The 57,671-nt window shown below is 73.0% G+C and carries 39 protein-coding genes and 40 pseudogenes (2 of these 79 cut by a window edge); 76 read left to right on the plus strand and 3 right to left on the minus strand.

Annotated elements, in window-relative coordinates:
* Positions 1–127 carry the 5' end (the start) of a murein hydrolase activator EnvC gene (locus tag FF86_RS01825; protein WP_044886196.1) on the minus strand. It extends 914 nt beyond the left edge of the window, so the window shows 127 of its 1,041 coding nt (coding positions 1–127); its start codon is at positions 125–127; the stop codon falls past the left edge of the window.
* Between the two features lie 559 nt (positions 128–686).
* On the opposite strand from FF86_RS01825, the gene rpsB reads away from it, so the two are divergent.
* The 24 genes and pseudogenes from rpsB to FF86_RS01895 all read left to right on the plus strand — a co-directional run.
* A partial coding sequence (gene rpsB, locus FF86_RS01830; RefSeq protein WP_242418007.1) for a 30S ribosomal protein S2 occupies positions 687–1,343 on the plus strand: 657 nt, incomplete at its 3' end.
* Between the two features lies 1 nt (position 1,344).
* Positions 1,345–1,574, plus strand: a pseudogene (locus tag FF86_RS38180) (30S ribosomal protein S2); the annotation flags it as partial.
* A 291-nt stretch (positions 1,575–1,865) separates the two neighbouring features.
* A pseudogene (locus tag FF86_RS38185) lies at positions 1,866–2,093 on the plus strand (elongation factor Ts); the annotation flags it as partial.
* A gap of 1 nt (position 2,094) precedes the next feature.
* Positions 2,095–2,315 (plus strand): annotated as a pseudogene (locus FF86_RS38190) (elongation factor Ts); the annotation flags it as partial.
* A gap of 1 nt (position 2,316) precedes the next feature.
* Positions 2,317–2,480, plus strand: a pseudogene (locus tag FF86_RS38195) (elongation factor Ts); the annotation flags it as partial.
* Positions 2,481–2,823: 343 nt separating this feature from the next.
* Positions 2,824–2,998, plus strand: a 175-nt coding sequence (locus FF86_RS38200; RefSeq protein ID WP_242418047.1) for a ribosome recycling factor, incomplete at its 3' end; no start/stop codon positions are given.
* 1 nt (position 2,999) lies between these two features.
* Positions 3,000–3,244, plus strand: a pseudogene (locus FF86_RS38205) (ribosome-recycling factor); the annotation flags it as partial.
* Position 3,245: 1 nt separating this feature from the next.
* A pseudogene (locus FF86_RS38210) lies at positions 3,246–3,361 on the plus strand (ribosome recycling factor); the annotation flags it as partial.
* A 254-nt stretch (positions 3,362–3,615) separates the two neighbouring features.
* On the plus strand, positions 3,616–4,440 hold the full coding sequence (locus FF86_RS01845) for a phosphatidate cytidylyltransferase (RefSeq protein ID WP_370657107.1): 825 nt from the start codon (positions 3,616–3,618) through the stop codon (positions 4,438–4,440).
* Between the two features lie 185 nt (positions 4,441–4,625).
* A pseudogene (locus FF86_RS38215) lies at positions 4,626–5,078 on the plus strand (23S rRNA (adenine(2503)-C(2))-methyltransferase RlmN); the annotation flags it as partial.
* Position 5,079: 1 nt separating this feature from the next.
* Positions 5,080–5,930, plus strand: a pseudogene (gene rlmN / locus FF86_RS01850) (23S rRNA (adenine(2503)-C(2))-methyltransferase RlmN); the annotation flags it as partial.
* A gap of 277 nt (positions 5,931–6,207) precedes the next feature.
* Positions 6,208–7,254, plus strand: a complete 1,047-nt coding sequence (locus tag FF86_RS01855) for a PHB depolymerase family esterase (RefSeq protein WP_242418008.1) — start codon at positions 6,208–6,210, stop codon at positions 7,252–7,254.
* Positions 7,255–7,440: 186 nt separating this feature from the next.
* Positions 7,441–8,049 (plus strand): annotated as a pseudogene (locus FF86_RS38220) (1-deoxy-D-xylulose-5-phosphate reductoisomerase); the annotation flags it as partial.
* 1 nt (position 8,050) lies between these two features.
* A pseudogene (locus FF86_RS38225) lies at positions 8,051–8,664 on the plus strand (1-deoxy-D-xylulose-5-phosphate reductoisomerase); the annotation flags it as partial.
* A 160-nt stretch (positions 8,665–8,824) separates the two neighbouring features.
* Positions 8,825–9,869, plus strand: a 1,045-nt coding sequence (locus FF86_RS01865) for an RIP metalloprotease (protein ID WP_242418009.1), incomplete at its 3' end; no start/stop codon positions are given.
* Between the two features lies 1 nt (position 9,870).
* Positions 9,871–10,009: pseudogene (locus FF86_RS38230) on the plus strand (peptidase M50); the annotation flags it as partial.
* 109 nt (positions 10,010–10,118) lie between these two features.
* On the plus strand, positions 10,119–10,279 hold a 161-nt coding region (locus tag FF86_RS38235; RefSeq protein ID WP_396229738.1), incomplete at its 3' end, for a flavodoxin-dependent (E)-4-hydroxy-3-methylbut-2-enyl-diphosphate synthase.
* 1 nt (position 10,280) lies between these two features.
* A pseudogene (gene ispG, locus FF86_RS01870) lies at positions 10,281–11,058 on the plus strand (flavodoxin-dependent (E)-4-hydroxy-3-methylbut-2-enyl-diphosphate synthase); the annotation flags it as partial.
* 1 nt (position 11,059) lies between these two features.
* Positions 11,060–11,273 (plus strand): annotated as a pseudogene (locus FF86_RS38240) (flavodoxin-dependent (E)-4-hydroxy-3-methylbut-2-enyl-diphosphate synthase); the annotation flags it as partial.
* 13 nt (positions 11,274–11,286) lie between these two features.
* Positions 11,287–12,138 carry a DUF4081 domain-containing GNAT family N-acetyltransferase gene (locus FF86_RS01875; RefSeq protein ID WP_055409132.1) on the plus strand — a complete coding sequence of 284 codons (852 nt, stop codon included), beginning with the start codon at positions 11,287–11,289 and terminating at the stop codon, positions 12,136–12,138.
* A gap of 474 nt (positions 12,139–12,612) precedes the next feature.
* Positions 12,613–13,692 carry an ABC transporter substrate-binding protein gene (locus FF86_RS01880; protein ID WP_044883815.1) on the plus strand — a complete coding sequence of 360 codons (1,080 nt, stop codon included), beginning with the start codon at positions 12,613–12,615 and terminating at the stop codon, positions 13,690–13,692.
* Positions 13,693–13,756: 64 nt separating this feature from the next.
* Positions 13,757–14,511 (plus strand): annotated as a pseudogene (locus FF86_RS01885) (ABC transporter ATP-binding protein); the annotation flags it as partial.
* Entirely contained in the window at positions 14,501–15,571 is a 1,071-nt protein-coding gene (locus tag FF86_RS01890; RefSeq protein ID WP_052680962.1) for an ABC transporter permease, read from the plus strand. The pseudogene FF86_RS01885 and the gene FF86_RS01890, both read left to right, overlap by 11 nt.
* Positions 15,572–15,702: 131 nt before the next feature.
* Positions 15,703–16,158, plus strand: coding sequence for an Rrf2 family transcriptional regulator (locus FF86_RS01895; protein WP_044883813.1), 456 nt, complete (start codon positions 15,703–15,705; stop codon positions 16,156–16,158).
* Positions 16,159–16,173: 15 nt separating this feature from the next.
* Here FF86_RS01895 and FF86_RS01900 read toward each other — a convergent pair whose 3' ends face one another.
* A complete protein-coding gene (locus FF86_RS01900) occupies positions 16,174–16,713 on the minus strand; it encodes a DUF4439 domain-containing protein (RefSeq protein ID WP_082121682.1) in 540 nt (179 codons plus the stop codon).
* Complete coding sequence (locus FF86_RS01905; protein WP_236705927.1) at positions 16,710–17,348, minus strand: hypothetical protein; 639 nt, start codon at positions 17,346–17,348, stop codon at positions 16,710–16,712. The genes FF86_RS01900 and FF86_RS01905 overlap by 4 nt, the downstream gene beginning before the upstream one ends.
* 406 nt (positions 17,349–17,754) lie before the next feature.
* On the opposite strand from FF86_RS01905, the gene rimP reads away from it, so the two are divergent.
* The 52 genes and pseudogenes from rimP to FF86_RS02050 form a co-directional block, all read left to right on the plus strand.
* A complete protein-coding gene (rimP, locus tag FF86_RS01910) occupies positions 17,755–18,540 on the plus strand; it encodes a ribosome maturation factor RimP (protein ID WP_044883811.1) in 786 nt (261 codons plus the stop codon).
* Positions 18,537–19,200, plus strand: a 664-nt coding sequence (locus FF86_RS38245) for a NusA N-terminal domain-containing protein (protein ID WP_304438089.1), incomplete at its 3' end; no start/stop codon positions are given. The genes rimP and FF86_RS38245, both read left to right, overlap by 4 nt.
* A 1-nt stretch (position 19,201) precedes the next feature.
* A pseudogene (locus FF86_RS38250) lies at positions 19,202–19,634 on the plus strand (transcription termination/antitermination protein NusA); the annotation flags it as partial.
* A gap of 7 nt (positions 19,635–19,641) precedes the next feature.
* Positions 19,642–19,974: a YlxR family protein gene (locus FF86_RS31375; RefSeq protein WP_082121692.1), complete on the plus strand. Its 333-nt coding sequence runs from the start codon at positions 19,642–19,644 to the stop codon at positions 19,972–19,974.
* A gap of 221 nt (positions 19,975–20,195) precedes the next feature.
* Positions 20,196–21,837, plus strand: a 1,642-nt coding sequence (locus FF86_RS38255; protein WP_242418010.1) for a translation initiation factor IF-2 N-terminal domain-containing protein, incomplete at its 3' end; no start/stop codon positions are given.
* A 1-nt stretch (position 21,838) separates the two neighbouring features.
* Positions 21,839–22,593: pseudogene (locus tag FF86_RS38260) on the plus strand (translation initiation factor IF-2); the annotation flags it as partial.
* Between the two features lies 1 nt (position 22,594).
* Positions 22,595–23,220: pseudogene (locus FF86_RS38265) on the plus strand (translation initiation factor IF-2); the annotation flags it as partial.
* Positions 23,221–23,326: 106 nt separating this feature from the next.
* The coding region (locus FF86_RS38270; RefSeq protein WP_242418050.1) for a DUF503 family protein at positions 23,327–23,414 on the plus strand (88 nt) is incomplete at its 3' end.
* Between the two features lies 1 nt (position 23,415).
* Positions 23,416–23,659: pseudogene (locus FF86_RS01925) on the plus strand (DUF503 domain-containing protein); the annotation flags it as partial.
* 202 nt (positions 23,660–23,861) lie between these two features.
* Complete coding sequence (gene rbfA, locus FF86_RS01930; protein ID WP_044883807.1) at positions 23,862–24,461, plus strand: 30S ribosome-binding factor RbfA; 600 nt, start codon at positions 23,862–23,864, stop codon at positions 24,459–24,461.
* A 61-nt stretch (positions 24,462–24,522) separates the two neighbouring features.
* Positions 24,523–25,081, plus strand: a 559-nt coding sequence (locus FF86_RS38275) for a bifunctional oligoribonuclease/PAP phosphatase NrnA (protein WP_242418011.1), incomplete at its 3' end; no start/stop codon positions are given.
* Position 25,082: 1 nt separating this feature from the next.
* A pseudogene (locus tag FF86_RS38280) lies at positions 25,083–25,650 on the plus strand (bifunctional oligoribonuclease/PAP phosphatase NrnA); the annotation flags it as partial.
* Positions 25,647–26,570, plus strand: a complete 924-nt coding sequence (gene truB, locus FF86_RS01940) for a tRNA pseudouridine(55) synthase TruB (protein WP_044883805.1) — start codon at positions 25,647–25,649, stop codon at positions 26,568–26,570. The pseudogene FF86_RS38280 and the gene truB, both read left to right, overlap by 4 nt.
* Before the next feature lie 67 nt (positions 26,571–26,637).
* Positions 26,638–27,567, plus strand: coding sequence for a bifunctional riboflavin kinase/FAD synthetase (locus tag FF86_RS01945; RefSeq protein WP_044883804.1), 930 nt, complete (start codon positions 26,638–26,640; stop codon positions 27,565–27,567).
* A gap of 232 nt (positions 27,568–27,799) precedes the next feature.
* Positions 27,800–28,069, plus strand: a complete 270-nt coding sequence (gene rpsO / locus FF86_RS01950; protein ID WP_009742365.1) for a 30S ribosomal protein S15 — start codon at positions 27,800–27,802, stop codon at positions 28,067–28,069.
* 279 nt (positions 28,070–28,348) lie between these two features.
* Positions 28,349–28,667 (plus strand): annotated as a pseudogene (locus FF86_RS38285) (polyribonucleotide nucleotidyltransferase); the annotation flags it as partial.
* A gap of 1 nt (position 28,668) precedes the next feature.
* Positions 28,669–29,360 (plus strand): annotated as a pseudogene (locus tag FF86_RS38290) (polyribonucleotide nucleotidyltransferase); the annotation flags it as partial.
* Position 29,361: 1 nt separating this feature from the next.
* Positions 29,362–30,339: pseudogene (locus FF86_RS38295) on the plus strand (polyribonucleotide nucleotidyltransferase); the annotation flags it as partial.
* A 1-nt stretch (position 30,340) separates the two neighbouring features.
* Positions 30,341–30,535: pseudogene (locus FF86_RS38300) on the plus strand (S1 RNA-binding domain-containing protein); the annotation flags it as partial.
* Between the two features lie 9 nt (positions 30,536–30,544).
* Positions 30,545–31,948: a pitrilysin family protein gene (locus tag FF86_RS01960; protein WP_095211956.1), complete on the plus strand. Its 1,404-nt coding sequence runs from the start codon at positions 30,545–30,547 to the stop codon at positions 31,946–31,948.
* An 88-nt stretch (positions 31,949–32,036) separates the two neighbouring features.
* Entirely contained in the window at positions 32,037–32,789 is a 753-nt protein-coding gene (gene dapB / locus FF86_RS01965) for a 4-hydroxy-tetrahydrodipicolinate reductase (protein ID WP_044883803.1), read from the plus strand.
* 129 nt (positions 32,790–32,918) lie between these two features.
* Positions 32,919–34,772 (plus strand): Hsp70 family protein, encoded by a 1,854-nt coding sequence (locus tag FF86_RS01970; protein WP_052680961.1) that lies wholly within the window; start codon positions 32,919–32,921, stop codon positions 34,770–34,772.
* 13 nt (positions 34,773–34,785) lie between these two features.
* Positions 34,786–37,080 (plus strand): hypothetical protein, encoded by a 2,295-nt coding sequence (locus FF86_RS01975; protein ID WP_044883865.1) that lies wholly within the window; start codon positions 34,786–34,788, stop codon positions 37,078–37,080.
* Entirely contained in the window at positions 37,077–37,556 is a 480-nt protein-coding gene (locus FF86_RS01980; RefSeq protein ID WP_044883802.1) for a hypothetical protein, read from the plus strand. The genes FF86_RS01975 and FF86_RS01980 overlap by 4 nt, the downstream gene beginning before the upstream one ends.
* A gap of 565 nt (positions 37,557–38,121) precedes the next feature.
* A partial coding sequence (locus tag FF86_RS01985) for a UDP-glucuronic acid decarboxylase family protein (RefSeq protein WP_242418012.1) occupies positions 38,122–39,058 on the plus strand: 937 nt, incomplete at its 3' end.
* Positions 39,059–39,568: 510 nt separating this feature from the next.
* Positions 39,569–39,811: SDR family NAD(P)-dependent oxidoreductase (locus tag FF86_RS38305; protein ID WP_242418013.1), on the plus strand; the 243-nt coding region annotated here is incomplete at its 3' end.
* Between the two features lies 1 nt (position 39,812).
* A pseudogene (locus tag FF86_RS38310) lies at positions 39,813–40,057 on the plus strand (GDP-mannose 4,6-dehydratase); the annotation flags it as partial.
* A 1-nt stretch (position 40,058) separates the two neighbouring features.
* A pseudogene (locus FF86_RS38315) lies at positions 40,059–40,302 on the plus strand (NAD-dependent epimerase/dehydratase family protein); the annotation flags it as partial.
* A 1-nt stretch (position 40,303) separates the two neighbouring features.
* Positions 40,304–40,348, plus strand: a pseudogene (locus tag FF86_RS38320) (hypothetical protein); the annotation flags it as partial.
* 1 nt (position 40,349) lies between these two features.
* Positions 40,350–40,636 (plus strand): annotated as a pseudogene (locus FF86_RS38325) (UDP-glucose 4-epimerase GalE); the annotation flags it as partial.
* Positions 40,614–41,231, plus strand: a pseudogene (locus FF86_RS38330) (UDP-glucose 6-dehydrogenase); the annotation flags it as partial. The pseudogenes FF86_RS38325 and FF86_RS38330, both read left to right, overlap by 23 nt.
* A 1-nt stretch (position 41,232) precedes the next feature.
* A pseudogene (locus tag FF86_RS38335) lies at positions 41,233–42,137 on the plus strand (nucleotide sugar dehydrogenase); the annotation flags it as partial.
* Positions 42,138–42,343: 206 nt separating this feature from the next.
* Positions 42,344–42,475, plus strand: a pseudogene (locus FF86_RS38340) (histidine--tRNA ligase); the annotation flags it as partial.
* Position 42,476: 1 nt separating this feature from the next.
* A pseudogene (gene hisS / locus FF86_RS02000) lies at positions 42,477–43,591 on the plus strand (histidine--tRNA ligase); the annotation flags it as partial.
* Position 43,592: 1 nt separating this feature from the next.
* Positions 43,593–43,666, plus strand: a pseudogene (locus tag FF86_RS63575) (hypothetical protein); the annotation flags it as partial.
* A gap of 537 nt (positions 43,667–44,203) precedes the next feature.
* The coding region (thyX, locus tag FF86_RS38345; RefSeq protein WP_242418014.1) for an FAD-dependent thymidylate synthase at positions 44,204–44,722 on the plus strand (519 nt) is incomplete at its 3' end.
* Position 44,723: 1 nt separating this feature from the next.
* Positions 44,724–45,046 (plus strand): annotated as a pseudogene (locus FF86_RS38350) (FAD-dependent thymidylate synthase); the annotation flags it as partial.
* Between the two features lie 37 nt (positions 45,047–45,083).
* Positions 45,084–45,215, plus strand: a complete 132-nt coding sequence (locus tag FF86_RS61720; RefSeq protein ID WP_255354294.1) for a hypothetical protein — start codon at positions 45,084–45,086, stop codon at positions 45,213–45,215.
* A 17-nt stretch (positions 45,216–45,232) separates the two neighbouring features.
* Complete coding sequence (locus tag FF86_RS02010; RefSeq protein WP_055407778.1) at positions 45,233–46,348, plus strand: acetate/propionate family kinase; 1,116 nt, start codon at positions 45,233–45,235, stop codon at positions 46,346–46,348.
* 33 nt (positions 46,349–46,381) lie between these two features.
* On the plus strand, positions 46,382–47,738 hold a 1,357-nt coding region (locus FF86_RS38355), incomplete at its 3' end, for a hypothetical protein (protein WP_242418015.1).
* Position 47,739: 1 nt separating this feature from the next.
* Positions 47,740–48,046, plus strand: a pseudogene (locus tag FF86_RS38360) (hypothetical protein); the annotation flags it as partial.
* A gap of 21 nt (positions 48,047–48,067) precedes the next feature.
* Positions 48,068–48,262 carry a hypothetical protein gene (locus FF86_RS02020; protein ID WP_044883796.1) on the plus strand — a complete coding sequence of 65 codons (195 nt, stop codon included), beginning with the start codon at positions 48,068–48,070 and terminating at the stop codon, positions 48,260–48,262.
* Between the two features lie 624 nt (positions 48,263–48,886).
* Positions 48,887–49,180: dihydrodipicolinate synthase family protein (locus FF86_RS38365; RefSeq protein WP_242418016.1), on the plus strand; the 294-nt coding region annotated here is incomplete at its 3' end.
* Between the two features lies 1 nt (position 49,181).
* Positions 49,182–49,894 (plus strand): annotated as a pseudogene (locus FF86_RS02025) (dihydrodipicolinate synthase family protein); the annotation flags it as partial.
* A partial coding sequence (locus FF86_RS02030; RefSeq protein WP_242418017.1) for a ribonuclease J occupies positions 49,891–51,110 on the plus strand: 1,220 nt, incomplete at its 3' end. The pseudogene FF86_RS02025 and the gene FF86_RS02030, both read left to right, overlap by 4 nt.
* A gap of 1 nt (position 51,111) precedes the next feature.
* Positions 51,112–51,576 (plus strand): annotated as a pseudogene (locus FF86_RS38370) (RNase J family beta-CASP ribonuclease); the annotation flags it as partial.
* Positions 51,577–51,690: 114 nt separating this feature from the next.
* Positions 51,691–53,397 (plus strand): DNA translocase FtsK 4TM domain-containing protein (locus tag FF86_RS38375; protein WP_396229733.1); only part of this gene is annotated, 1,707 nt, incomplete at its 3' end.
* 1 nt (position 53,398) lies between these two features.
* A pseudogene (locus tag FF86_RS38380) lies at positions 53,399–54,490 on the plus strand (DNA translocase FtsK); the annotation flags it as partial.
* 19 nt (positions 54,491–54,509) lie between these two features.
* A pseudogene (locus FF86_RS38390) lies at positions 54,510–54,636 on the plus strand (DNA translocase FtsK); the annotation flags it as partial.
* Between the two features lie 159 nt (positions 54,637–54,795).
* Positions 54,796–55,625, plus strand: a pseudogene (locus FF86_RS02040) (helix-turn-helix domain-containing protein); the annotation flags it as partial.
* Between the two features lie 184 nt (positions 55,626–55,809).
* Positions 55,810–57,480 (plus strand): MiaB/RimO family radical SAM methylthiotransferase, encoded by a 1,671-nt coding sequence (locus FF86_RS02045; protein ID WP_044883792.1) that lies wholly within the window; start codon positions 55,810–55,812, stop codon positions 57,478–57,480.
* Positions 57,481–57,525: 45 nt separating this feature from the next.
* Positions 57,526–57,671: pseudogene (locus tag FF86_RS02050) on the plus strand (CDP-alcohol phosphatidyltransferase family protein) (its annotated part continues 597 nt past the right edge of the window); the annotation flags it as partial.

A 57,671-nucleotide genomic window follows, 5' to 3' on the forward strand; every position in this document is an offset into this window, starting at 1 on the left:
TGATGGTGGCGGGCGGCCCGCTCCCACGCGGGTTGATCGGAACTCTGGTGGGCCAGCCGACGGCGATCAGCAGCGCGATCGCCGGGATGACGAGCCAGAGCGGATCGAAGCGGGGCAGTCTGGGCATGGCGGTCCCAACCTCCGGGGTCGAGGGAGGCGCGGCGGCCGGGTGGCGTCCGGGGCGACGGTCCGGCCGCCGCTTGGCCGGTCCGCGAGAGCGGCGGATCGGCCGGTTCCACGGTGCGGTGTTTTGCTCTNGTTGGGTAGTCCAAAGTTTCCGACTGTGGATAACTTGCTTCGGCGTTGATCTCGGGTGAGTTGTCGACCTGCGGATCGGCCTGCTGCGCGGTCGTCGCGGTCCGTCCGCCTGCCGCGGCGGAGATCGGCGAAGGATGATCCCGCCGGCGGGCATGCTGCAGTAGCACACGATCTTGATGGGGCGGGGTGGGCGGGNTTTCCGCTGGGCCGCAGCGTGGGTCCGGGTATCATCGTCCGCAGGGCCCGCATCGCGGGCTCAGTTCGCACGCCCGCTTCCGAGGGTCTCCACGAGGCCGTCGGAAGGGTCTCCTCGGTCCGCCGCATCGCGACGGCCACGACCACTCCGGGCGTCAGGGGCAGCCGTCGTCAGACGGCGCCGTCACAACCGAGGCGTCCGGCCGCGGCCGGACGGAGAGGAGCGACGCGCCATGGCCGTCGTCACCATGAAGCAGCTGCTCGAGAGCGGCGTGCATTTCGGGCACCAGACCAAGCGCTGGAACCCGAAGATGAAGCGGTACATCTTCACTGAGCGTAACGGCATCTACATCATCGACCTGCAGCAGACTCTTTCGTACATCGACCGCGCCTACGACTTCGTCAAGGAGACGGTGGCGCACGGTGGCACGGTGCTGTTCATCGGGACGAAGAAGCAGGCCCAGGAGGCCATCGAAGAGCAGGCCGCCCGGGTGGGCATGCCCTACGTCAAGGAGCGCTGGCTCGGCGGCATGCTGACCAACTTCTCGACCGTCTACAAGCGTCTCCAGCGGCTCAAGGAGCTCGAGGAGATCGAGGTGACCGGCGGTACCGAGGTCCGCACGAAGAAGGAGCAGCTCGTGCTGACCCGGGAGAAGGCGAAGCTGGAGCGCACCCTCGGCGGCATCCGGGACATGAGCCGGGTGCCGAGCGCGGTGTGGGTGGTGGATACGAAGAAGGAGCACATCGCGGTCGGCGAGGCGCGCAAGCTGGGCATCCCGGTCGTGGCGATCCTCGACACGAACTGCGACCCCGACGAGGTCGACTACCCGATTCCCGGCAACGACGATGCGATCCGCAGCGCGGCGCTGCTGACCCGCGTGGTCGCCGACNCCGTCGCGGATGGCCTCATGGCCCGGGCCGGTGCCTCGAAGGCCGCCGACGCCAAGCCCGAGCAGTCCGCCGGTGAAGAGCCGCTGGCCGAGTGGGAGCAGGCGCTGCTGCGCGGCGAGGGCACCGCGCCCGCGCCCGCGGCGAGCGAGGAGCAGCCCGCCGAGGAGCCGGCACCGGCCGCCGCCGCCGCCGAGACCCAGCCCGACGCAGCGGTCGGCACGGCGGTCTGACGACCTCGCGTCGCCCCGCGCACCGGGCCTCCGTGGCGCCCGGTGCGCGCCGCCCGGCGGCCGGCATCGGTTGCGGCCACCCCGCAGCGGGCGCTCGTGGCGGTCAGGGCAGGCGGCGCAGGACCGCTGACGCGGGGAGCCTGCCGACCTGAGGGCCCGTGGTGCCCCGGTCGGCGGGTCCGAGGGCGGCGGGGTACCGACGGCGACGCCCGGCTCGCCGGTAGCCCTCGTGCCGCGCCACGCCTCTAGGACAACGACAGCATTCCGACGGACACCGACGAGAAGAGCACCATGGCAGACATCACAGCCGCCGACATTCGCAAGCTTCGGGAGCTCACCGGAGCTGGGATGAGCGACGTCAAGAAGGCGCTGGTCGACAACGACGGCGACGTCGAGAAGGCGAAGTCCTGGCTGCGGGAGAAGGGCAAGGCACAGGTCGCCAAGCGCGCGACGCGCAGCGCCGCCAACGGCCTGGTCGAGTCCTACCTGCACCGGACGGACCCGCAGTTGCCCCCGACCNTCGGGGTGCTCGTCGAGCTGCGCTGCGAGACGGACTTCGTGGCGAAGACCGACGATTTCAAGCAGCTCGCCCGTGACCTCGCCCAGCACATCGCGGCCGCGGACCCGCTGTACGTCACCGCGGACCAGATCCCCAACGAGGTGCTCGAGGCCGAGCGCAAGATCTACGAGGCTGCCGCCCGCGAGGAGGGCAAGCCCGAGCAGGCGATTGCGAAGATCGTCNACGGTCGGGTCAACGGCTACGTCAAGAGCAGCGTGCTGCTGGACCAGCCGTGGGTGAAGGATGGCAAGGTGACCATTCGAGCCCTGCTCGACCAGGCGGGCGCCTCGCTTGGCGAGAAGATCGAGGTCGGCCGGTTCTCCCGGTTCAACATCCGGCAGGCCTGAGCGCAGGTTCACGGGACGGCGGGCGGACAGTGGCCGCCCGCCTGTTTCGTGTTCGCCGGGGGTCGCCGCGACGATGCCCCGGTGTCACGTATCGGGGCGGCACCACGACGGTTCGACATGTTCGGCGTGGCGCGTCCCCCCGGGCTCCGTGGGGGCGACTTCGTGCGGGACACTGCTTGCCACGGCTGTGCGATCATCGACGGGGCCGGGGCCCTGGCGCCCACGGGCAGCACGTGTCATTCCGCGGGTCGGAAGGCGGCCGTGTCCGGAGAGCGGCCGGCAGGGAGGCTNCTGTTGGAGCCGGACGGATGNCGGCGAGTCAGAGTGGACGGAAGGAAACGCGGTGATCGACGACACACTTCTCGATGCCGAGGAGAAGATGGAGAAGGCCGTCTCGGTCGCCAAGGAGGACTTCGCGAACATCCGCACCGGCCGCATCACGCCCGCGGTCTTCTCCAAGATCCTCGTGGACTACTACGGCGCGCCGACGCCGGTGCAGCAGCTCGCGTCCTTTCACANCCCCGAGCCGCGCATGGTGATCATCACCCCGTACGACAAGTCGTCGCTGCCCTCGATCGAGAAGGCGGTGCGCGACTCCGACCTCGGGGTCAACCCGAGCAACGACGGCACGATCATCCGCATCGTCTTCCCGGAGCTGTCCGAGCAGCGGCGGCGTGACTTGGTCAAGGTCGCCCGCTCCAAGGCGGAGGAGGCCCGGGTCAGCATCCGCAACGTCCGGCGTCACGCCAAGGACGGGATCGACCNCATCGTCCGGGACGGAGACGCCGGCGAGGACGAGGGCCGGCGCGCCGAAAAGGACCTCGACGAGGCGACCCACCGTTACGTCGGGCAGGTGGACGAGCTCCTCCGCCTCAAAGAAGNGGACCTGCTGTCGGTCTGATCATCGTCGCCCCCGGAGCCGATGCGGCCCGCCCACCCTGCAATGCGAGCCAGATGATCGCGGTGGCGTGGGAAGGGCGACGGCGGGGCATGCGTGCCGCTCCTGTCCGCCTCTGTCGAGATAGTCGAGATACAGGCATCCATGACGGCAGTCGACGGCCGCGCCGTGGTTGACGGCGGGCCATCCGGAAGCGCCGAAGCGACCGGGGCCGCTGCCGGCGGTCCCGGGCCCGCTGTGGCCCCACCGCGCCGTTCCCGCGCCGGCCGCAACCTGCCGGCCGCGATCGCGGTCGGCGTCCTGCTCGGCGCGATCATTCTCATCCCGCTGTTCACCGTGCGGGCGGCGTTCGTCGGCGTCATCAGCGTTGCCGTCGCCCTGGGCACCTGGGAGGTGATCCGAGCGGTCTGGCTCACCGGAGTGCGGGTGCCACCCGTGCCGCTGGTCGCCGGGGCGCTCGCGATGCCGGCGGTGGCCTATGTCGAGGGGACGACCGGCCTGCTGTTGACGCTCGCCGCCACCGTCGGCGCCGGCGTTGCGGTGCGAGCCGCCGGGCCAGCCGAGGGGCTGGTCCGGGATGTGGGCGGCATCGCCTTCGTCGCCGGATACGTCGGTTTCCCGGCGGGGTTCGCGGCGTTGCTGACCGAACCATCCGACGGTAGCTGGCGGGTCCTCGCCTTCCTGGCCACAGTCGTGGCCAGCGACGTCGGCGGCTACACCGCGGGGGTCCTCTCCGGGGGGCGCCACAAGATGGCCCCGAGCGTGTCCCCTGGTAAGTCGTGGGAGGGGTTCGCGGGCTCCGCGGTGGGCTGCGTGCTGGTGGCGGGGATCCTGCTGGCCTGGCCGCTGGGAGCACATGCGTGGCAGGGGATCCTGATCGGCCTCGCGACCGCCTGCACGGCGACGATCGGAGACCTGGGCGAGTCGCTGCTCAAGCGGGACATCGGCATCAAGGACATGAGTAATCTGCTGCCTGGTCACGGCGGCGTGATGGACCGCCTGGACTCGTTGCTGTGCACCGCCCCCGTCGCCTGGCTGCTGCTCACCGCCTTCCTCGACTGAGCGGCCGCCGGCACGAGTGAGCCGCTGCCGCGAGACCTGAGCCCCCTTTCTCGACCGGGCCGGTGGCACCGGCCCGTACCGGCGGTGGTACCGGCCCGGTCGGGGGCGCCGGGCGGTGCGCGCCGCCCGCGCGGGCGATCGCCGCATTCGTCTAGGCGGCGGCCTCCTGGCACACTGGAGCCGCGATGACTCCCATGACCGCCGAATCCGAATCCCCGGACGGCCCGGTGTCCGCCGGGACCGGCCGGCCGGTCCGCCTGTCCCTGACCCGGCGTGCCGCGCGGCCTGCGCGGCACCTGGCAGATCTTTCCCGGGACGAACGCCGCCAGGTCGCGGTCTCGTTGGGCCAGCCCGCCTTCCGCGCCGATCAGGTGTCGCGCCACTACTTCGCCCGGCTGGTCGATGCCGACGAGACCGACGCGATGACCGACCTGCCCGAGGACGCCCGCGGACCGCTCCTCGAGGCGCTGCTCCCGCGGTTGCTCGTGCCTGCCCGAACGCTGAGCTGCGACGACGGCCTGACCCGCAAGACGGCATGGCGGACCGCGGACGGCGCGCTGCTCGAATCTGTGATCATGAGGTATCCGGATCGGGCGACGGTCTGCGTGTCCAGCCAGGCGGGCTGCGGCATGGGCTGCNCGTTCTGTGCTACCGGTCAGGGGGGCCTGACCCGTAATCTGTCGACGGCGGAGATCGTCGAACAGGTCGTGCACGCCGCTCGCGTGCTGCGCCGCCGGGAGTTGGCCGGCGGCGAGGGCCGCCTGTCCAATGTGGTCTTCATGGGCATGGGCGAGCCGCTGGCCAACTACACCGCGGTGACCGCTGCGCTGCGCCGCCTGATCGCGCCGCCGCCGGAGGGGCTGGGGCTGTCCGCGCGTGGGCTGACGGTCAGCACCGTCGGACTCGTGCCGGCGATGCGTCGGCTGGCCGGCGAGGGCCTGCCGGTGACCCTGGCGGTGTCGCTGCATGCCCCGGACGACGAGCTGCGCGACGAGCTGGTGCCGATCAACACGCGGTGGCCGGTGGCCGAGGTGCTCGCCGCCGCCTGGGAATATGCCGAGGTCACCGGCCGGCGGGTGAGCATCGAGTACGCGCTGATCGACGGGGTCAACGACGACGTGGCCCGCGCCGACGCGCTCGCGACCCTGCTCTCCGGTCGCCTGGCGCATGTCAATCTCATTCCGTTGAACCCGACGGAGGGCTCGTCCTGGCAGGCCAGTGCACCCGCCGGCCAGCGCGCGTTCGTCCGCCGGCTGCGGGAGCGGGGGATCGCCACCACCGTGCGCGACACCCGCGGTCGGGAGATAGCGGCGGCCTGCGGTCAGCTCGCCGCCGAGCCCGCCGGACGTGCCAGGCGCCTCGAGGCCGCGAAGCCTGTCGAGGCCGCGAAGCCTGTCGAGGCCGCGAAGCCTGTCGAGTCTGCGAAGCCCGTCGAGGCCGCCGGCGCGGCGAGCGGCTCGTCTGCGCACGGCAGCCGTGTCCTTCGGTAGTCCGGCGAGCCGACGGCGCGGTTCTCTTCGGCATCGCGCGCGGACGACGAACACGGTCTGGTTGCCGATCACGGCCGCAGTCGGCGTGCTTCTGCTTCTGTTGTGGTACGCCATCTCGCGGGATCCCGGCTCGGAGCACGCCTCGGGGCCATCCTCTGCGATAGGTCCCGCCGGCGGGCGCGAGCCGCGCGCGGCGGCCGTGTCGGCGTCGCCGACGCCCACCGTCCCCGCCCCGCCACCCAGCGGGTGCGTCACCGGGAAGACCCTGCCGTCCGGGGTGAGTACCCGCACCTTGCGGGTCGGCGGCATCGACCGCACGTACGTCCTGGCCGTTCCCACCGCGGGATCGCAGGCCCGGGCGCTCCCGCTGATCCTCAACTTCCACGATCTCGGGCAGAGCACCGACGATCTGGAGGCCTACACCCGGCTCGCCGACCAGGGCACCAAGGCCGGTTTCGCGGTCGCGGCGCCGATCGGGGCACAGGATCGGTGGAACTTTCCGCGTTCCGCCGCCATCGGCCCCGACGACGTGCTGTTCGCGGGAACGCTGCTCAACGAGCTCACGGGCCGGATGTGCCTCGACGCGAAGCGCATCTTCGCCGTAGGTTACGCGGACGGCGCGAACATGGTGTTCACCGTGGCCTGCGCGTTGCCGGGCAGGATCGCGGCGGCGGTCACGGTCGGCTCGAGCGTGCTGCCCACCTCCTGCGCGGCGCCTACCACGAACGTGCTCGAGATCCACGGGACGGCCGACCAGATCGCGCCGCTCGACGGCGGGGGCGCTCCCCGTCCGGCGCCGTTCGCCGGCGTGGTCGCGCAGTCGACGCCCGACCGGCTCGCCCGCTATGCCTCCGCACTCCGGTGCAGCGGCGCCAGCCAGGCCTCCCGGGACACCGCGGCCTGGCAGCGCACCGTGTGGACGGGCTGCCCGAACGGGCGCGACGTCGGGTTGCTGGCCATGCAGGGCGCCGGACACACCTGGCCCGGCGCGCAGGCCCGTCCGGCGCTCGGGCCGACCTCGGACGCCTTCAGCGCCACCGTCGTGGCGCTGACCTATTTTGGTTACACCCCCACCTCCGGGGACGTCGCCGGCGGCGGCGCGGGGACGCCGGGTTCGGGCGGGGCGCTCCCGCTGCCGGGCCCGCTCGCTCCGAGCGGATCGCCCGCCGCCTCGGCCACGCCGGCCGCACCGTCGTCGGCGGCGAACGCATCGCCTTCGGCGGGTGCAAGCCCGGGCGCCGGCACGGGCGGGTCGGGGACTCCCGTGCCGTCGACATCACCCTCGGCGACCGGGACCCCCTCGTCGGCGGCTGCGGACGGATGAGCTCCCCCGGTTGGGTGCGAGACCGGCGACCCCGCCGGGTTGGGGTCGACGTCGCTTCGACGGGGAGAGGATGAGGTCACAAAAGGTAGTGGCCGTCAGACCCATTGCACATCTACGGGTGGCACCTGTCATGAACCGAACAGGGCGGCGCCGAGGCGTCGACGGGCCTGAGAGAATGGAGGTGTGGTGGAGGCTTCGAACCTGCGTGAAGTTGTTCTGCTCGGGTCCACGGGCTCGATCGGAACCCAGGCCATAGACGTCGTACGCCGCAATCCGCAGCGCTTCCGGGTGGTTGCGCTGATGGGCGGCGGGTCCCGGGTGGACCTGCTCGCAGCCCAGGCACTCGATCTCGGTGTCCAGGCGGTCGGCGTGGCGGCGGCATCGGCGGCCCAGGACCTGCAGCTCGCCTTCTTTGCGGAGGCGACGCGGCGGGGCTACCGCCGGGGCGAGTTCGCCGTGCCGAAGATCCTGGCCGGGCCCGATGCGGCGAGCGAGATCGCTGAGTGGCCCTGTGACATTGTTCTCAACGGCATCACCGGATCGGTCGGTCTCGCGCCGACGCTCGCCGCGCTGGCCGCCGGCCGGACGGTGGCGCTGGCGAACAAGGAGTCGCTGGTCGCCGGGGGACCCCTGGTCCTGGACGCGCTCGGCGGCGACCCGGACCGGCTCGTCCCGGTGGACTCCGAACACTCCGCGTTGGCGCAGTGCCTGCGCGGCGGCCGCCGGGACGAGGTACGCAAACTGGTCCTCACGGCCAGCGGCGGCCCGTTCCGTGGGCGTCGCCGCGACGAACTCNCCGCCGTCACCCCGCAGCAGGCGCTGGCTCATCCCACCTGGGACATGGGCCCGTTTGTCACGATCAACTCCGCCACCCTGATGAACAAGGGTCTGGAGCTGATCGAGGCGCACCTGTTCTTCGGGGTGCCCTACGACGACATCGACGTCGTCGTGCACCCCCAGTCGCTGGTGCACTCGATGGTCGAGTTCACCGACGGGTCCACCCTGGCCCAGGTCTCGCCGCCCGACATGCGCCTGCCCATCGCGCTGGCCCTGGGCTGGCCGGAGCGGGTGGCCGAGGCGCAGCCGCCGATGGACTGGACCCGCGCCCAGGCGCTCACCTTCGAGCCGCTCGACGAGGTGGCCTTCCCGGCCGTGGAGCTCGCGCGCACGGCCGGTCGCCGGGGTGGCACCGCTCCGGCGGTGTTCAATGCGGCCAACGAGGAGGCGGTGGCCGCCTTCCTGGCCGGACGCCTGCCCTTCGTCCGTATCGTCGATCTGGTGGCCGAGGTCATCGCCGAACACGAGGTCGTCGATCACCCTTCGCTCGACGAGGTGTTCGCCACCGAGCGGGCCGCGCGCGACGCGGCGCAGCGGTTGATCCGGCGCGAGAGCGAACGGGAATCGGTGTGAACCACGCGCTGCCCGGGGTGGGCGGTGGATCCCACCCGGCCGGCTTCCGTTCCGGGGTCGGTGTGATCCGCCTGGGCCGGGCCGGGCGCGGCGGTTCGTGGGGTGCCTGGGTCCATCCGGGCGCCCCCGGCCGGTGTCCCGTCGGGCGGAGGCCGGCCTGATGGCGATTCTCGGCATCGTGGCGTTCGCCGCGGCGCTGCTCGTGTCCGTGGTGCTGCACGAGGGCGGTCACTTCGTGACCGCCCGGCACTACGGCATGAAGGCCTCGAAGTTCTTCGTGGGCTTCGGCCCGACGATCTGGTCCCGCCAACGCGGCGAGACCGAGTACGGCATCAAGGCCATCCCCGCCGGCGGCTTCGTCAAGATCGAGGGGATGACGCCGCTGGAGGAGATCGATCCGGCCGACGAGCCTCGGGCGTTCTACAACGCCCGGGCCCGGGCCCGGCTGGTGGTCATGTCCGCCGGTTCCTTCGTGCATTTCGTCATCGCCATTGTGTTGATCTATGGGGTGCTGGTCGCGCTCGGCACCACGCAGGTCAGCGAGTCGAAGATCGGTTCGACGAGCTGCGTGGCGACAACCGCGAGCTGCTCTGGGCCCGGCCCCGCCGCCGCGGCGGGGCTGCGACCCGGCGACCGGGTCGTCAGCTTCGACGGGGTCGCGGTGCACACCTGGAAGGACTTCACCCGCCGGGTGCGCGAGCACGGCGCCGGCCCCGCCTCGCTCGTGGTGGAGCGGGACGGACGCTCGCTGACCCTCAGCCCGGACCTCGTCGAGGTCCGCCGCAACCGCTCCACCGGCGAGGCGGGCAACGACCGGGTCGGCGCGCTGGGCGTCCGGCCGGGGCTCGAGACGGTGCACTACAACCCGATCGAGGCCGTTCCGCACACCTTCGTGGTGATCGGCTCCGGCTTCACCGGCATGTACGACACGTTGACCCATCGGATCGGCGACGTCGGTAAGATCTTCAGTAACGATCGCGATCCCGAGGGCTTCATCAGCGTCGTGGGTGCGGCGCGCATCGGTGGTGACGTCGTCTCGGCCCCGGACAGCTCGGTGCTCGACCGGGTCGGCCAGTTCCTCATCCTGGTGGCCGCGATCAATCTCGCGGTCGGCATCTTCAACCTGTTGCCCCTGCTCCCGTTGGATGGCGGCCACATCGCCGTGCTGGGCTTTGAACAGGCCAGACACGGTCTGCGCAGGCTTCNGGGCTACCGTGGTCCGGTACAGAAGGTGGATTTCGCCAAGCTCTTACCGGCCACGTACGCCACGGTTGTCGTCCTGCTCGGGTTCAGCCTGCTCCTCCTGTCCGCCGACATCTTCAATCCGATCCGCCTGAACCAGTGATTCCGCACGGTTGCGCGAGACCGTGCGCCCTACTGCCCTGCGTCCCGCAGCCGACAGGCCGAATCAGTCGCACATCGATCAATTTTTCCGATTCGCCAGTGAGGACAACGTGACCGTTACTCTGGGCATGCCAGCCGCTCCGGCCCGACCGCTCGGCACTCGGCGGCACAGCCGGCAGATCAACGTGGGCAACGTCCCGGTCGGGGGTGACGCTCCGGTCTCCGTGCAGTCGATGTGCACCACGTTGACCTCGGACGTCAACGCGACACTNCAGCAGATCGCCCAGCTCACCGCGTCTGGATGCCAGATCGTCCGGGTGGCCGTCCCCAGCCAGGACGACGCCGACGCGCTTGCGGCCATCGCCCGCAAGTCGCCGATTCCGGTGATCGCGGACATCCACTTCCAGCCCAAGTACGTCTTCGCCGCGATCGACGCCGGCTGCGCGGCGGTCCGCGTCAACCCCGGCAACATCAAGGCGTTCGACGACAAGGTCGGCGAGATCGCCCGCGCGGCGAAGGGCGCCGGTATCCCGATCCGGATCGGGGTGAACGCCGGCTCCCTCGACAAGCGGCTGCTCGCCAAGTACGGCAAGGCCACGCCGGAGGCGCTCACCGAGTCGGCGCTGTGGGAGTGCTCGCTGTTCGAGGAGCACGACTTCCGCGACATCAAGATCTCGGTCAAGCACCACGACCCGGTCGTCATGATCCAGGCCTACCGATTGCTCGCCCAGTCCTGCGACTACCCCCTGCACCTCGGCGTGACCGAGGCGGGCCCCGCCTTCCAGGGCACCGTGAAGTCCTCGGTCGCCTTCGGCGCGCTGCTCGCCGAGGGCATCGGCGACACCATCCGGGTCTCGCTGTCCGCGCCGCCGGTCGAGGAGGTCAAGGTCGGCACCGCGATCCTGGAGTCCCTGGGACTCCGGCAGCGTAAGCTCGAGATCGTGTCCTGCCCTTCCTGTGGTCGGGCCCAGGTCGATGTCTACACCCTCGCCAACCAGGTCAGCGCCGGTCTCGAAGGCATGGAGGTCCCGTTGCGCGTCGCCGTGATGGNCTGCGTGGTCAACGGGCCGGGTGAGGCGCGGGAGGCCGACCTCGGCGTCGCGTCCGGTAACGGCAAGGGCCAGATCTTCGTCAAGGGCGAGGTCGTGAAGACCGTGCCCGAGGCGCAGATCGTGGAGACCCTCATCGAGGAAGCCATGCGGCTGGCCGAGGAGATGACGGCGGGCGGTACCCCGTCCGGCGAGCCTTCGGTCACCGTCAGCTAGGCGGCGCGACCGGATGGGCCTGCCGCTGCGCTCCGCGCCGACGCGACTGCTCGACGATCGGGATCTCCCCGCCGTGCGCGAGCTGCTGGCCCGTAATCCGGTCGCCGACGTGTTCGTCGCGTCCCGCGTCGAGGCCGCCGGGCTTGATCCGTGGCGGCTCGGCGCGGAGATGTGGGGTCACACGGTCGACGGCCGCCTGGCCGCGGTGTGTTACTCCGGCGCCAATCTCTGGCCCGTGGCGGCGGGTCCCGCCTCGGCGAAGCTGTTCGCCGAGCGGGCCCGCCGGCAGGGCCGCCGCTGCTCCTCCGTCGTCGGTGTCTCCTCGTCGGTCATGGCGATGTGGCGGCACCTCGAGCCGACCTGGGGACGGGCCCGCGAGGTCCGGTCCGACCAGCCGTTGCTCGTGATCGACCGGCCGCCACTCATCGCGCCCGACCCGGCCGTCCGTCCCGTCCGGCCCGATGAACTCGACGTCCTGCTGCCGGCCTGCATCGCCATGTTCACCGAGGAGATCGGGGTGTCCCCGGTCCTCGCTGACGGCGGGGCCCTTTACCGGGCCCGCGTCGCGGAGTTCATCGGGCAGCGGCGCTCGTTCGCGCACATCGTCGACGGCCGCGTGCTGTTCAAGGCCGAGATCGGCGCGGTGGCCGGGGACGTCTGCCAGATCCAGGGCGTCTGGGTGGACCCGGCGCTGCGTGGGCGCGGGCTGGGTGCGGCCGGCACTGCCAGCGTCGTCGCGCTGGCGCGGGCGGCGTTCGCCCCGCGGGTGAGCCTGTACGTCAACGACTTCAACCACGCCGCCCGCCGAGCCTACGAGCGGGTCGGATTCCAGCGCGTGGACACCTTCGCTTCGATCCTCTTCTAGCTCGCTTCCTCTCCGCCGCAGGCCAGGTGTGGTCGCCGCAGGCCAGGCGCGGTCGCCTCGGGCCAGGCGCGGCGCGGAGGGCCGGGCTGGCCGGGGGTCCGGTCGGTTGGCGTTTGTTCGTCCTTGGTGGCGCGTGGGGGCGCCGCGCCGCCGCGCGCTGAGCTTGGACGCTGAGCCCGCCGCGCCGTCCGCGCCGCCGCGCCGTCCGCGCCGCGCCGTCCGCGCCGCGCCTGCCGAACAGGCCTGTGACCTGGTCCGCAGCCTGTTCCTGGATGGTCCGCGGGGATCAGTCCTTCATGATCGGATCCTGTCCGTCTTGCCGAATTGCTCCCAAATCGACCGTATTTGTTACCGAACGATGTCCGGACGATGAAGGCACATGGCCAGGATGCGGGGCATCTGGCATGCTTACCATCCCGATGACGTCGATTGACTTGCATGGCGCGGGCGTCAGCCTGCGCGAAGGGGGTTTTCATGAGGCCGAGCAGACTGTGGCGGGCCATGACGCCACTGATCACCGCTGGGGCGCTGGCGCTGGCGGTGGTGGGCTGCTCGAGCTCGGGCGATGACGCCAAGGCCTCGGCGAGCGCGACGCCCGGCCAGGTGAGCGGGACGCTCCGCCTCGGGTACTTCCCGAACCTCACCCACGCGCCCGCGCTCTACGGCGTCGAGAAGGGGATCTTCGCCAAGGAGCTCGGCACCGGCGTCACGCTGAAGACCTCGACGTTCAACTCCGGGGTGCAGGAAGCCGAGGCCGTGCTGTCCGGGGCGCTCGACGCCGGGTACATCGGGCCGAACCCCGCGGTGAACAGCTTCATCAAGTCGAACGGCGAGGCGGTACGGATCGTCTCCGGCGCGACGTCGGGTGGCGCGGCGCTCGTGGTCCGGCCGGACATCACCTCGGTGGCGCAGCTCAAGGGCACCACGCTCGCGACGCCGAGCCTCGGCAACACCCAGGACGTGGCGCTGCGCTACTACCTGAAGAAGAACGGCCTGAAGACGGACACCCAGGGCGGCGGCGACGTCTCGATCAAGCCGCAGGACAACTCCGTCACGGTCGACGCCTTCACCAACAAGGCGATCGACGGCGCGTGGGTGCCCGAGCCGACGGCGTCCCGGCTGGTCGCCGCGGGCGGCAAGGTGCTCGTGAACGAGGCCGACGAGTGGCCCGAGACCAAGGGCCAGTTCGTCACGACGGTGCTGCTGGTGCGTACCGCCTACCTGAAGAAGAACCCGGAGATCGTCCGCCGGCTCGTCAGCGCCAACGTGGCGTCGATCAACGGTCTCAACGCCGACCGGGACGCCGGCGCGACGGTCACCAACACGGCCCTGGGCAAGCTTGCCGGCAAGCCGCTGTCGGACAAGGTCCTGACCTCGGCGTGGAAGTCGCTGACGTTCACGCCCGACCCGATCGCCGCCTCCCTGCTCACCTCGGCCAAGCATCAGGAGGAGCTCGGGTTGATCAAGAATCCGAAGCTCGACGGCATCTTCGACCTGACGATCCTCAACGACATCCTGGCGAAGCAGGGTAAGCCGACCGTCTCCGACTCCTGATCCACCCGCAGGTCGCCTGGCCGGGCGTGCGTCTCCACCGCAACGGGGGAATGATCCGTGACCNCTGTCCGCTCCGACACCGCTGTGCGCATCGACGGCGTCAGCCGCTTCTTCGGCTCCGGCGCCGCACGTGTGCAGGCGTTGGACAACGTCTCCCTGGACGTCCGGTCCGGCGAGTTCCTCTGTCTGCTCGGGGCGTCGGGCTGCGGTAAATCGACCCTGCTCGGGTTGATCACCGGGCTCGACGCGCCGACCACCGGCACCGTGGACACGACCAATCGCCGCGCCGGGATGATGTTCCAGGACTCGGCGTTGCTGCCGTGGCTCACCGCGGGCGGCAACATCGAGGTGCCGCTGCGGCTGCGGGGTATCCGCCGCGGCGAGCGACGGGAGCGGGTGGAGCGCCTGCTCGCGATGGTTCGCCTCGCCGGGCTGGCCGACAAGCGTCCCCACGAGCTGTCCGGAGGCATGCGCCAGCGGGTGAGTCTCGCCCGGGCGTTCGCGCAGGAGGCCGACATCCTCTGCATGGACGAGCCCTTCGGTGCCCTCGACGCGATGACCAGAGACCTGCTCCACGACGAGCTGGAGCGGATCTGGCGGGAGACCGGCGTCACGGTCATCTTCGTCACGCATGACGTCCGCGAGGCCGTGCGGCTCGGCGACCGCATCGTGCTGCTGTCCTCGCGGCCCGGCCGGGTCGCGGAGGTCTTCGACGTCGACATCGAGCGGCCGCGGCGGATCGACTCCGCCCGGGTCGCGGAACTGGCCACCGTCGTGACCACGCGACTACGCGAGGAGGTCGGCCGGCATGGCCACTGAAAGCGGCACCTCGACCCGGTTCCGTAGCCAGACGGCGGACTTCGACGCCGAGACCGGGCTCGCGGTGGACGCCGCGCTCGCCGGCCTGGATGCGCTCGACATCCCGACCACGCAGCGGCGGCCGCTCGCATCCCGGGCGTGGGCCGCTACCTGGCCGAAGATCGGCGCTCTCGCCCTGTTCCTGCTGCTGTGGCAGCTCGTCGTCTGGAGTGGCTGGAAGCCCTCCTATGTGCTGCCCGGACCGGGTAAGGCCCTGTCCGAGTTCGGCAGCCGCCTCGGCACCAGTCACTTCTGGGACGCCTTGGCACGCACCCTGGTCCGGGCGGTGGAGGGTTACGCCCTCGCGGTCGTGATCGGGGTCGTGGTGGGGGTCGCGGTCTCCCGCTCCACGATCCTGCGTACCGCGGTGGGCTCCTTCATCACCGCGCTGCAGACGATGCCGTCCATCGTCTGGTTCCCCCTGGCGATCCTGCTGTTCAAGCTCAGCGAGTCGGCGATCATGTTTGTCGTGGTGCTCGGGGCCGCGCCCTCGGTCGCCAACGGGGTGATCTACGGCGTCGACTACGTGCCGCCGCTACTCGTGCGCGTGGGTCGCAGTATGGGTGCGAGCGGCTTCTCCCTGTACCGGTACGTCGTCGCGCCCGCGGCCCTGCCCTCGGTACTCGCTGGGCTCAAGCAGGGCTGGGCGTTCGCCTGGCGCAGCCTGATGGCCGGTGAGCTGCTGGTCATCGTTCCCGGCCATCCCTCGGTCGGGGCCGACCTACAGAACTCCCGGGAACTGCTCGACACGGTCGGGGTGATGGCGTCGATGATCACAATCTTCGTCGTCGGAGTCGTTGTCGACGCTGCGTTCAACACCGCCGACCAGCGGATGCGCGTCCGCCGCGGTCTCGTCGCCGAGGGGACGTCCGCGGTGCGGGCGGCCCGCGGTAGCCGGGGACTCGGCGTGGCCGGCGGCGCGGTCGACCCGGTGGGAAGCTCCGGGGACGGCACGATGCCGCCGCCGGCGGACCCGGGCGCCGGCGGCGGGGACGGTGGGCATTCCGGCGGTGCGGGGTGAGCGAGCGGCGGCCCGTTTTCCTTGGGTGGGCGGGGCGCCAGCGCGGACGGTGAGTGCCGGCACGTGCACCCGCGGCACGCCAGGCCAACCCGTCGGGCGCGCTCGGCGCTGCCGGGCGGCAATATGGGTGCATGCAGATCTCCGCTCGCGCCGACTATGCGCTGCGCGCACTCCTGACGTTGGCGGCGAGTGACGGTCAGCTCGTCAAGGGCGAGTCGCTGGCTCTGGCGCAGGATCTGCCGCTGCGCTTCCTCGAGAACATCCTGACCGATCTGCGCCGGGCCGGACTGGTCCAGAGCCGCCGGGGTGCCGACGGGGGTTACCAGTTGGGCCGCCCCGCCGACCAGATCACGGTCGCCACGGTGATCCGGGTGACCGACGGCCCGCTCGCGAGCGTGCGCGGGCGCCGCCCCGAGGACGCCTGCTACGAGGGTGCGGCCAAGAATCTGCAGGACGTCTGGATCGCCGTGCGGGTCAACCTGCGCCGTGTCCTGGAGAACGTGACCCTTGCCGACGTCGCCGGCGGCCGCCTTCCGGAGATCGTCACCACTCTTGGCAATGATCCCGACGCCTGGACCACTCGCTAGCGGATCGCCGCGCGCTCACGACGCGCCCGGCAGCGCGCGGGTGGCCGTGGCGGGCGGCAGGCCTGCCGCGAGGCGCGCCCGCTGGGCCCGTACGGCCGCCCCGCCCAGAGCGTCGACGGCCAGCGCCCGGGCGTCGGCGACGAGGACGGCTGTGGCGTCGTGGGCCGCCGCGGCGCAGGCGTCCTCGATCTGGGCCAGCAGGGTCAGCGAGGCGGTGACGCTGACCGGCGTCGTGGGGATCCGGTAGGCCGGCAGGGCCGGGGAGGGCTGACCGCCGCGGGCGCCGATCGCGGCGATGAGGTCGTCGCGAAGCGCCTGATGGGCGACCCAGCTCAGCCGGGCCAGCTCCCGGGCGCCGGCGGCCGTGGGGCCCAGCGGCGCGAGCGCACCGCCCGCCGTCGCGGCGGCGTAGATCGCGGCGTGGGTGGCGGTGAGCATCGTGTTCAGGGCGGCCACGGCGGTCGCCGGCCCGGCAGCCGCAGGGCTCTCCCGGGCCGTCCCCGTCGCGGCGGGGACGGCCGCGACGACCCGCCCGTCCCGCCCACCAGGGGTCACCCGACACTCCCGACACCGCCGACACTGCCGGCGGTCGCGGCCGGCTGGCCTGCGCCGACCTGCGCGCTGTAGAGGTCGAGCAGCTCCACCTGCGCGACCCCGGCCGCGTGCAGGCTGGCCAGCAACGGCGCGAGCACGCCGCTCACGCGCAGGCTGTCGGTGCGCGCCGCGGCCGTCGCGCCGCTCTCGGAGGCGCGCAGCGAGGCCAGCGTCGCCGCGCGGGCCGGGGGCGAGTCGTCGACGACGGGGGTGGCCGCCGCCCCGGCCGGCGTGGGCCCGGCGGGTGCGGACGCCGCCGGGGTCGAGCCGGTCACTCCGGCCGCCGGGATCGTCGCGACCGCGGCGGGGACCTGCGCGCCCAGCGTCGACACGGCGACCTCGTGATGGGCGCGCAGCGGGTCGAACAGGGGACGCAGGGACGGATGGCGTTCGGCCGCGGTCCGGTAGGCCGCCGCCAACGTCATGGCGCGGTCGATCGCGCCCCGCGCCGCGGCCGTGTCCGGCGCGCTGAGCCCGCCGTTCGACGCGGTCGAGGGCGAGACCGTGGTCGTGCAGCCGGCCACCCCGACGGCGTCGGCGAGGACGAGCCCGCCGAGTCCCAGCAGGATCCGCCGCCGCGAGACGGGAATGCGCAACGCCGGGTCCACGGTTCCGAGCTTCGCACATTCCGCCGGCCGGGCTGACCGCCGTGCGACCCGCCCGGGCGATCCGTCCGCCTGCCGGCGGTACCGCGGCGCGCGGGCCGCGGCCGGCCGGCGCGGCGGCGGACGTAGGCTATGGATCTCATCCTGTTCGCCGTCGCCGTGGCCCGGTGGGTTCGTGGGCAGAGGTCCCCCGTCGGCGGGGACCTCTGTGCGTCGTCGCCGGGCAACCCGGCGGTGCATCCGTGGTGTCCGGCCGAACCTGGGTATCGCCCCTGGTGGCCGGTCGCCGGTGGCCGGCGGCGTGGCCGCCCGGGGCCCGGACGGTCGGGGGGTGGCCGGCCGGCAGGGGGCGGCGAGACGATCAGGGCAGGCGTGAACACGAGAAGGGACGGACCAGGTGTCAGGGGCGGGGGAGTCCGGTCACGGACGGGGCCGAGGCTCATCCGGAGCGGCTCGGCGGGCGGGGACCGTCCGGCCGGCGTTGCGCGACCGGTTGACGTCCGGCCTGGCCGGGGCGGGTTTCGATCTTGAGGATGTGACGGTGAGCCGGGCCGGTTCGCGCAGCCTGGTCAGGGTGGCGGTGGACCGCGACGGCGGCATCGACCTGGACGCGGTGGCCGAGGCCAGCCGGGTGGTCTCGGACCTGCTCGACGCGGCGGAGGCGGCGGGCGAGGGCCTCAGCGCCGGGCCCTACGTCCTGGAGGTCACCTCCCCGGGGGTCGACCGGCCGCTGACCGCGCCCCGGCACTGGCGCCGCGCCGTCGGGCGGCTTGTGACCGTGCGGGACAGCGCCGGGGACGTCCTGTCCGGTCGGGTGCTGTCCGCCGACGAGGCCGGGGCGGATCTGGCCGTTGCCACCGGCCCGGCCCGGCGCGGGCGACCGCAGCGGCGTCGTGTCGCGCGGGTGACCTATGCGCAGGTCGAGCGGGCGACGGTGGAGATCGAGTTCGCGGCCGAGGGGTATGATGATCTTTCCGGTGAGTCGCCGGCACAACCGTCGGGGGACACGCCGGACGCGCCGGACTCCGGCGTGAGCGCCGAGGCGCCGCAGGCGCACGCCGCCCGTGATGGTGCGACGCGGGACGATCAGGACGATCACCCGGCGTCGCCGGGGCCGGTATCCAACGACGAGGGCCGCCAGGCCGACGCCCAGGGCGCGGCCGGTGAGGAGATGACCCGGTGAAGCTCGACGTGGCCGCGTTGCGCGGTATCGAGCGGGAGAAGGACATCGCCTTCGACACCTTGGTGCAGGCGATGGAGACGGCCCTGCTGACGGCGTATCACCACACGGCCGGGTCGGCTCCCGACGCCCGGGTGGTCATCGACCGGACGACGGGGGAGGTGTCCGTTCTCGCCCGCGAGCAGGGTCCCGACGGGACCAGTCGCGAGTACGACGACACGCCGGCCGACTTCGGCCGGATCGCGACCATGACGGCGAAGCAGGTGATCATGCAGCGCCTCCGGGAGGCGCAGCAGGAGGTCACCTACGGGCAGTACGCCGACCGTGAGCACGAGGTCGTCTCCGGCGTGGTGCAACATCACGAGCAGCGTGCCGGCTCCAAGGTGGTGCTGGTCGATCTCGGCACGATCGAGGGTGTTCTGCCGCCGGCCGAGCAGGTCCCCGGCGAGCGGCTCGAGCACGGCGACCGGATCAAGTGCTACGTGGTGCACGTCGCCCGCGGGCCGCACGGTCCCACCGTGACCCTCTCGCGAACCCACCCTGAGCTGGTCAAGGGCCTGTTCCGACTGGAGGTCCCCGAGGTCGCCGATGGCACGGTCGAGCTCGCCGCGATCGCCCGTGAGGCCGGTCACCGCAGCAAGATCGCCGTCCGCTCCAAGGTGGNCGGGGTCAATCCCAAGGGCGCCTGCATCGGGCCGATGGGTAGCCGGGTGCGTGCCGTCATGGCCGAGCTGCACGGGGAGAAGATCGACATTGTCGACTGGTCGGCCGACCCGGCAACCTTCGTCGGCAGCGCCCTGTCGCCGGCTCGGGTGGCCCGGGTCGAGGTGACGGATCTGGCGAGTCGGTCGGCGCGGGTCGTCGTCCCCGACTACCAGCTGTCGCTGGCGATCGGTCGGGAGGGACAGAACGCGCGGTTGGCGGCGCGGCTGACCGGATGGCGCATCGACATCCACTCCGACACCGAGGACCGGGCCGGCGGGCCGCCGGCCGCCGCCGAGCCGCCGCCGGCGGGTGCGCCGCGGAGGTCCGGGCCACCCGGGGTTCCGCGCCGCTCTCCCACCGCGGGTGGCCACTCCCGGGGTCGGACGGGATAGACTTATGATGGCGTGTCGTGCGGAGCCCGTCCGTACCTGTATCGGATGTCGAAGCCGTGCGCCGAGTTCCGACCTCTTGCGTATCGTCGTGGACAGCGGCGAGCTCCTGCCGGATGCTCGTCGCCGTATGCATGGTCGGGGTGCGCACGTGCATCCGGATCTGGCCTGTCTCGATCTCGCGGAGCGTCGTAAGGCGTTTCCGCGAGCGCTGCGGGTGTCAGGCCCGCTCGGGTCGGTGCAGGTCAGGCTGTACCTGGAGCGGTTCCGCCCCGCGGCAGCCGGATCCCGTCCGCGGGATCCGGTCGCCGTAAGGGCTCCGGACGGGACGAAAGTCGGGTAAAGGTAGGTGGTACGGGGGTGGTCCGCGGCAGCGGAGCGCCCGGATCAGACGGGACGGACGCCGCCAGCGACGGCGCCCGGTCCGGGAGGCGGCGCCAGATGACGTCGACAGGGAAGCAGGTCGAGACAGTGATGATCGCTCAATGAGCACCCAGCCATGATCACGACCGGCAGGTAACGAGGTCACGCGGGCACGGACCGCGGGCCGAACGAAGGAGCACCGTGGCAGGAAAGGCCCGCGTACACGAGCTCGCCAAGGAGCTTGGTGTCGACAGCAAGACCGTGCTCGCCAAGCTCAAGGATCTGGGCGAGTTCGTGAAGTCCGCTTCGTCTACCGTCGAAGCCCCCGTCGTCCGCAAGCTGAAGGAAGCCTTCCCCACCGAGGGCGGGCCCGCCTCGGGCGGGCGTCCTGGCGGTCGGCCGGCGCCCGGTAACGGCGCCCGCCCAGCGCCGCCGCGCCCGGGCCTCGCGCCTCGTCCCGGCCCTCGTCCCGTCCCCGGTCGTCCCGGCCCGGCCGGTCGTCCCGGCCCGGCCGCACCGCCGGCACCGAGTGCGCCGGCACCTGGCGCTCCGGCGCCGAGCGTGCAGGCATCCCCGCCGCGGCCCGCCGCGGCGAGCGCGGCCGCGCCGCCGCCCGCCGCGGCGTCGGCTCCTCCGGTGTCCTCCCCGGCCGCTCCGTCGGGCCCCCGGCCCGGCCCGCGTCCCGCCGGCCCCGCGGCCCCCGGCCGCGGGCGTCCCGGCGCCCCGGTTCCGCCGCCCGGCGGCAGCGCTCCCAGCGGTCCGTCCGCCGGTGGCCCTCGTCCCGGTCCGCGCCCCGGCCCCCGGCCGTCCGCGCCCGGCAACAACCCGTACACGACGCCGTCCACCGGGCCCCGCCAGTCGGCCGGTCAGTCCGGCTCCGGCCCGGCCTCTCCGCCGCGCCCGGGTGCGCCGCGCCCGGGTCCTCGCCCGGGTGGCCCTCGCCCCGGTGCTCCCGGCGCCGGTGGTCCTCGCCCCTCGCCCGGCTCGATGCCGCCGCGTCCCGGCTCACGCCCTGGTGGTGCCGGCGGGATGCCGCCGCGGCCGGGTGGTAGCGGCGGTCCGCGGCCCAACGCGAACATGTTCCAGCCCCGTCCCGCGGGCGGCGCTCCCGGTCGTCCCGGTGGCGGCGCACCGGGTCGTCCCGGTGGTGGCGGCGGCAGTGGCGGCCCGCGTCCCGGCGGTTTCGCCGGTCGCGGCGGCGCTCCCGGTCGTCCCGGTGGTGGCGGTGGCGGCGGCGGTGCCGGTGCCCCCGGTCGTCCCGGTGGCGGCGGTGGCGGTCGTCCCGCGGCGGGTGGCCGCGGGCGTGGCGGTACCACGGCGGGCGCGTTCGGCCCCGGTGGCCGCGGCCGTCCGGGCCGTCAGCGCAAGTCCAAGCGCGCGAAGCGGCAGGAGTGGGAGAGCGGCCTGGAGGCGCCGCGGATGGGCGCGATGGTCCCCCGTGGCAACGGGCAGGCCATCCGACTTCCGCGTGGCGCCTCGCTGGCCGACTTCGCGGACAAGATCGACGCGAATCCCGGTGCGCTGGTCCAGGTCGTCTTCACCCAGCTCGGTGAGATGGTGACCGCGACGCAGTCCTGCACCGACGAGACGCTGCAACTGCTTGGCGTGACCCTCGGGTACGAAGTGCAGATCGTCAGCCCGGAGGACGAGGACAAGGAGCTGCTGGAGAGCTTCGACCTGTCCTTCGGCGGCGAGTACGGCGACGACGTCGAGCTCAGCATCCGGCCGCCGGTCGTGACCGTCATGGGTCACGTCGACCACGGCAAGACGAAACTGCTCGACGCCATCCGCTTCACCGACGTGGTCGCGGGCGAGGCCGGCGGCATCACCCAGCACATCGGCGNCTACCAGGTGCGGGCCACGGTCGACGGCGACGAGCGGCCGATCACCTTCATCGACACCCCGGGTCACGAGACGTTCACCGCCATGCGTGCCCGAGGTGCCCAGGTCACCGACATCGTGGTCCTCGTGGTCGCGGCCGACGACGGGGTGAAGCCGCAGACCATCGAGGCGCTCAACCACGCCCAGGCGGCCGGGGTGCCGGTCGTCGTGGCCGTCAACAAGGTCGACAAGGAGGGCGCCGACCCGGCGAAGGTGCGCGGTCAGCTCACCGAGTACGGCCTGGTCGCCGAGGAGTACGGCGGCGACACGATGTTCGTCGACGTCTCCGCCCGCAACAAGACGAACATCGACGGGCTGCTCGAGGCGATCATCCTGACGGCCGACGCCTCGCTGGACCTGCGGGCCCCGACGGGTACGGAGGCGCAGGGCGTCGCGATCGAAGGCCGGCTCGACCGCGGCCGTGGCCCGGTGGCGACCGTGCTGGTCCAGCGCGGCACGCTGCGGGTCGGCGACTCGGTGGTCGCCGGTGAGGCGTTCGGCCGGGTTCGGGCGATGCTCGACGAGCACGGCGGTCAGGTGACCGAGGCGGGTCCGGCCCGCCCGGTGCAGGTGCTCGGCTTCACCAGCGTTCCCGACGCGGGTGACAACTTCCTGGTGGTGCCCGAGGACCGGGTCGCCCGCCAGATCGCCGAGCGCCGGCAGGCGCGGGAGCGCAATGCCGAGCTCGCCCTCAGCCGTGGCCGCCCGACGCTGGAGANGATCCTCGAGCGGATGAAGGAGGGCGAGAAGACCCAGCTCAACCTCATCCTCAAGGGCGACGTCTCCGGTTCGGTCGAGGCTCTCGAGGACGCCCTGCTCAAGATCGATGTCGGCGACGAGGTCGGCCTGCGGATCATCGACCGGGGCGTCGGTGCGATCACCGAGACCAACGTCATGCTGGCGTCGGCGTCGGACGCGGTCATCATCGGCTTCAACGTCCGCCCGCAGGGCAAGGCGACGGAGCTGGCCGATCGCGAGGGTGTCGAGGTCCGGTACTACTCGGTGATCTACCAGGCCATCGAGGACATCGAGAACGCCCTCAAGGGCATGCTCAAGCCGGTCTACGAGGAGGCGCAGCTCGGTACCGCCGAGGTGCGCGAGGTCTTCCGGGTGCCGCGGATCGGCAATGTCGCGGGTTCGCTCGTCCGCTCCGGCATCATCCGCCGCAACACCAAGGCCCGTCTCATCCGCGACGGCGTGGTCGTGGCGGACAACCTCACGGTCGAGTCGCTCAAGCGGTTCAAGGACGACGCGACCGAGGTCCGTGAGGGCTACGAGTGCGGTATCGGTCTCGGGTCGTTCAACGACATCAAGGTCGACGACGTCATCGAGACCTTCGAGCAGCNGGAGGTTCCCCGCGTCTGAGGCACGTTGCCGGTCGGTGCCGGCCGGTCGGGCGCCTGCGCGTCCGGCCGGCACCGGCGGTCCGTGTCGCACCGCGGGAGGCGATCATGTGGATCGGGACTCTCAGCCTTGACCTGCTGCTCGGCGATGTGCACTCGCTGAAGGAGAAGCGCTCGGTGGTCCGGCCGATCGTGGNCGAACTGCGCCGTCGGTTCGCCCTCAGCGTCGCCGAGACGGGGCATCTCGACCTGCACCGGCGGGCCGAGATCGGGATGGCGGTCGTCGCCGCCGACCGTGCGCACTGCATCGAGGTCCTGCACGCCTGTGAACAGTTGGTGGCAGGGCGCCCCGAGGTCGAGATCCTCGCCGCGCGCGAGCGCTGCCTGGCCGAGGACGACGCTGACGGGCAGTCCCACCTGTCGGCGGGCACCCTCGACTGAGCCGCTCGCCGGAGGGCGCCAGGCGCCTGCCCCGGGCGTCGCCCAGGCGATCGGGCATCCGGCGGGCGGCGGGAACTCCCGCGCGGTAGCTGTCTCCCGTGCGGAAGCGATCCCCGCGCGGTATCGGTCACGGTGGCGTCTCCGAGTGGGCGGGATCGCGGCGGGAACGACGCCGAGGTAACACGGAGCGAGGAGGTCTACGGTGGCTGATCCGGCCCGGGCACGGAAGCTGGCCGTGCGAATTCGTGAGGTGGTCGCGTCCGCGCTGGAACGAGGCGTGAAGGATCCCCGCCTCGGCATGGTGACGGTCACGGAAGTGCGGGTCACACCCGACCTGGTCGACGCGACCGTGTTCTACACCGTGTACGGCGATGAGGCCGCACGCCGTGCGTCGGCGGAGGCCCTCGAGTCCGCTCGCGGGCTGCTGCGCAGCCAGGTCGGCCGCGCCACCGGCGTGAAGGTCACCCCGACCCTCACCTTCGTGCACGACCGGCTGCCCGACGACGCCAAGCACCTGGAGGAGCTGATCAGCGTCGCCCGGGAGCGGGATGCCCGGCTCGCCGAGGTGCGCCGCGACGCCCGGCCGGCGGGCGACGACGATCCCTACCGCCGTCCGCGGACCGCCGACGACGACGTCGAGGACGACGTGGACACCGACATCGTCGACGAGTTCGACGATGTCGAGGAGTTCGACGCGGACGATGCCCTGGGCGGAGATGCCAGGGCTCGGGAGGCCGGCGCGGTCGGCGGTCACCAGGTGTATCCGGCATCACCCGGCGGCGAGCCGACCGTCGGGCGCTGAGAGTGATAAGCCGCTCCAAGGGGACGAACCGCCGGCGCGCCGGTGGGCCACGGACACGGCGATGGGACGGGCGATGAGCGACGCGAGCGATCTCGTGGCGGCCGACCGGGCGGCCGTGGTGGCCGCGCTGGCGGCGGCCGCCGACGCCGGTGGCGACATCCTGCTCGTCGCGCACGTCAATCCCGACGGTGACAGCCTCGGTTCGGCGCTGGCCCTCGCGTTGGCGCTGCGGACGCTCGGGGCGCGGCCGAGGGTGTCCTTCGACGCCGAGCCCTTCGCCGTTCCCCGGACCCTGCGCTTCCTTGCCGGCCAGGAGCTGCTCGTCGATCCGGTGGCGATCACCGCCCGGCCGGGTCTCGTGGTCTGCCTGGACGCGGCCAGCCGGTCCCGGCTCGGCCGACTCGCCCAGATCACCGCCGGCAGCCGGATGGTCGTCGTCGATCATCACGCCTCCAACACCCGTTTCGGCGACCTCAACCTCGTCGACAGCGAGGCCGCGTCGACCAGCGCGATGGTCGTCGGCCTGATCGACGCCCTCGGGGTGGCGCTGGACGCGGACCTGGCCGCGGCGATCTACACCGGCCTGGTCACGGACACCGGCTCCTTCCGGTTCGCGGCGANGACGCCCGCGGTGCACCGCCTGGCCGCGCGCCTGCTGGCCACCGGCATCCGGCACGATCTGATCAGTCGGGCGTTGTGGGACACCCACCCGTTCGGCTACCTCAAGCTCCTCGGCGAGGTGCTGGGCCGGGCCCGGCTGGAACCCGAGCACGACCTGACCTGGACCTGGTGCGCCCAGGCCGACCTGCGGGCCTCGGGGCTGGACTACGACGAGATCGAGGGCTTCATCGACACGTTGCGTACGGCGTCCGAGGCCGAGGTCGCCGTGATCTGCAAGCAGGACGACGGCGTCTGGAAGGTCTCCGTACGGTCCAAGGGGAGCGTTGACGTCGGCGCGCTGTGTGCCGGTCTTGGGGGCGGCGGCCACCGGCTGGCCGCAGGCTTCGTGACGAGCGCGGAGCTGCCGGAGCTCATGGACACGGTGCGGGCGGCGCTGGCTCTGGCGCCGCGGCTGGCCGACCCCGCGGGCGGGGCCCTGACCGGCCCCGACGCTGCCGCTGGGCGCACCTCCGCAGTCGCCCCCGCCCAGGGTCGGGCCGGGCGGGGGCCGGCCGTGAGCGTCCGGTGAGCCCGCGGGGATCCCGCCCGGCGGGGGGGCCGCAGGTCGACGGGCTGGTCGTCGTCGACAAGCCGCCCGGGCTCACCTCGCACGACGTGGTCGCCCGTGCCCGGCGCATCCTGGGTCAACGCCGCGTCGGTCATGCCGGCACCCTCGACCCGATGGCGACCGGCGTGCTCCTGCTTGGCGCCGGCCGGGCCACGAGGCTGCTGGGTCACCTCGCGCTCACGGACAAGGTGTATGACGCGACGATCCGACTCGGTCGCACCACGACGACCGACGACGCCGAGGGCGAGCCACTCGAGGACCGGCCCGTCGACGTCGACCCCGCGCGGCTCGCGCGGGCGATGGCGGCCCTGACCGGGTCGATCGACCAGGTGCCATCGAGCGTCAGCGCGGTCAAGGTCGGCGGGGTACGCGCCTACGCCCGGGTGCGGGCCGGTGAGCAGGTCGAGCTCGCCGCCCGCCGGGTCACGGTGCACCGCTTCGACCTGCTCGCCCGCCGCGCCGCCGACGGCGCGGCGGACCAGGGGGGCTGCGATCTCGACGTGACGGTCGGCTGCTCCAGCGGGACCTACATCCGGGCGCTCGCGCGTGACCTCGGGGCGGCGTTGGGCTGTGGAGGGCACCTGACGGCGCTGCGGCGCACCGTCGTGGGGCCGTTCGGGCTGGGCCGGGCGGTGAGCCTCGACACGTTCGCCGAGCTGGGCGCGGGGGCGGTCATCGGCTTGTCGGAGGCCGTCTCGGCCGGTTTCGCGCGCCGGGACGTGGCCGGGGACGCGGCGGTCGACGTGCGCCACGGCCGCCGGTTGGCGCCGGTAGGGCGGCCGGGCACCTACGGCGTGTTCGGCCCGGACGGGTCCGTGCTGGCACTGGTCGAGGAAAGCGCCGAGGCGGTCCGCTCGCTGGTCGTGTTCGCCCCGGCCTGACCCCCGTGCGCGGCAGGGGGCGGGCGGCGCTCGACCGTACCGCGCGAGAATGTCCTAGGCTTCCCACGTGCAAACGTGGCGAGGGGCGGAGAACACGCCGGCCGAGTGGCGCGGCGGGGTCGTCACGATCGGTTTCTTCGACGGGGTGCACCTCGGGCATCGGCAGATCATCGGGCAGGCGGTGCGTCGCGCCCGGGACCGCGGCGAGCGGGCCGTCGTCCTCACCTTCGATCCGCATCCGGGGGAGGTACTGCGCCCCGGCAGCCATCCGGCCCTGCTGACGACGTTGCGCCACAAGGCCGAGCTGCTTGCGGCGATCGGCGTCGACGCGCTGTGCGTGCAGCCGTTCACGCTGGACTTCAGCCAGCTCCCCCCGGCCGAGTTCGTGCACGGAATGCTGGTCGAGCGGCTCGGCGCGAGCGTGGTCGTGGTGGGGGAGAACTTCACCTACGGCCACCGGGCCGCCGGCACGCTGGCCACGCTGGCGGCGGACGGGGCTCGGGAGGGGTTCGAGGTCGACGGGGTCCGCCTGGTCCGCTCGGGGGACCGGGTGCTGTCCTCGACCGAGATCCGCCGCCGCGTCGCCGAGGGCGACGTGGAGTCGGCCGCGGTGGCCCTGGCCCGACCACACCGGGTCGAGGGCGTGGTGGTGCACGGTGACGCCCGCGGCCGGACGATCGGCTACCCGACGGCAAACGTCGAGGTGACGCCGTGGGCGGCGGTGCCGGCCGACGGGGTGTACGCCGGGTTCGCCTGCTGGGACGGCCGCCGCCAGCCCGCCGCGATCTCGATCGGCACGAACCCGACGTTCGCCGGCCGGGAGCGGCGGGTGGAGGCCTTTCTGCTGGACTTCGACGGGGATCTCTACGGCGAGTACATGGCCTACGAGTTCACCAGCCGCCTGCGTCCGACGCTGCGTTTCGAGTCGGTGGATGAGCTCGTCACGCAGATGGCTGTCGACGTCGAGGCGACCAGAACGGTCACGCTGCCCGTCTGAGCGTGGGCCCCGGCTGAGCGTCGGCCCGGTCGGGGAGCCCGGCCGCGGGTGGAGGTCCGCGGGTACGGGGGTCACCGGTGCCCGAGCGGTTCCCCTCGGGTTGATAGGCTTCGGGTCCAGGCGGGTGCGGCGTGTCCGGACCACACGGCGATGAGGCCGTGGTCCGGCGGTCGGTTCGGGTGAGGAAGACCCCGGGCGCGCGCCGTCCCGAAGCAGAAGGAGAGGGTGGAGCGTGCCGCTCGCGAGCGACGTCAAACAGAAGATCATGTCCGATTACGCCACCGTTGAGCGGGACACCGGCTCGCCCGAGGTGCAGGTCGCGATGCTGACCCGTCGGATCAGCGACCTGACCGAGCACCTCAAGGTGCACAAGCACGATCATCACAGCCGCCGGGGTCTGCTCCTGCTCGTCGGGCGCCGCCGCCGGCTGCTGAACTACCTGTCGAAGACGGATATCAACCGATACCGGGCCCTGATCGAGCGACTCGGGCTACGGCGGTAGCGCGAAGAGGGAGCGGCCCTTCGGGGACGCTCCCTCTGACGCATCGGGGGTAGATACCAGATGCGTCGCCCGCCGGCGGAGGTCTCCGCCGGCGGATCGGAGGAGCTGGCCGGGATCCGTGGTGGCGAGAGCCGCCGGTCCTCGGTCGTGGTCGCCGGGAGCGGGCAATGCCCTCCCCGGGGGCTTCGACTGAGCACCGGCATCCTCGAGACGCGGACACGGCCGGAGAACAAGATCGGCTGCGTGGACCCGGCCGACGAAGAGGATGGAGTGGTTCGAGTGGACGACTCGACACATGCGGCCGAGGCGGTCATTGCGACCCCGGCCGGAAACCGTACGGTGCGGTTCGAGACCGGTCGGCTGGCCAGGCAGGCCGCCGGTTCCGCCGTCGCCTACCTGGGCGACACGATGGTGCTCTCGGCGACGACGGTCAGCAAGCAGCCCAAGGAACAGCTCGACTTCTTCCCGCTGACGGTGGACGTCGAGGAGCGGATGTACGCCGCCGGGCGGATCCCCGGCTCGTTCTTCCGTCGCGAGGGCCGGCCGAGTGAGGACGCGATCCTCACCTGCCGCCTCATCGACCGGCCGCTGCGCCCCTNGTTCGCCAAGGGGCTGCGCAACGAGATCCAGGTCGTGGCCACGGTGCTGGCCCTCGACCCGGACACGCTCTACGACGTGGTCGCGATCAACGCGGCCAGCGCGTCGACGACCCTGTCCGGACTGCCCTTCACCGGCCCGATCGGCGCGACCCGGGTCGGGTACGTCGACGGCGAGTGGATCGCCTTCCCGACGCATTCGGAGCTGGCCCGGGCCACCTTCGACATGGTCGTGGCCGGTCGCGTCGTCGAGGACGGCTCGGATGTGGCGATCATGATGGTCGAGGCCGAGGCCACTCCGGGCACGGTGGAGCTGATCGCCGGCGGCGCGCCCGCGCCGACCGAGGAGGTCGTCGCCGCGGGTCTGGAGGCCGCCAAGCCCGCCATCCGCGAGCTGTGTCGGGCCCAGAGCGAGCTGGCCTCGCTGGCCGGCAAGGCGACGCGGGAGTTCCCGGTCTTCATCGACCATCACGACGACGTGCTCGAGGCCCTGTCCGCCGCCGTGGGCGACGAGCTGTCCGCCGCGCTGCGCATCGCCGGCAAGGCCGAGCGGGAGAACGAGCTCGACCGGGTCCGCCAGTTGGCCGCGGAGAAGGTCGCCGCCCAGTTCGAGGGGCGGGAGAAGGAGATCGGCGCCGCCTACCGGGCGCTGACCAAGAAGCTCGTCCGCTCCCGCATCGTCACCGAGGGCGTGCNGATCGACGGCCGGTCGACGACGGAGATCCGGGAGCTGTCGGCCGAGGTCGACTACATCCCGCGCGTGCACGGCTCGGCGCTGTTCGAGCGGGGTGAGACGCAGATCCTCGGCGTCACCACGCTGGCGATGCTGCGCATGGAGCAGACGGTCGACACGCTCAACCCCGACCGGACCAAGCGCTACATGCACAACTACAACTTCCCGCCGTACTCCACCGGCGAGACCGGCCGGGTCGGGTCGCCGAAGCGGCGCGAGATCGGCCACGGCGCGCTCGCCGAGCGGGCGCTGCTGCCGGTGCTGCCCAGCCGCGAGGAGTTCCCCTACGCGATCCGGCAGGTCTCCGAGGCGCTGGGCTCCAACGGTTCGACGTCGATGGGGTCGGTCTGCGCGAGCACGCTGTCCCTGCTCAACGCCGGTGTGCCGCTCAAGGCGCCGGTCGCCGGCATCGCGATGGGACTCGTGCACGCCGACGACGCCTACGTCACGCTGACCGACATCCTCGGCGCCGAGGACGCGTACGGCGACATGGACTTCAAGGTCGCCGGCACCCGCGACTTCGTCACCGCCCTGCAGCTCGACACCAAGCTCGACGGCATCCCCGCCTCGGTGCTGGCCTCGGCTCTGCAGCAGGCTCGCGGCGCGCGGCTGGCGATCCTCGACGTCATGGCGGAGGCGATCGGCAGCCCGGACGAGATGTCCGCGCACGCCCCGCGGGTCATCTCGGTGAAGATCCCGGTCGACAAGATCGGCGAGGTCATCGGGCCCAAGGGCAAGATGATCAACCAGATCCAGGCGGACAGCGGTGCCGAGATCACCGTCGAGGACGACGGCACGATCTACATCGGTGCGGTGGACGGCCCCTCGGCGGAGTCCGCCCGCTCGGCCATCAACGCGATCGCCAACCCGCAGATGCCCGAGGTCGGCGAGCGGTACCTCGGTACCATCGTCAAGATCACCAACTTCGGGGCGTTCGTCTCNCTCACCCCGGGTCGGGACGGCCTGCTGCACGTGTCCAAGCTCAAGACGCTCTCGGGCGGCAAGCGGGTGGAGAAGGTCGAGGACGTGCTGACCGTGGGACAGAAGCTCCAGGTGGAGATCACCGAGATCGACGCCCGCGGCAAGATCAGCCTTTCTCCGAGCGCCGAGGCCGCGGACGCGGCGGCGGCTTCCTGACGGCCCGCCGTGTCCGACACCCCCACCCCTGACCTGACCCGCTCCACCGACGGCACCGGCACCTCGGTCCGAGGCGCCGCGGACGCCGGTGAGCGGGTGGCCCGCCTGCTCGCCGGGGGCTCCAGTAGCGAGACGTTGCTGGGCGGCGCGGTGCGGCGCACCGTGCTGCCCGGCGGGTTGCGGGTGATCACCGAGCGCGTCCCCGGGGTCCGCTCGGCCGCGATCGGCGTCTGGGTGGGCGTCGGCTCGCGGGACGAGACCCCGGTGACCGCCGGCTGTTCCCACTATCTCGAGCACCTGCTGTTCAAGGGCACCCCGACCCGGGACGCCCTGACGATCAGCGCGTCGGTCGAGGCGGTCGGCGGTGACCTCAACGCGTTCACGAGCAAGGAGTACACCTGCTACTACGCGCGGGTGCTGGACTCCGACCTCGCGATGGCCGTCGGCGTCGTCGCCGACATGGTCACCAACTCGCTGGTGACCGCCGACGACGTCGAGGCCGAGCGTGGCGTGATCCTCGAGGAGATCGCCATGCACGAGGACGACCCTGGCGACGTCGTCCATGACGTCTTCGCCGAGGCGATGCTCGGCGCGTCGGCGCTCGGCCGGCCGGTGCTCGGCACGATCGAGTCGATCGAGGGGCTCGGCCGCGAGACGATCGCCGACTACTACCGTTCCCGGTACGTCCCACCGGCGATGGTCGTCTCGGTCGCCGGGAACCTGGAGCACGATCGTGTGCTCGCGCTCGTCGCGGACGCCTTCGGCGACCATCTGACGTCGGCCGGGGATCCGTCGGCGGTGCGCGCCGGCCGCTACGACTACCCGCCGGCGCCCGGCATCGTCGTGTCGGAGCGGCCCACCGAGCAGGCGAACCTCGTGCTGGGCACGGTCGGTCTGTCCCGGCACGACCCGCGCCGCTTCGCGCTCGGGGTGCTCTCGACGGCGTTGGGCGGTGGGATGAGTTCCCGGCTGTTCCAGGAGGTCCGCGAGAAGCGGGGCCTGGCGTACTCGGTGTACTCGTTCGCGTCGCACTTCGCCGACGCCGGCCTGTTCGGCGTCTACGCCGGCTGCGCCCCCAAGCGTGCCGACGAGGTCCTGGCGATCGCCCGGGACCAGGTGCGGTCCATCGCCGAGCACGGGATCAGCGCCGAGGAGCTCGACCGCGCCCGCGGACAGAGCCACGGCTCTCTCGTCCTCGGCCTGGAGGACACCGGCTCGCGGATGAGCCGTCTCGGCAAGAGTGAGCTCGTCCACGGCGAGCTGCTGTCCGTCGACGAGATCATCGCCCGGGTGGACGCGGTCACCCTGGACGACGTCACGCAGGTGGCGGCGACGCTCGTCGAGCAGCCCTGGGCGCTCGGCGTCATCGGGCCGTTCGACGACCACGACTTCGGCGCGGCCGTCGCCCGTTGAGTCGTGGGCCCGGCCCGGGCCCACGGACGGCCGGTTCGGCCGCGGCGGCGGAGGGCGGCGATCGGCGTCCGCCACGGAGGGGAGAGGCATGAGCGAGCAGCTCACGGTGGGGGTTCTCGGTGCACGTGGCCGCATGGGGTCGACGGTGTGTGCCGCCGTCGAGGCCGCCCCGGACCTCGCGCTCGTCGCCGCGCTCGATGTCGGCGACGACCGGGACGCGCTCGCGGCGGCCGACGTGGTCGTGGACTTCACCACGCCGGACGCGGTGCTCGACAACGTCCGCTGGTGCGTCGAGGCGGGCCGGCACGTCGTCGTCGGCACCACCGGCTTCGACGACCAGCGGCTGGCCACGGTGCGCGGCTGGCTCGGCGACGCGCCGAAGGTCGGAGTGCTGGTCGCCCCGAACTTCGGGGTGGCTGCCGTGCTCATGATGATGTTCGCCGCCCGCGCCGCCCGCTTCTTCGACTCCGTCGAGATCGTCGAGCTGCACCATCCCAACAAGGTCGACGCGCCGAGCGGCACCGCCCGGCGCACGGCCGAGCTCGTGGCGCAGGCGCGCACGGCCGCCGGACTCGCGCCGGGCGGGCCGGACGCGACGGCCACGGCGCTCGACGGCGCCCGCGGCGCCCGGGTCGCGGGCGTGCCCGTGCACGCCGTGCGCCTCGCGGGCCTCGTCGCCCACCAGGAGGTGCTGCTCGGTGGCGCGGGGGAGACCCTGACCCTGCGGCACGACTCCTACGACCGCACCTCCTTCATGCCGGGCGTGCTGCTCGCCGTGCGACGCATCGCCGACCGTCCCGGCCTGACCGTCGGCCTGGAGCACCTGCTCGACCTGGACTGACCGGCTCGAGCTGGACTGACCGGCTCGAGCTGGACTGACCGGCTCGAGCTGGACTGACCGGCTCGAGCTGGATCAGTCGCCGGGTGTCCTGCGCGGGGCGGCTCCACCGCGAAAGATAGGTTTCCGGGTGTGGTCGGACATGTCGACCGCCGGCCGCCGGCGGGTACCCGCAGCGTCTTCGGAATCGATCTGGGCACGACGTTCAGTTGCCTGGCCCGCGTGTCGGGCGCCGGGGAGCCGCAGATCGTGCCGCTGTCCGACGGCGCGTTGACGCTGCCGAGCGTCGTGCTGTTCGTGGGCACGGACGACTACCTCACCGGGCAGACCGCCCGCGAGCTTGCCCGGGCCCGACCCGACGACGTCTGTTCGCTGGTCAAGAGGCGGATGGGCGATGGCGACTGGCGCTTCATCACCCAGGGTGCGGCCTGGTCCGCGCCGGCCGTCAGCGGCCTGATCCTCAAGGCGCTGGTCGCCGACACGGCGCTTGCCACCGGCGAGCGGGTGGAGGACGTCGTGATCACCGTTCCGGCGTACTTCGGCGACGAGGAGCGCCGGGCGACGGTGCTGGCCGGCGAGTACGCGGGGCTCAACGTCGTCGATGTCATCAACGAGCCGACCGCGGCGGCCCTGTCCTACGGGTTCGCCCGCTTCGAGATCGGCAGCCGGCGTAGCCTCGGTGGACCCGGCACCGCGGCAGAGGAGGTCGCCCTCGTCTACGACCTGGGCGGCGGCACGTTCGACGTCACCGTCGTCGAGCTCGCGGACCGGCGGGTCGCCGTCGTCGCCATCGACGGCGACCATCAGCTCGGCGGCGCCGACTGGGACGAGAAGATCGTGCTGCACCTGTGCGACCGGTTCCTCACCGAACATCCGGGCGCCCCGGACCCTCTCGACGAGGGAGCGGGCTCCCAGGCGCTGCTGCTCGCCGCCGAGCGGGCCCGCCGGGACCTCACCGACGTCGCCACCACCACCGTCGTCGTCGAGCACGCCGGCCGCCGCACCGGGGTGGTGCTGACCCGCGACGAGCTGGAACGGCTCACCGCCGGGCTGCTCGACCGGACCGTCGCCCTGACCCGGGCCGCCCGCGACGCGGCGCTCGCCCGCGGGGTCCGCGGCATCGACCGGATCCTGCTCGTCGGCGGTGCCTCCCGGATGCCCGCCGTGGCCCGCCGGCTCGCCGCCGAGTTCGGGGTGCCCGTCGAACTGTCCGACCCGGATCTCGCGGTCGCCCGCGGCGCCGCCGTCTACGGCGAGAAGAAGGCCCTGGAACGGCTGGTGCTCGCCGATCTGGTCACCCGCGGCCAGCTCGTCGACGGCGCCGGGGTGGACGCCGCCGCCCCGGCCGATCTGGACGCGGCCTGCCGGCGGCTCGCCGACGCGCTCGGCCTGCCCGCCCAGCGGGTGCGTCGGACCGTCGAGGTACAGGTTGTCAATGTCGTCTCCCGCGGCTTCGGCGTGCTGGCACTCAGCCGCCTCGGCGAGCAGGGCGCGGTGTTCCTGGTGCACCGCAACGACCGGCTGCCGATCGCGGTCCGGCGGTCCTTCGGGACCGTGCGCGACGACCAGGACGCCGTCACCGTCTACGTGGTCGAACAGGCCGGCGGCCTGGAGTCGACCCGGGTCGAGGACAACAAGGTGATAGCCGAAGCCGAGATCACCGGCATCCCGCCCGGCTTCCCGGCCGGGTCGCAGATCCAGATCGTCTTTCGGATGGGCTTCGACGGCATCCTCGAGGTCACGGCCACCCACGAGGGTCTCGCCGACCGACCGCTGACGGTGCGGGTCGAGACGTCGGCGGCGCTGAGCCAGGCCGACGTGGCCCGAGAGCGGGAGCAGGTCGCCCGGGCCCGCCGGGAACGCGGTGGCCTCCCGGGCGTCGACGGCCGGCCGGGTCTCGGCGGCCCCCCCGGGGGACCTGGCGGATCTTCCGGGCCGGGCGGGCCGAAGGGCGGCCTGGGCGGTATGCCGGACGGCTGGGTCTGACGGGGGGACGACGATGCGGGTTTTCGAATCCGACGACTACCGTCGCCGGGTGCTCGCCGTGGTGCACCGCCGCGGCGGCGCCGAACACAGCGACCCGTTCGAGATCTACGACATCCCGTTGGCGGAGGTGGACACGCTCGACGACGCGGCGATCCGTGCCCGCATCGCCGAGGTCTGGGCCTTCTGGCAGCGCAGCCGGGACCATCCCCGCTACCGTGGTGTGATCATCGGTCTGCTCGACCTGCACACCGAGCTGTCCGCGGCGCTCGCCGACCGAACCTCGCGCCTAGCCCTGCGCGATCGGGTCGCCGCCGCCCGCGCCGCCCGGGACGACGAGCGGTTCGCCGCCCTCGATGCCGCCGTCGCCCGCCTCGTCGCCCGGTTCGGGGGCATCCCGGCCGACCGGGTCGCCGGCCTGCGGGCATGGGCGGCGACCCAGGGCATCGACGAGTCCGCGTTCGCGCTGCGGACCCGCCGCCATCGGATCGTCACCGCGGGCCCGGCCACCGGGCCGACCGACCAGCCGCGGCCCGAGCCGATTCCCGCCGAGGTGCTCCGCCAGATTCGCGCGGATCTCGACGAGCTGGGCCGGATCACCGCGTCCGGCCCGCCGCGCAGCCTGTTCGACCTGCTCGGCGTGCCGCCCGGCACCTCGCGCGAGCAGATCCGGGACCTGCGTGACGAGGCGCTGGTCCGCAATCGCGCTCGTCGGCCGGACCGCCGCCGCGCGCTTCTCGACGACCTGTTGGCCGCCGTCGGCGCGCTGCTGGTCGAGGGGGACGCGGACGCCTATCTCGATGCACTCGCCGCCGCGACGAGCGAGCGGCTGCGGCCGCGGGTGGCGGCGGCGGTCCTCGTCGAGGACGCGCTGCTCCCGGCGGAGGCGGCCGAACTCGTCGCCGAGGCGCAGGCGGACGGCCTCGACCCGCACCGCGCGCGTGCCGTGGTCCGCTCCCTCGCTCGGGAGCAGGGGGTCACCGTGCCGCCGCTGCCGCCCCCGGCCGCGCCACTGCCCCCGGCCGCGCCGCCGGGCTCCTCCCGACCTCCGGGTCCGGGCTCCTCCCGGTCGGGTCCAGACGCGTTCCCCGATCCGACGGCCGCAGCGGGACGGGGACCGCGCGGGGGTGCCCCGCCCGCCGGAGGGCCGGCGCCTGCCCGTGCGGACGCCTGGCGCGCGGCGGTCTCCCGCGCCCGTGCGGCGCTGCGGGCCGGCCGTCCGGTGGAGGCCGGCGAGCACGTGGCGGCCGCCCGCGAGCTCGCGGGCGAGACCCTGCCGCCCATCCGGGCGATGGACGACGAGGTGGAGACCGCGATCCGGGCAGCGGCCGACCGCTGGGCGCAGCTCGCCCCGCTGATCGCGGCCGGCCGGTACCGGGCGGTGCTTCCCACGGCCCGGCGGCTCGCCGAGACCGGCGCTGACGTACCCGGCCCGGGTAACCAGCTCGCCGGGGAGCTGCTGTCCCTGGCCGAGGCTCGTTGCAGCGGCGCCGACGCGCTCGTCGCCCGCGCCCAAACGGCCGGTGCGCACGACCGCGACCGCCTGCTCGGCGAGGCCCTCGCCCTGGTCACCGACCATGCTGAGGCTTCGGCGCTGCTCGCGCGAAGCCGGCCCGGCCCCGCCCCGCCGGGGGCGGTACAGGCTCAGCGGGACGGCCGTTCGGTCCTGGTGAGCTGGCAACCGTCGACGACCGCCGGCGAGGTGCGATACCGGGTCACCCGGTTCACCGCCGACGGCGTCGGCCGGGCGGTCGGCGTGACCGCGGGCAGCAGCCTCGAGGACGGCGGCGCACCGCCCGACGGTGCCATTCCGCGTTACGAGGTTGCCGCGGGCGTGGGCGGGGCCTGGTCCGCACCGGTCGGGACGGCCGAGCCCGGCCCACCACCCGCAGACCTGGTGCCGTCCGCAGACCCGGTGCCACCCGCAGACCCGGTGCCGCCGACCGGTGTGCCGTCGCCGGAGGCAGGCTCCGCCGCGCCTGCCGTCAACGCCGCCGACACCCTGCCCCCGCCCGTCGGGCTACGGTGGGTCGATGAACGGCTGCGATGGACCTGGCCGGCCGGCTGCACGGAGATGATGGTGGTCTGCCGGCCGGACGAGCCGCCGACGGCCGCCGACGATCCCCGCGCGCAGGCCCGTAAGGTGACCAACACCCGCTACGAGATCGACGGCGGAGTCCCCCTCCCGCCGGGCCGCCCCCTGCACGTCGCGTTGTTCTGCTGCACGCGCCAGGCGGGGCGACTGGCCGTGGCGGCCTTGGCCGGGGCCCGGCTCCGGCTTGCGCCGGTGGGCGACGGAGCTGGCCGGTGAGGGCCCGGGCGACGGTCGCCGTTCTGGTCGCTGCCTGCCTGTTCTATCTCGGCCTGATCGGCTGGCGCGGTGTCGTCCTGCTCGGCGACGATCGCTGGGCCGCCCGCGGGCTCGGCGCCGGGGTGCTGCTGCTGCCCGTGGTCGGGGTCGTCGTCATCGCGCGCGAGCTGCAATTCGGCCGCGAAAGCGGCCGGCTCACCCGCCTGCTGGCGGTCGGCACCGAAGTCGGCCCCGGGATCGCCGGCGAGATCGGTACCGAGGCCGGCGAGCCAGTCCTGGTTCGCCGGCCTTCGGGGCGCATCGATCGGGCCTCCGCCGACGCCGTGTTCGCGCGACGGCGGGCCGAGGTGGAGGCGGACCCGGGCGACTGGCGGCGCTGGTACCGGCTCGCGGTCTCCTACGGCGACGCCGGCGACACCCGCCGGGGACGCGCGGCGATGCGGCACGCGATCGCCCTCGAGCGCGACCCCCGCTGATCGGACGGGCCGGCCCAGGCCCGGGAATCGGCCGGGAAGTGGATGTGCGATTGCCAGCCGACTCGGCCTGCGACGCTCCGCAGCGTCCACCGGTCGGACGGCGGCGGTTTGCTCACCGAATGCGAACGGTTCAGCCGGAGCATTGACCATCCACGCGACGTGATCAGGTACAGTGCCCGGCCGCGGATTTCCTGGTATCAGGCTGACGTTGGGGGAGGGGCGGTGGACTAACCGGCCGACGCCCTGTGTACCATGCCCCAGAGGTCGGTGTAGCCGGTCGTCTGGACTACTGGGGGGTAGTGNTGTGGTGGTGTCGCACGGCCTTTCCTGGCCGATCCGGCAGTGGCTGTGCTGACCACTCGGGCGGACCGGCGGCTACGGTGATCCTTCGATTCCGGGTGATCTGAGGTCCGGTCTCACCTGCTCAGGCGGCGCCGTCCGACCCGCTGCGCCGCACTCCTGCCTGGCTCTCGGGATGCGGTCCATCCGCGCCGCCGCCCGTCCCACCGGCGGTCGGTGGCCACTTTCCAAGGTCCTCGATGTTTCAGATCCGGGAGCACTCGACGTGCGTGCGATAGTGACCGGCGGCGCCGGTTTCCTCGGCAGTCACCTCTGTGAGCGTCTACTCGGCGACGGCTACGAGGTCATCTGCTTCGACAACTTCCTCACCGGCCGGCCGGACAACGTCGAGCACCTGCTCGTCGATCCCCGTTTCCGTCTGGTCAACCGGGACGTGAATGATTTCATCTATGTTTCCGGCCCGGTGGACGTCGTGCTGCACTTCGCCTCTCCGGCATCGCCACTCGATTACTATGAGCTGCCGATCGAGACGCTCAAGGTCGGGTCGCTCGGCACATTCCACGCCCTGGGCCTCGCCCGGGAGAAGCGCGCCCGATTCCTGCTCGCATCCACCTCGGAGTCCTATGGGGACCCCCAGGTCAATCCGCAGCCGGAGACCTACTGGGGCAACGTGAACCCGGTCGGCCCGCGCAGCGTCTACGACGAGGCGAAGCGTTTCGCCGAGGCCGTGACGATGGCCTACCACCGCAAGCATGGCGTCGACACGGCGATCGTGCGGATCTTCAACACCTACGGTCCCCGGATGCGCGTGGATGACGGGCGGGCCATCCCCGCCTTCGTCTCCCAGGCGCTGCGCGGGGAGCCCATCACCGTCGCTGGCGACGGCTCCCAGACCCGGTCCATCTGCTACGTCGACGACCTGATCGACGGGATCGTCCGGCTGCTGCACTCGGACCTGCCCGGCCCGGTCAACATCGGTAACCCGCACGAGATGTCGATCCTCGACACGGCAAAGCTGGTGCGCGACCTGTGCGGGTCGACGGCGCCGATCACCTTCGTCCCCCGACCCGAGGACGATCCCTCCGTCCGGCAGCCGGACATCACCATCGCCCGCACCCGGCTCGGCTGGGAGCCGAAGACGAGCCTGCACGACGGCCTGACCCGCACGATCTCCTGGTTTGCCGGCCAGCTCACCGAGAGCTNCCAGGTCGCCTGAGCACACGGCGCGCTCCCTCGGCGCCACCGGCCGCCTCGCGACCGGATCGGGTGCGGGGCCGCTTTCCGGCCCCGCATTCACCGGTGTTGTTCGGTCGCGGAGTGCGTACATGAAGTTACCGGGGATTCAGGATCGCGGCGTTTCCGGGTGTGACACTCCCAAAACCACGCGTTCACTGTGCCGCCGCGGTGGCGGCGGGCTGGCCCCGTTGCGCTGGCACACCTGGAGAACCGGCCGGCCCGGGAGCCCGTGTGTCGGCGCGGCCAGCGGCGGCCGGTCGACCGGGAAAAGCGGGGGCNGTGACCGTTCGACCTGGGGGTTATGTTCTCCTGTGCCTGTTGTCCGAGCCGCCTGCGTGGTGGTGCCCCTCGAGCCGTCCGCCGGGAACCCGGGTCGTCCGGGGTGACGAACAGCCGGGTTGCCTGAACAGCCGGGTTCGTTGCGGAGCCGAGTTGACGGTGAGCGAGTTGACGAAGAGGAACTGGATGGTCGAGGTATGACGTCGACGGACCGGACCGGGACCGTCCTGGTGACCGGCGCCGCGGGATTCATCGGCTCGCACACCTGTGTCGACCTCCTCGCGGCGGGGCACCGAGTCATCGGTGTGGACAACTTCGTCAACAGCTCGCCGCGGGTTCTGGACCGGCTGCGCAAGGTCGCCGACCGGGACCTCGAGTTCGTCCGGCTCGACGTGCGCGACCGGGCGGCTCTCGGCGAGGTGTTCCGCCGCCGGCCGATCNATGCCGTGATCCACTTTGCTGCCCGCAAGGCGGTGGGCGAGTCGGTCGAGATCCCGCTGGAGTACTACGACACCAATGTCAACGCCACGCTTGGCCTGGTCAGCGTCATGGCCGAGCACGGCGTGCACCGACTGGTCTTCTCCTCGTCCTGCTCCATCTACGGCACGGTCGACACGGTGCCGATCACCGAGGACACACCGGCCCGGCCGACCAACCCCTACTCGCGCACCAAGTGGATGTGCGAGNAGATCCTCGCCGACGTCTGCGCCCGCGATCCGGCCTGGCAGGTCATCTCCCTGCGGTACTTCAACCCCACCGGCGCGCACGAGTCGGGCCTGCTCGGCGAGGATCCCCGTGGGGTGCCGAACAACGTCATGCCCTACCTCGCCCAGGTGGCGGTGGGCCGCCGCGCCGAGCTGTCCATCTTCGGCGACGACTACCCCACCCCCGACGGCACCGGGGTGCGCGACTACATCCACGTGGTCGACCTNGCCGAGGGCCATCGCCTGGCCCTCGACCACCTCGCCGACCAGCCGNGGCACCGGGTCATCAACCTGGGGACCGGCGCCGGGACGTCCGTACGGGAGCTGCACGCGGCATTCTCCGCCGCCTGCGGCCGAGATCTTCCCTGCCGCGTGGTGGCCAGACGGCCCGGGGACGTCGCCGCGCTCGTCGCCGACGCCACGCTCGCCCGCGAGGCACTCGGCTGGACCGCTCGCCGCAGCGTCGCGGACATGTGCCGGGACGCCTGGCAGTTCCAGCGCCTCAATCCAGGGGGGTACGACGATGAAGAGGAGCCTGATGAGCACGTCGGACAGTCATGAGGACGCGGCGGCGCCGGGTAGCGGGCCCCGACCGCGGCTGACGGTCATCGGAACCGGCTACCTCGGCGCCACGCACGCGGTCTGCATGGCCGAACTGGGCTTCGAGGTGCTTGCCGTCGACGTCGACCACTCGAAGATCGAGCGGCTCTCCGCGGGCGAGATCCCGTTCTTCGAGCCCGATCTCGCCGACCTGCTGCGGGCAAACCTCGCGACCGGCCGGCTTCGCTTCACGACCTCCTTCGAGGAGATCGCCGAATTTGGCGACGTGCACTTCGTGTGCGTCGGCACGCCGCAGCGCCCCGACGGCTACGGGGCGGATCTGAGCCATCTCAACGCGGCCATCGAGCGGTTGGCGCCCCTGCTGACCAGGCCGTGTCTGGTGGTCGGCAAGTCCACCGTCCCGGCCGGCACGGCCGCCGGGATCGCCCGGACCCTCGCCCGGCTCGCCCCGGCGAACGCCGGGGCCGATGCCGACATCGTCTCCGACCTTGCCGGCGTGCAGCTCGCCTGGAACCCGGAGTTCCTGCGCGAGGGCTTCGCCGTCGCCGACACCCTGCATCCCGACCGGCTCGTGTTCGGGGTCGCCTCGCCCGCCNCCGAGGGGGCGCTGCGGGCGGCCTTCGCCCCGGTGATCGCCCAGGGCGTGCCGGTGATCGTGACCGACTACGCGACCGCCGAGCTCGTCAAGACCGCGGCGAACTCCTTCCTCGCTACGAAGATCTCCTTCATCAACGCGATGGCCGAGGTGTGCGAGGCCGTCGATGCCGACGTGCTCACCCTGGCCGAGGCGCTGTCCCACGACGTCCGCATCGGTGGCAACTTCCTGCGCCCCGGCGTCGGGTTCGGCGGCGGCTGCCTGCCCAAGGACATCCGCGCCTTCCAGGCGCGTGCCGATGAGCTTGGCGTCGGCGTCGCGCTGCGGTTCCTGCGCGAGATCGACGAGATCAACAACCGGCGCCGGGATCGGGTCGTCGACCTGGTCGCCGCGGCGCTCGACGGCACGCTGGCGCGTCGGCGGCTGCTCGTGCTCGGCGCCGCCTTCAAGCCCAACTCGGACGACGTGCGCGACTCGCCGGCGCTCGCGGTCGCGGACCTGCTGGCCCGCACCGGCGCCGACGTGACGGTCGTCGACCCGGTGGCGACCCCCAACGCGCGGCGCGCCCTGCCCGGCGTCACCTACAGCGAGACCGTCGAGGACGTGGCCGCGGACGCCGACGCCGTCGTGCTGCTCACCGAGTGGCGCCAGTTCGCCGAGCTCGACCCGGCCCGGTTGGGCCAGCTCGTCCGTCGTAAGCTGATCATCGATGCCCGGCACGCCCTCGACGGCGACCGCTGGCGCCAGGCCGGCTGGGTCTACCTGGCCCCCGGCCGGCCCACGGGCGTCATTCCCAGCCCCGTGCCGGAGCAGCGGCCGCGATTCGGACTGCCCGCCGCGACCGGCCCGGACGGCGCGGCCGCGCGCGACGCGGAGATCGACGCCCCCGTGGGACGCCGGTCCTGACCGCTGCGGGTGTGCCGCCCGCCGGCACGGGGCTCGATGGAGAAGGGGCCCCGTCCCGGCGGGACGGTCCGGGTGATCCGCGAGGTAGGGTGCAACGCATGCGTCGTCTCGTTCGACATCGGTGAGCCCCGCCCGGCGTCGCGGTCGGCCGCGCCCGGGACGGCAGGTACCCGTCCGTTCGAGATCGATGAGGAGACCTCCCGGCGATGAGTGACGCGCCGATCGTCCGCCCCCTGCCCGTCAGCGGTTTCCCGGAATGGCTGCCCGAGGTCCGGATCGTCGAGCAGCGCTGGCTCGACACGATCCGGGCGGCCTTCGAGCGTTACGGTTTCTGCTCGNTGGAGACCCCGTCGGTCGAGGCGCTGGACGTGCTCACCGCGAAGGGGGAGACCTCCCAGGAGGTCTACACGCTGCGCCGCCTGCAGGCCGACGCGGACGACGACAGCGCCCGGCTCGGCCTGCACTTCGACCTGACCGTGCCGTTCGCCCGGTACGTGGCCGCGCACTTCAACGAGCTCGTCTTCCCGTTCAAGCGTTACCAGATGCAGCGGGTGTGGCGCGGTGAGCGGCCCCAGGAGGGCCGCTTCCGCGAGTTCACCCAGTGCGACATCGACGTCATCAACGTCGACCGGGTGCCCCTGCACTTCGACGCCGAGCTGCCCCGGATCGTCCACGAGGTGCTCGGCACCCTGGGTGTCCCGCCCTGGACCATCAACATCAACAACCGCAAGGTGCTGCAGGGGTTCTACGAGGGGCTGGGGATCGGCGATCCGCTCGCGGTCATCCGGATCGCGGACAAGATGGACAAGGTCGGCCCCGACGGCGTCGCGAACCTGCTCGGCGCCCAGGCCGGGCTCGACGCGGACCAGGTTCGGGCCTGTCTCGATCTCGCCGCGATCCGGGCGACGGGCCCCGGGGTCGTCGACGAGGTGCGCCGCCTCGGCGTGAAGTCGGATCTGCTCACCGAGGGCCTCGACGAGCTCGCCCAGGTCCTCGAGGACCTGGGCGACCTGCCCCCGGGCAGCGTGGTCGCGGACCTGTCGATCGCCCGCGGCCTCGACTACTACACCGGCACGGTCTACGAGGCGAAGTTCGTCGACTGGCCCGACTTCGGCAGCATCTGCTCCGGCGGCCGGTACGAGAACCTCGCCGGCTCGTTCATCCGCCGCAACCTGCCCGGGGTCGGCATCTCCATCGGCCTGACCCGCATCTTCGCCAAGCTCCTCGCCGAGGGTCTGCTGCCGAGCGGCCCGGCGAGCCCCGCCGACGTGCTCGTGGTGATCCCCGCCGCGCAGCGCCGGGCGGCGGCGCTGGCCACCGCGACCGCGCTGCGCGCCCGCGGGCTGAAGGTCGAGACCTACCACCAGCCGGACAAGCTGGCCAAGCAGGTCCGCTACGCCGCCCGCAAGGGCATCGGCTTCGTCTGGTTCCCGCCCTTCGACGAGGGACGGGAGNACGAGGTGAAGAACATGGCGACCGGTGACCAGGCCGCCGCCGACCCCGCCGCCTGGACCCCCACCTCGACCTGACCCCGACCTGACCCCGCCCTGACCTCGACACGGCGGGTTCCGGGATGCGCGCGGCGGTTGGGCCGCCGCGCCATCGCGGGGGAGGGCTGCCCGCCGCGACGTGGCTGGGCGGCCGGGGATTGACGGGGGCGGAGACCCCCGACCGCGCCAGACCACGTCGCGCGAGCGGGTACTGCGACTCCTCGTCGTTGGGGACTGACGAGGCGTCCACAACCGGTGTACCACGCCCGCGCCGACCCCCAATCCCTGCGCTCCGGTCGCGTGACCGGACGGGTAAGTGGGTGCCGACACCGGCCGCGTTGGGCGATTGCTGGCCCGCTCNACTGATTGCTGACCGGCTCGACTGATTGCGCATCGGCCGACCGGCCCGCCGCGGCCGACTGCGACGGCCCTGTCCGCGGACCGCACCGGTCCTGGTGGCCGGAGGTGGGTTCGCGAGGTCCGGCGTACGCCGGGGGCCCCGAGGCGTCTACCGTGGTCGCAGTCCGCGCCGGGGCAAGGGTCGCCCCGGGTGCCGCGGTGGCGATGGAGGTGGCAGTGTCTGAGCCGGCGTCCGAACCGACTTCCGGGACGGCGTCCCAGGCGGCACCCGGCGCGGCGACGCCGGTGTCCGCGGTGGCGCCCGCTGGTCCGGCGACCGCCCGGCTACGGGTCCAGGTGATCGCGAAGACCGAGTTCCTCCCGCCGGCGGACGTGCCGTGGAGCACCGACGCGGACGGCGGCCAGGCGCTGGCGGAGTTCGCCGGCCGGGCCTGTTACCAGAGCTGGAGCAAGCCCAACCCGGCGACCGCGACCAACGCCGGCTACCTGCGCCATATCCTCGACGTGGGGCACCTGTCGGTGCTCGAACACGGCAGCGTCTCGCTCTACCTCACCGGCGTCTCGCGCAGCCTCACCCACGAGCTGGTCCGGCACCGGCACTTCTCCTACAGCCAGTTGTCCCAGCGATACGTCCCCGAGCGCGACGCGGCGATCGTCGAGCCCGAGGTCGTGGCCGGCGACCCGGAGCTGCACGCCCTGTTCGAGCAGGCGGCGGCGGCGTCCCTGGAGGCGTACNGCCGGCTGCTGGAGGGGTTGGAGAAGCGGTTCGCCGACATCGCCGCCCCCACCTCGCGGCGCAAGCAGGCCCGGCAGGCCGCCCGCTCGGTCCTGATGAACGCGACCGAGACCCGCATCGTCGTCACCGGGAACTACCGGGCCTGGCGGCATTTCATCGCGATGCGCGCCAGCGAGCACGCCGACGTGGAGATCCGCGGTCTCGCCGTCACGATCCTGCGCGAGCTGCAGGCGGTGGCGCCCAACGTCTTCGCGGATTTCCGCATCTCCGCCCTGGACGATGGCACGGAAGTCGCCTCCAGCCCGTTGGTCGGGGAGGGCTGAGGCCGCCGGCGCCGGCTGGCCGAAGGAGGAGCAGCGGATGACCAGTGTCGTTGACGCCGCGCGGCGGGAGGACTCGGGTGAGGCCTCGGGCTCGCTGCCCGCCCGCGCCTACACCCGTGACCACGGCGAGGACGACCCGGCGATCCGCGACTGGACCTGGCCGTACTGACGGTGATCGGCCCGACGGTGAACGTCCTGGTGGTCAACGCCGGATCGGCCAGCCTCAAGCTGCGGCTGGTCGGCCCGGACGACACCCTGCTCGCCGCCCGGGACCTCGACACCCCGGCCGGCCGCGCCGACCCGGCCGAGCTCGCCGCGGCGCTGGGCGAGCTCGTCGGCGCCGCGGACGGCGAGCCGGCCGCGGTCGGGCACCGCATCGTGCACGGCGGCACCGAGTTCACCCGGCCGGTGCTCGTCGACGCGCCGGTGGCCGACCGGCTGCGCGCGCTGACCGCGCTCGCCCCGCTGCACCAGCCGGCGGCGCTCGACGCGCTCGACGCCGTGCGGGCGGCGCTGCCCGAGGTCGACCAGGTCGCCTGCTTCGACACGGCGTTCCACAGCCGGCTGCCCGCGGCGGCGGTGACCTACGCCCTGCCGGCGAAGTGGCGGGAACGGTACGGCATCCGTCGCTACGGCTTTCACGGGCTCTCCCACGCCCACGCCTCCCGCCACGCGGCCCGGCTCACCGGCGCCCGGCGCATCGTGACCTGCCACCTGGGCTCGGGTGCCTCGCTCGCCGCGGTGCTCGACGGGGTCGGCGTCGACACGACGATGGGCTTCACCCCGCTGGAGGGCCTGGTGATGGGCACCCGCTCGGGCAGCGTCGACCCGGGTGCTCTGCTGTGGCTGCAGACCGAGGCCGGGGTGAGCGCCGCGGAGCTCACCGACGGTCTGTTCCGCTCGGCCGGGCTGCTCGGGCTCGCCGGGACCGCGGACCTGCGCGCGGTCGAGGCCGGCGCCGCCGGTGGCGACCCGGCCTGCGTGCTCGCCCTGGACGTCTACCTGCACCGGCTGCGGGCGGAGATCGCCGCGATGACCGCGGCGCTCGGCGGCCTGGACGCCCTGGTGTTCACCGGCGGGGTCGGGGAGGGCTCGGCGGCGGTCCGGGCCGGCGCCGCGGCAGGACTCGGGTACCTGGGGGTGGCGGTCGACCCGGCGCGCAACGCCGCGCCCGCCGACGGCACGGTCGACCGCGAGATCGGCGCACCGGGGGCAGCGGTGCGCACGCTGGTCCTCGCCGCCCGCGAGGATCTGGAGATCGCCCGCGGGGTCCGGAGCGTCCTCGCCGGTGGCGTTGGGTGAGCGATACCGGATGAACCGGTAATGTCCTGATTCGTGACGGGGACCGCCGGTGCGGCCGGGGCCGGGCCCGGCGCGTTCGGCCGGCTGCGGCGGTGGAGCCGGCGCGACGACGCCGAGCACGCCCCCGTCCTCGACCTCACCGACGTCGACGAGGTCACGATGACCCTGCTCGCCCCGCCGCCGCCCTTCCAGGGACTGCGCCGGCGGGTGGTCGACCAGTTCACGATCCTCAGCGCCAACCGGTGCCGGCTGGCCCGCTCGGTCAACTGGGGTCCGCTGGACGATGTGCTCAACCAGGTCGTGCCGGTGACGGGGGCCGGCCGGGTGAACACCGTCGGCAGGCTGCCGCCCGAGGTCCTGGTGCTGCTGCCGGTCTCGACGCTGTCCAAGCGGGCCCTGGTGGCCTTCGACCTGACCGGCCCGGGGGGTTCGGACGCCCACCTGATGCCCTACGGCACGTCGGTGGCCCTCCAGGGAAACCTGATCGCCAGGCTCGCCGATCCACTCGGGGTGCCGCTGGAGGAGCCGGCCCGCCGCATGGTCGACGCCATCTCCCGCTTCCGCCCCGGCCGGCTGTCCGGCAACTACCCACGGCTGGTGCCGGGGCGGGGTCGCCCGCTGCGGCTCGACGCGATCCGCACCTACCTGGAGCGCGAGGCCGAGCTCGCCGTGCCGGCGTCCCGGCTGCGCCGGTGGCAGGACCAGGTCGTCGACGCCGAACGGGTGCTGGCCGCCGCCCTCGCCGAGCCGTTCGACCCCCTCAGCAGCGCCGAGACGCTGCTGCTCGCCGTCGGGGAGCTCTGGCGGGACCCGGACGTCCCCGACGGGCGCGACCTGGCCGCCGTCGAGCGGTACCTGACCGGGTTCACCACCTGGATCGACGCGCTGGTCGGCGTCGGGGCGGCGGCCGAACCGGTGCTGACGACCGTGGCCGAGTACGGGCGGCGCTGGGAGGCGCTCGCCGCCGTCACCCTCGACCCCTACCGGCCGTTCCTGATCAAGACGAGCGAGGAGCTGCGCACCGTGCTCGTCCGCGGCCGTCCGGTGCTCGGCCGGTCCGGACCGCCGTGGCGCCAGCTTCTCCACCCCGCGGCGCTGGTCGACGTCGACTCGGGCGGCACGGGCAGCTACCACGTCAGCATCGGCACGGACGACACGAGCATCGAGCTCGACACCCCGATGATGATCGACCTGTTCGGCGACCCGGTGCCGCGCACCTACATCGAAGACGTCCAGCGCAACCGGGAGGTGTACGCCTTCTACACCACCGACGCGCGCCGGCCGCCGCGGTCCCGGCTGGTCGTGGGGCTCAGCGTCTCCGCGGACGTCTCCCGCATCACCGGCGCGATCGGCGTGCTGATGCTGCTCACGGTGGGCCTGTCCGCCCTGCNCGTCGAGCTGGCCCCGGATGCCGTCGCCGTGATCACGCTGCCCTCCTCGTTCGCGGCGACGGTGCTGCTCACCCGGGAGCGCAGCAGCCTGGCCGCCTGGGTCCTCGGTCCGGCGAAGACGACCCTGCTGGCCCTGCTGGTGGCGCTGGCGGTCCTTGCCGGGCTGCGGGCCACCGGCTGGCACGCCCCGCCCGATCCGGCGCCGCCGGCCCCCGCCGCCGCGGTGACGGATCCGCCCGCGCGGCCCGCCCAAGCCGCCGTGACCGTCCCCGACCGGCCCGGTGGCGGTACGCTGGAGGCTCTGTAGCGGCGAACGGGACGGTGGCGGATGCCGAAGAACTACGGTCCGGGTGTGGCGCTCGGCCCGCTCCGTTCCGGTGGGCTGCGGTCGCTGGTGCGCCTGGGTCGCCGGGACCTGTGGTTCCGGCTGGACCGCAACATGCTGGGCGCGGGCGACCGCGGGAGCGTGCCGGGGCTGGGATCGCCCGGCCAGGTGTCCGGGGGGTCCGTTCGCACGCACTAGTCGTTCTCGCCCCTGTTCCCCGCCTCTCGTCGGCCCGCCCGGTTCTGGCCGGTGCCGCGAGCGGGGCCTGGCTGGGGTGATCGTCGGCGGCGCGCGGCCCCCGACGGATGCCACCGCCGTCGGTGGCGGTAGCGGGTGGACCGGGCCGGGCGCGCGTGTCCGAGGTGTCGGTCATGCTGTCGGGCCAGGCCGGACGAGATCGCGACCGCGGGCGTGGCGGCCGGCGGGAAGGCGGCTCGGTCTGGCGCAGCCGGTCCTTACCCTGCCGCGGCGCGTCGGTGCCGGATGCGGTGGGTGCGCGGATGCGGTGTGGTGCGCGCGAGCGAAGCGGATGGGTGCGGACGAGGCGTGTCGGGTGTGGGTGCGGCTGCGCGGATGTGGCTTGGTGCGTGCGGGTGACGGGGATTGAGCGTGGGCAGGCGGCCTGTCCGCCCGCCGGTGTGGTGGGGCCGTCCGGTCCGGGCGGGTGTGGCCCGCGCGGGCCGCACCGGTCTGGCCGGGGTGGCGGCTCGGGCGGACGATGGGTTCGCGCCGGGTGCCGTACGGCACCGGCCGCAACAAGGACGGGTACAGCAAGGGTGGGTTGTCCGGAGGTTCGGCGGTTTCGCGCCGGCCGGAGAGATGATGTCGGAGGTGCGCTCTAGCGTGACCGGTATGTCAGTGTTGCCGCCGGCGCCGTTCGGGCGCATGATCACGGCGATGATCACGCCGTTCCTGGCGGACGGCGCTCTCGACGAGGCGGGTGCGGCGCAGCTCGCGGTCCGCCTGGTGGACGCGGGCAACGAGGCGCTCGTCGTCAACGGCACCACCGGGGAGTCGCCGACCACGACCGATGCGGAGAAGGCCCGCCTGGTGCGGATCGTCGTCGAGGCCGTGGCCGGGCGCGCCCGCGTCGTCGCCGGCGTCGGGACCAACGACNCCGCCCACACGGTGGAGCTCGCCCGGGCGGCCGAGGCCGCGGGCGCCCACGGGCTGCTCGTCGTCGCGCCTTACTACAGCAAGCCGCCGCAGGCCGGGCTCACGTTGCACTTCACCACCGTCGCCGACGCGACCGGCCTGCCCGTTATGATCTATGATATTCCCGGCCGGACGGGGGTGCCGGTGGCGACCGACACCCTGGTGCGGCTGGCCGAACACCCGCGTATCGTCGCGGTCAAGGACGCCAAGGACGACCTGGCCGCCTCCTCCTGGGTGATGGCGCGGACGGATCTGGCGTATTACTCCGGCACGGACGCGCTTACCCTGCCGCTTCTGTCCATCGGGGCCTGTGGGGTCGTCAGCGTCGTCTCGCACGTGGCCACCCCGGCGATCCGTGCCATGATCGAGGCCATTGGGGCCGGTGAGGTGGGTCGGGCGATCGCGCTGCATCAGGGCTTGCTGCCCGCGTATGAGGGAATCTTCCGAACCCAGGGGGTGATCCTGGCCAAGGCCGCGCTGCGGCTCGCCGGGCTGCCGGCTGGTCCGGTTCGGCCGCCGCTGGTCGATGCCACCCCCGCCGAGGTCGCACGACTGCGTGCCGACCTCGCCGAGGCGACGCTCGACGTCGGCGACCCGCGTGGGGCTGGCGCACGCCAGCTACCGTCCGGTCCGCCGGCCGGGCTCGCGGTCGTGGCGGCGGGTGAGGTCTCATGAGCCGCCCGCACCCCGACTACGGCCCGCCCCCGCCGCTGCGCGCGGACGGCCTGCGCATCATCCCGCTCGGCGGAGTCGGCGAGATCGGCCGCAACATGACCGTCTTCGAGCACTCCGGCCGGCTGCTCATCGTCGACTGCGGCGTGCTGTTCCCCGAGGACTTCCAGCCCGGGATCGACCTGATCCTGCCGGACTTCACCGCCATCCGGGACCGGCTGGCCGACATCGACGCGCTGATCCTCACCCACGCGCACGAGGACCACATCGGCGCGGTGCCGTACCTGCTGCGGGAGCGCCGCGACATCCCGATCATCGGCACCCGCCTCACGTTGGCGCTGCTGAACGCGAAGCTCGCCGAGCACCGGATCAAGGCGGTCACGCAGGAGATCCGCGAGGAGGAGCGGCACACCTACGGGCCGTTCGAGTGCGAGTTCTTCGCGGTCAACCACTCGATCCCGGACGCGGTGGCCGTCGCCATCCGCACCGAGGCCGGCCTCGTCCTGCACACCGGCGACTTCAAGATGGACCAGCTCCCGCTCGACGGTCGGCTCACCGACCTCGGTGGCTTCGCCCGGCTCGGTCGCGAGGGCGTGGACCTGCTGCTGTCCGACTCGACCAACGCCGAGGTGCCCGGGTTCGTCGCCTCGGAGCGGGAGATCGCCCCGGTGCTCGACGGGGTGTTCCGGGACGCGACCCGCCGGATCATCATCGCCTGCTTCGCCAGCCACGTGCACCGGGTGCAACAGGTCCTCGACGCCGCCGAGGCGCACGGCCGCTCGGTCTGCTTCGTCGGCCGTTCGATGGTGCGCAACATGGGCGTCGCGCGTGACCTCGGACTGCTGCGGGTGCCGCCGGGTCTGATCGTCGAGGCCCGGGACGTGGACTCGCTTCCCGACCGCAACATCTGCCTGATCTCCACCGGGTCGCAGGGCGAACCGCTGTCGGCGCTGTCCAGGATGGCCAACCGCGACCACCAGATCCGCATCCAGGCCGGGGACACCGTCGTGCTGGCGTCCAGCCTCATCCCCGGCAACGAGAACGCGGTCTTCCGGGTCATCAACGGCCTGACCCGCTACGGCGCGAAGGTCGTCCACAAGGGTGTCGCCAAGGTGCACACCTCCGGCCACGCCCCCGCGGGCGAGCTGCTCTACGTCCTCAACGCCACCAGGCCGTCCAACGTCATGCCGGTACACGGCGAATGGCGTCATCTGCGGGCNCACGCGAAGCTCGCCGAGGCCACCGGCGTGCCGCCGGACCACGTGGTTCTCGCCGAGGACGGCATGGTCATCGACCTGATCGACGGCCGTGCGCGGATCACCGGCGCGGTGCCCTGCGGCTACGTCTACGTCGACGGTGCCGCGGTCGGCGACGTCGGTGAACCGAGCCTGAAGGACCGCCGGATCCTCGGTGAGGAGGGGTTCATCACGATCACCGTCGTGGTGGACGCCGCCGCCGGCAAGGTCGTCGTCGGTCCCGACCTGTCCGCCCGCGGCTTCACCGACTCGCCCGCCACGTTCGACTCGGTGGCCCGGCTGGTCAGTGACGGGCTCGCGGACGCGATGCGCGGCGGGATGAACGACACCTCGGCCCTGCAGCAGCTCGTGCGGCGCACGGTCGGCCGCTGGGTCAACGAGCACTACCGCCGTCGGCCGATGATCGTTCCGGTGGTTCTGGAGGTCTGATCCGGCGGGGTGGCCCGTCCTCGCCCGCCCGTGCGGGTGGATGTGCCCAGCACGGCACGCCCGGTTCGTCGGGGTTGCAGGGACTCGGTCGCTTCCCTGTGTACCGTTTCGACGGTGGCCACACGTACCAGCGGCGCGCGTACGCGTGTGCAGACGGGGACGGCCACGTCCCCGCCGGGGGGCGATGGGCGTCCGACAGCAACGCGCGGTGGCGCGGGCGGCAAGAGCCGCCCGACCTCCGGCGGCAAGGCCCGCGCACCCGCGGGCGGCCGCACGGCGCGGCCCGGGGGACCCACCCGGTCCGCGCCCGCAGGCCGGGCGAAGGCGCAGGACCGGCAGCGCCGCCCGCCGCTGACCCTGATGGTCGGCCAGGCCGTCGTCCGGACCGTCTACCAGGTGTGGATGGCGGCGGCGACGCTGCTCGGCACCATGCTGCGCCGGACCGGGCGGGGCGCTCGCGACCTGCGCATCGATCCCGCCCACCGGCGCGATGGGCTGGGGCTCGCGGCCTTCGGCGGGGCGATCCTGGCCGCCGTCGCGGTCTGGTTCTCCGCGGGCGGGCCCGTCGGCTCCTTCGTCGCCGCCGTCCTGGAACTGTTCGTCGGCGCCGGGGCGTGGGCGCTGCCCCTGTTCGGTCTGGGGGCCGCCTGGCGGCTCGTGCGCGCGCCCAGCGATCCCGACAGCCGCGGTCGGGTGGTGATCGGCTGGGCCGCACTCGGGGTCGGCCTGCTCGGCGTCGTGCACATCGCCCGCGGGCTGCCCGACTTCTCCGACGGCGTCGGGCGGGTCCGGGGTGCCGGCGGCCTCGTCGGCCTGCTCGGCGGGCGGCCCCTCGCGAGCGCCGTGACGCCGTTCGTCGCCGTCCCGCTGCTGCTGCTGATCGCGGCGTTCGGCGTGCTGGTGATCACCGCGACGCCGATCCGGCAGGTGCCCGAGCGGCTCGCCGGGCTCGTCGAGCGGCTCACCGCCGGGGTGCGCGATCCCGAGGCGCGCCTCGACGACGGCTACGACTCCGACTACGACGACGATCTTGACGATCCGGCGTTCGCCGACGATCTGCTTGACCCGGACGCCGCGGGTGGCGCCCGGCCGGCCCGGGGCCGTCGCCGGAGCCGGGCGGGCGCCGCGCTCCCCGGATCGGACGGGGCGAGCCCGGTCGGTGCGGGTCTGGACGGTGCGGGCGGCGTCGGCGGCGCGGGCCCGGACGATCCGGGTCCGCACGAGGTGTTCGACATCGAGGCCGGGCAGGGTGGCGGCCGGTCCCGGCCGCGCTCCCGGCGCGGTGTCGCCGCGGACGCCGAGGCGGTCGACGGCGTGTCCGCGGCCGGCGACCTCGGCCTCGACCTGTTCGGGGAGCTCGCCGGCCCCGAGGCCGACACCGGCTACGTCGGCGGCCCCGACGACGAGGACCTGGCGGCCGGCCCGGCCGGCGCGGGGGCCGCCTCGGCGGCGCGTTCGGCGGCCGCGGCCCGACGCGGGCGGACGCGGGCGGCGAAGGTGACCGGCGGCGCCGCGGACACGGCGACCGGCGTGCCCGGGCCGGGGTCCCCGAGAGCCCCGGACGAGATCGAGCACCTGGTCCCGCCGGCCGACGGGGACTACACCCTGCCGTCGCCGACGCTGCTGCGTTCCGGCACGCCGCCGAAGGTCCGTTCCGCCGCGACCGACGGCGTGATCGCCTCGCTCACCGATGTCTTCGCCCAGTTCAAGGTCGATGCCCGGGTCACCGGTTTCACCCGCGGCCCGACGGTGACCCGGTACGAGGTCGAGCTGGGTTCCGCGGTGAAGGTCGAGCGGATCACCCAGCTTGCGAAGAACATCNCGTACGCGGTGAAGAGCCCGGACGTGCGGATCATCAGCCCGATCCCGGGCAAGAGCGCGGTCGGCGTCGAGATCCCCAACACCGACCGGGAACTGGTGTCGCTCGGCGACGTACTGCGCAGCGGTGAGGCGCTCGCCAACGCCCACCCGCTGGTCGTCGGCCTCGGCAAGGACATCGAGGGCGGCTACGTGCTGGCGAACCTGGCGAAGATGCCGCACATCCTCATCGCCGGGGCCACCGGCGCCGGGAAGTCGACGTGCATCAACACGCTCATCACCTCGGTGCTGGCGCGGGCGACGCCGGACCAGGTGCGCATGGTCCTCGTCGACCCCAAGCGGGTCGAGCTCACGAACTACCAGGGCATCCCGCACCTGATCACGCCGATCATCACGAACCCGAAGAAGGCGGCCGACGCGCTGCAGTGGGTTGTCAAGGAGATGGAGAACCGTTACGAGGATCTCGCCGCCTGCGGGGTGCGTCACGTCGACGACTTCAACCGCAAGGTCCGCAACGGGGAGATCGTCGCCCCGCCCGGCTCCGAACGGGTGTACACGCCGTACCCGTACATCCTGACGATCGTCGACGAGCTCGCCGACCTGATGATGGTCGCCCCGCGCGACGTCGAGGACGCCATCTGCCGGATCACCGCCATGGCCCGCGCGGTCGGCATCCACCTCGTGCTCGCCACCCAGCGCCCGTCGGTGGACGTGGTGACCGGTCTGATCAAGGCCAACGTTCCGTCCCGGCTCGCGTTCGCCACCGCGTCGCTCGCCGACAGCCGCACGATTCTCGACCAGGCCGGGGCGGAGAAGCTCGTCGGACTGGGCGATGCGCTGTTTCTTCCCATGGGCGCGGGCAAACCGGCGCGTATCCAGGGGGCATTCGTCTCCGAGGACGAGATCGCCGCGATCGTCGACCACACCAAGGAACAGGCGCCGCCGGCATTCCGGGAGGATGTGTTCGACGGGGGCGGCGAGGCGAAGAAGGAGATAGACGAGGAGATCGGCGACGATCTGGCGCTGTTCCTGCAGGCCGTCGAGCTTGTGGTGAGCACCCAGTTCGGCTCCACGTCCATGCTGCAACGCAAGCTGCNCGTCGGGTTCGCCAAGGNGGGCCGGCTGATGGACCTGATGGAGAGCCGGGGCATCGTCGGAGCCAGTGAGGGTTCCAAGGCGCGCGACGTGCTGGTCATGCCCGACGAACTCGAAGGCCTGCTGACGACCCTGCGTAGCGGCTAGGAAGTGCCGGTGGCCGGGTCTGCGCTTTCGAGGCCGGGTGACGGACCGTAAACTGAGCCGGTGCCTCCACGGTAGGCAGAAATTCACGCTTGCGGAGGTCGCTCATGCAATCCGTGGACGATCCGCAGCCGGCCAGCGCCGGCTCGCTGCTCGCCGCGNCCCGTCGCGAGCGCAACCTGACGATCGACGAGGTCAGTGAGCGCACTCGGGTGCGGGCAAGCCTGATCGACCAGATCGAACGGGACGACTACTCCCGTTGCGGCGGCACGGTCTACGCCCGCGGCCACCTGCGCAGCATCGCCACCAGCCTCGGCCTCGACCCCGGCCCCGTGCTCGCCGCCTACGACGCCTCGCACGAGGCGTTGACCGGGCCGGTGCTCGGCGCCCCGCCCGGCGAGTTCGACCCGTTGCGAGGCGGAACCCGGCGCCGGCGCGGCGGGTTCCGCTGGGGCACCGCGATGATCGTGTCGCTGGCCGCGGTGTGCCTGATCGCGGTCATCGCCCTGCTGGTGCCGGGCTCGGGGTCGGCCGGCTCATCCGGGTCCACCCGGCAGGGCGACGCCGCGGCGCCCCCGCCGACCGCGCCGGCACCGACCGCGGCGCCGAGCAGCGCGCCCGTCCCCGCTCCCACTACCTCCCCCCCGTCGGGGGTGAACGTCGTGGTGGCGGCGCGCGACGCGCAGAGCTGGCTGGAGGTGCGTGACGACGACCGCCACGTGCTGCTCGCGCAGCTCCTGCGCTCCGGCGACAGCCGCACTCTCACGGCGCCGGGGGCGCTGAACATCAGGATGGGCAACGCGGGCGCGGTCGACGTGTCCTGCAACGGCCGGAATCTCGGGCCCTCCGGCGGTGCCGGTCAGGTGGTGACGATTCGGGTCAGCGTGGTCGCCTCCGGCGAGTGCGAGGTCGGGCAGGCCGGCCGCAGCCCCCTCGCCGCGGGCCCGCCGCCGTCCGCGCTCGCCACCGCGCCCATCGCGTCGGTGGACTGATCGCGGCCGGCCGGCGGGCGCGGCGACGGCGGGCGCGGCGACCCGGTGCCACCGGCGGCCTGCCGGTCGATCTGCACCGGGTCCGCCCGGGAGGCTCCCAACCTGTGCGAGTCGGCTACCTGTGCGAGTCGGCCATGTCGGGCTGGTGCGGCGCCGGGTGCCGTCACCCCGGTAGCCTGACCTGGTGTCCACTCACGTCCCGCGCCGGGTAGCTCTCGTCACGCTCGGTTGTTCCCGGAACGAGGTGGATTCGGAGGAGCTCGCCGGCCGGCTCGCCGCCCAGGGCTGGGAGCTGGTCGCAGAGGCCGCCGACGCCGACGCCGTGCTGGTCAACACCTGCGGATTCGTCGACGCGGCGAAGAAGGACTCCATCGACGCCCTGCTGGCCGTGGACGACCTGCGGGCCGGCGGCGGCGAATCGGCCGGCGCGGGCCCGCGTGCGGTGGTGGCCGTCGGCTGCCTCGCGGAGCGCTACGGCAACGAGCTGGCGGCGAGCCTGCCCGAGGCCGACGCGGTGCTGGGCTTCGACGCGTACCCGAGCATCGGTGAGCATCTCGAGGCGGTCCTCGGCGGCGCCACCGTGCCCGCCCACACCCCGCGTGACCGGCGCACCCTGCTGCCGATCACCCCGGTGGAGCGGGGCGCCTCGGCGAACGTCGCCGTGCATGTTCCCGGGCACGCCGGCGCCGGCGGGCGGACCGCCGGCGGGCCGGCGAGCGGCGCACCTGATGGGAGCGCCGTGGGCGGGGGCGCGGTGGGTGCCCCGGGTCGTCGCCGGTTGACGGCGGGGCCGGTCGCCGCCCTGAAGATCTCCAGCGGCTGCGACCGGCGGTGCGCGTTCTGCGCGATCCCGTCGTTCCGCGGCTCGCACGTGTCCCGTCCCGTCGACGACGTCCTCGCCGAGGCGGAGTGGCTGGCCGGCGAGGGCGCGCGCGAGCTGGTGCTGGTCAGCGAGAACTCGACGTCCTACGGCAAGGACCTCGGTGACCTGCGGGCGCTGGAGAAGATGCTGCCGCAGCTTGCCGCCGTGCCGGGCATCGTGCGGGTGCGCACGGTCTACCTGCAGCCGGCGGAGCTGCGCCCGTCGCTGCTCGAGGCGCTGCTGACCACGCCGGGTCTCGCCCCCTATCTGGACCTGTCGTTCCAGCACGCCAGCCCGGCGGTGCTGCGCCGGATGCGCCGGTTCGGCGGCTCCGAGCACTTCCTCGACCTGCTCGAGCGCGGTCGCCGTCTGCTGCCCGGCCTCGGCGCCCGATCGAACGTCATCGTCGGCTTTCCCGGCGAGACCGAGGCGGACGTCGACATCCTGGCGGAGTTCCTCGAGGCCGCCGAGCTCGACGCGGTCGGTGTGTTCGGCTATTCGGACGAGGAGGGCACCGAGGCGGTCTCGCTGCCAGGCAAGATCGCCGATGAGGAGATCGAGCGACGCCGGGTACAGATCACCGATCTCGTCGAACAGCTCACCGCCGCCCGGGCGCAGGAGCGGATCGGCAGCCGGGTCGAGGTCCTCGTCGAGGAGGTCGCCGACGGGATCGCCGCCGGATGTGCCGGACACCAGCAGCCCGATGCCGACGGCTCGTGCATGGTCCGACTGCCCGGCCCCGCCGCGGCGGCTGGCCCGTCCGCCGGGGGCCTGCCCGGCGCCGGTCTGCCCGGTGTCGAGGTGGGGGACCTGATCGAGGCCCGGGTCGTCGCGTCCGAAGGGGTCGACCTGGTCGCCGAGTTCACCGCGGTGCTCGACCGGGCCCGCCCCTCGGCCGGTCGGGGCGAGGCCGCGCCGTCGGCAACCGGGGCGCGGGCAAGCGGGGCGCGGGCGTCGGTCCTGGTGGGCCGGCCCGGCGCGGATGGGACGTGACGGCCCCCGAAGCCGACGCCCCGGGCGGCGTCGGCGGGCGGCGGNCGTCGCCGGCCGGCCAGCCCATCCGTGAGCTGCCACCCGTCGACCTCTCGTCGGCCTCGCCCGAGCCGGGCGCCGCCGGCATCGGCGGTCCCATCGCCGCCGTGAACGGTCCGGCCCCGCGTCCGAGCGTGTCCGTGCTCAACGTC

The sequence above is a fragment of the Frankia sp. CpI1-P genome (assembly GCF_001421075.1).
Taxonomy (GTDB): Bacteria; Actinomycetota; Actinomycetes; order Frankiales; family Frankiaceae; genus Frankia; species Frankia torreyi.

What these genes read in the sequence shown, in the direction of transcription:
- FF86_RS01880 (WP_044883815.1), top strand. Translation starts at nt 12,613, where the DNA reads ATGAGGCCGAGCAGACTGTGGCGGGCCATGACGCCACTGATCACCGCT.
- dapB (WP_044883803.1), top strand. Translation starts at nt 32,037, where the DNA reads ATGAGCGAGCAGCTCACGGTGGGGGTTCTCGGTGCACGTGGCCGCATG.
- FF86_RS01895 (WP_044883813.1), top strand. Translation starts at nt 15,703, where the DNA reads ATGCAGATCTCCGCTCGCGCCGACTATGCGCTGCGCGCACTCCTGACG.
- FF86_RS01890 (WP_052680962.1), top strand. Translation starts at nt 14,501, where the DNA reads ATGGCCACTGAAAGCGGCACCTCGACCCGGTTCCGTAGCCAGACGGCG.
- FF86_RS01875 (WP_055409132.1), top strand. Translation starts at nt 11,287, where the DNA reads ATGGGCCTGCCGCTGCGCTCCGCGCCGACGCGACTGCTCGACGATCGG.
- FF86_RS01975 (WP_044883865.1), top strand. Translation starts at nt 34,786, where the DNA reads ATGCGGGTTTTCGAATCCGACGACTACCGTCGCCGGGTGCTCGCCGTG.
- FF86_RS61720 (WP_255354294.1), top strand. Translation starts at nt 45,084, where the DNA reads ATGACCAGTGTCGTTGACGCCGCGCGGCGGGAGGACTCGGGTGAGGCC.
- FF86_RS31375 (WP_082121692.1), top strand. Translation starts at nt 19,642, where the DNA reads ATGGCGTGTCGTGCGGAGCCCGTCCGTACCTGTATCGGATGTCGAAGC.
- FF86_RS02020 (WP_044883796.1), top strand. Translation starts at nt 48,068, where the DNA reads ATGCCGAAGAACTACGGTCCGGGTGTGGCGCTCGGCCCGCTCCGTTCC.